The sequence below is a fragment of the Rhizobium sp. 01T417 genome (assembly GCF_056398905.1).
In genome coordinates this window covers 112,892-154,207 of sequence record NZ_JBFTQH010000013.1, presented here as the reverse complement: position 1 = coordinate 154,207, position 41,316 = coordinate 112,892, and the positions used below count along the sequence as shown (strand labels likewise).

At 60.0% G+C, this 41,316-nt stretch carries 36 protein-coding genes and 1 pseudogene (1 of these 37 running past the window's edge); 14 read left to right on the top strand and 23 right to left on the bottom strand.

Features of this window, described 5'->3' with window-relative positions; all coding sequences use genetic code 11:
• Window positions 1-359: 359 nt before the first annotated feature.
• Window positions 360-1,205 carry a GNAT family N-acetyltransferase gene (locus tag AC1DPR_RS15515; RefSeq protein ID WP_026371923.1) on the bottom strand — a complete coding sequence of 282 codons (846 nt, stop codon included), beginning with the start codon at window positions 1,203-1,205 and terminating at the stop codon, window positions 360-362.
• A 290-nt stretch (window positions 1,206-1,495) separates the two neighbouring features.
• The gene (gene greA, locus AC1DPR_RS15510) at window positions 1,496-1,978 is read right to left on the bottom strand and encodes a transcription elongation factor GreA (protein ID WP_018858200.1); all 483 of its coding nucleotides are present in this window, start codon (window positions 1,976-1,978) and stop codon (window positions 1,496-1,498) included.
• Between the two features lie 268 nt (window positions 1,979-2,246).
• Between greA and AC1DPR_RS15505 the strand changes: the two genes are divergently transcribed.
• Window positions 2,247-2,519 (top strand): hypothetical protein, encoded by a 273-nt coding sequence (locus AC1DPR_RS15505; RefSeq protein WP_018858199.1) that lies wholly within the window; start codon window positions 2,247-2,249, stop codon window positions 2,517-2,519.
• Here the strand turns inward: AC1DPR_RS15505 and AC1DPR_RS15500 are convergent.
• From AC1DPR_RS15500 to ung, 5 genes are all read right to left on the bottom strand, one after another.
• The gene (locus tag AC1DPR_RS15500; protein ID WP_162763421.1) at window positions 2,419-2,703 is read right to left on the bottom strand and encodes a GumC domain-containing protein; all 285 of its coding nucleotides are present in this window, start codon (window positions 2,701-2,703) and stop codon (window positions 2,419-2,421) included. The two genes, AC1DPR_RS15505 and AC1DPR_RS15500, sit on opposite strands and share 101 nt — an antisense overlap.
• 41 nt (window positions 2,704-2,744) lie before the next feature.
• A complete protein-coding gene (locus AC1DPR_RS15495; RefSeq protein WP_113470942.1) occupies window positions 2,745-3,518 on the bottom strand; it encodes a Wzz/FepE/Etk N-terminal domain-containing protein in 774 nt (257 codons plus the stop codon).
• Window positions 3,519-3,688: 170 nt separating this feature from the next.
• Window positions 3,689-4,297, bottom strand: coding sequence for an alpha/beta hydrolase (locus AC1DPR_RS15490; protein WP_018858197.1), 609 nt, complete (start codon window positions 4,295-4,297; stop codon window positions 3,689-3,691).
• 12 nt (window positions 4,298-4,309) lie between these two features.
• A complete protein-coding gene (locus tag AC1DPR_RS15485) occupies window positions 4,310-5,242 on the bottom strand; it encodes a VOC family protein (RefSeq protein ID WP_113470943.1) in 933 nt (310 codons plus the stop codon).
• 128 nt (window positions 5,243-5,370) lie between these two features.
• On the bottom strand, window positions 5,371-6,081 hold the full coding sequence (gene ung / locus AC1DPR_RS15480) for a uracil-DNA glycosylase (protein WP_018858195.1): 711 nt from the start codon (window positions 6,079-6,081) through the stop codon (window positions 5,371-5,373).
• A gap of 154 nt (window positions 6,082-6,235) precedes the next feature.
• Between ung and AC1DPR_RS15475 the strand changes: the two genes are divergently transcribed.
• The 4 genes from AC1DPR_RS15475 to AC1DPR_RS15460 all read left to right on the top strand — a co-directional run bounded on the left by AC1DPR_RS15475 (window position 6,236) and on the right by AC1DPR_RS15460 (window position 11,555).
• Window positions 6,236-7,660 carry a phosphomannomutase gene (locus AC1DPR_RS15475; RefSeq protein ID WP_477816619.1) on the top strand — a complete coding sequence of 475 codons (1,425 nt, stop codon included), beginning with the start codon at window positions 6,236-6,238 and terminating at the stop codon, window positions 7,658-7,660.
• A gap of 36 nt (window positions 7,661-7,696) precedes the next feature.
• Window positions 7,697-9,124: a mannose-1-phosphate guanylyltransferase/mannose-6-phosphate isomerase gene (locus AC1DPR_RS15470; protein WP_477816618.1), complete on the top strand. Its 1,428-nt coding sequence runs from the start codon at window positions 7,697-7,699 to the stop codon at window positions 9,122-9,124.
• A 95-nt stretch (window positions 9,125-9,219) separates the two neighbouring features.
• On the top strand, window positions 9,220-10,536 hold the full coding sequence (locus AC1DPR_RS15465; protein WP_113471294.1) for a UDP-glucose dehydrogenase family protein: 1,317 nt from the start codon (window positions 9,220-9,222) through the stop codon (window positions 10,534-10,536).
• A 2-nt stretch (window positions 10,537-10,538) separates the two neighbouring features.
• Complete coding sequence (locus AC1DPR_RS15460; protein ID WP_018857358.1) at window positions 10,539-11,555, top strand: NAD-dependent epimerase/dehydratase family protein; 1,017 nt, start codon at window positions 10,539-10,541, stop codon at window positions 11,553-11,555.
• Window positions 11,556-11,572: 17 nt separating this feature from the next.
• On the opposite strand, the gene AC1DPR_RS15455 is transcribed toward AC1DPR_RS15460, so the two are convergent.
• The 6 genes from AC1DPR_RS15455 to AC1DPR_RS15430 form a co-directional block, all read right to left on the bottom strand.
• Window positions 11,573-13,354 (bottom strand): putative bifunctional diguanylate cyclase/phosphodiesterase, encoded by a 1,782-nt coding sequence (locus AC1DPR_RS15455; protein ID WP_477816617.1) that lies wholly within the window; start codon window positions 13,352-13,354, stop codon window positions 11,573-11,575.
• Between the two features lie 183 nt (window positions 13,355-13,537).
• Complete coding sequence (locus AC1DPR_RS15450) at window positions 13,538-14,434, bottom strand: NAD(P)-dependent oxidoreductase (protein WP_113471292.1); 897 nt, start codon at window positions 14,432-14,434, stop codon at window positions 13,538-13,540.
• The gene (gene denD / locus AC1DPR_RS15445; protein WP_018857355.1) at window positions 14,431-15,414 is read right to left on the bottom strand and encodes a D-erythronate dehydrogenase; all 984 of its coding nucleotides are present in this window, start codon (window positions 15,412-15,414) and stop codon (window positions 14,431-14,433) included. Before denD ends, AC1DPR_RS15450 begins: the two co-directional genes overlap by 4 nt.
• A 141-nt stretch (window positions 15,415-15,555) precedes the next feature.
• Window positions 15,556-18,756, bottom strand: coding sequence for an efflux RND transporter permease subunit (locus AC1DPR_RS15440; RefSeq protein WP_018857354.1), 3,201 nt, complete (start codon window positions 18,754-18,756; stop codon window positions 15,556-15,558).
• A 123-nt stretch (window positions 18,757-18,879) separates the two neighbouring features.
• Window positions 18,880-20,070: an efflux RND transporter periplasmic adaptor subunit gene (locus AC1DPR_RS15435; RefSeq protein WP_113471291.1), complete on the bottom strand. Its 1,191-nt coding sequence runs from the start codon at window positions 20,068-20,070 to the stop codon at window positions 18,880-18,882.
• A gap of 41 nt (window positions 20,071-20,111) precedes the next feature.
• Window positions 20,112-20,933 carry an alpha/beta hydrolase fold domain-containing protein gene (locus AC1DPR_RS15430; RefSeq protein WP_113471290.1) on the bottom strand — a complete coding sequence of 274 codons (822 nt, stop codon included), beginning with the start codon at window positions 20,931-20,933 and terminating at the stop codon, window positions 20,112-20,114.
• Between the two features lie 168 nt (window positions 20,934-21,101).
• Here AC1DPR_RS15430 and AC1DPR_RS15425 point away from each other — a divergent pair, with 168 nt between their 5' ends.
• Entirely contained in the window at window positions 21,102-22,013 is a 912-nt protein-coding gene (locus AC1DPR_RS15425) for a LysR family transcriptional regulator (RefSeq protein ID WP_018857351.1), read from the top strand.
• Between the two features lie 239 nt (window positions 22,014-22,252).
• On the opposite strand, the pseudogene AC1DPR_RS15420 reads toward AC1DPR_RS15425, so the two are convergent.
• Together AC1DPR_RS15420 and AC1DPR_RS15415 are read right to left on the bottom strand one after the other, a co-directional pair.
• A pseudogene (locus tag AC1DPR_RS15420) lies at window positions 22,253-22,449 on the bottom strand (oxidoreductase); the annotation flags it as partial.
• Between the two features lie 34 nt (window positions 22,450-22,483).
• Window positions 22,484-23,221, bottom strand: coding sequence for an SDR family oxidoreductase (locus AC1DPR_RS15415; RefSeq protein ID WP_018857349.1), 738 nt, complete (start codon window positions 23,219-23,221; stop codon window positions 22,484-22,486).
• Window positions 23,222-23,342: 121 nt separating this feature from the next.
• Here AC1DPR_RS15415 and AC1DPR_RS15410 point away from each other — a divergent pair, with 121 nt between their 5' ends.
• Genes AC1DPR_RS15410 through AC1DPR_RS15400 form a run of 3 tightly spaced genes read left to right on the top strand, consistent with a single transcriptional unit; the run spans window position 23,343 to window position 25,219 of the window.
• A complete protein-coding gene (locus tag AC1DPR_RS15410) occupies window positions 23,343-24,233 on the top strand; it encodes a LysR family transcriptional regulator (protein WP_113471289.1) in 891 nt (296 codons plus the stop codon).
• Window positions 24,234-24,279: 46 nt separating this feature from the next.
• The gene (locus AC1DPR_RS15405; RefSeq protein ID WP_025660014.1) at window positions 24,280-24,600 is read left to right on the top strand and encodes a hypothetical protein; all 321 of its coding nucleotides are present in this window, start codon (window positions 24,280-24,282) and stop codon (window positions 24,598-24,600) included.
• Window positions 24,601-24,628: 28 nt separating this feature from the next.
• Window positions 24,629-25,219: a DNA-3-methyladenine glycosylase gene (locus AC1DPR_RS15400; RefSeq protein WP_018857346.1), complete on the top strand. Its 591-nt coding sequence runs from the start codon at window positions 24,629-24,631 to the stop codon at window positions 25,217-25,219.
• Window positions 25,220-25,222: 3 nt separating this feature from the next.
• Here AC1DPR_RS15400 and AC1DPR_RS15395 read toward each other — a convergent pair whose 3' ends face one another.
• From AC1DPR_RS15395 to AC1DPR_RS15385, 3 genes are read right to left on the bottom strand one after another with little or no spacing between them, the layout of a single operon-like run.
• The gene (locus AC1DPR_RS15395; RefSeq protein WP_018857345.1) at window positions 25,223-26,764 is read right to left on the bottom strand and encodes a DHA2 family efflux MFS transporter permease subunit; all 1,542 of its coding nucleotides are present in this window, start codon (window positions 26,762-26,764) and stop codon (window positions 25,223-25,225) included.
• On the bottom strand, window positions 26,757-27,983 hold the full coding sequence (locus tag AC1DPR_RS15390; RefSeq protein ID WP_018857344.1) for an HlyD family secretion protein: 1,227 nt from the start codon (window positions 27,981-27,983) through the stop codon (window positions 26,757-26,759). Before AC1DPR_RS15390 ends, AC1DPR_RS15395 begins: the two co-directional genes overlap by 8 nt.
• A complete protein-coding gene (locus tag AC1DPR_RS15385; protein ID WP_018857343.1) occupies window positions 27,976-28,440 on the bottom strand; it encodes a MarR family winged helix-turn-helix transcriptional regulator in 465 nt (154 codons plus the stop codon). The genes AC1DPR_RS15390 and AC1DPR_RS15385 overlap by 8 nt, the downstream gene beginning before the upstream one ends.
• Window positions 28,441-28,840: 400 nt before the next feature.
• Here AC1DPR_RS15385 and AC1DPR_RS15380 point away from each other — a divergent pair, with 400 nt between their 5' ends.
• Together AC1DPR_RS15380 and AC1DPR_RS15375 are read left to right on the top strand one after the other, a co-directional pair.
• Window positions 28,841-30,016 (top strand): efflux RND transporter periplasmic adaptor subunit, encoded by a 1,176-nt coding sequence (locus AC1DPR_RS15380; RefSeq protein WP_018857342.1) that lies wholly within the window; start codon window positions 28,841-28,843, stop codon window positions 30,014-30,016.
• Window positions 30,013-33,207, top strand: coding sequence for an efflux RND transporter permease subunit (locus tag AC1DPR_RS15375; RefSeq protein ID WP_477816616.1), 3,195 nt, complete (start codon window positions 30,013-30,015; stop codon window positions 33,205-33,207). The genes AC1DPR_RS15380 and AC1DPR_RS15375 overlap by 4 nt, the downstream gene beginning before the upstream one ends.
• On the opposite strand, the gene AC1DPR_RS15370 is transcribed toward AC1DPR_RS15375, so the two are convergent.
• The 4 genes from AC1DPR_RS15370 to AC1DPR_RS15355 all read right to left on the bottom strand — a co-directional run bounded on the left by AC1DPR_RS15370 (window position 33,202) and on the right by AC1DPR_RS15355 (window position 37,562).
• Window positions 33,202-34,209: an acyltransferase family protein gene (locus AC1DPR_RS15370; protein WP_018857340.1), complete on the bottom strand. Its 1,008-nt coding sequence runs from the start codon at window positions 34,207-34,209 to the stop codon at window positions 33,202-33,204. The two genes, AC1DPR_RS15375 and AC1DPR_RS15370, sit on opposite strands and share 6 nt — an antisense overlap.
• Before the next feature lie 48 nt (window positions 34,210-34,257).
• Entirely contained in the window at window positions 34,258-35,523 is a 1,266-nt protein-coding gene (locus AC1DPR_RS15365) for an O-antigen ligase family protein (protein ID WP_018857339.1), read from the bottom strand.
• 10 nt (window positions 35,524-35,533) lie between these two features.
• Window positions 35,534-36,805 (bottom strand): polysaccharide biosynthesis/export family protein, encoded by a 1,272-nt coding sequence (locus AC1DPR_RS15360; protein WP_477816615.1) that lies wholly within the window; start codon window positions 36,803-36,805, stop codon window positions 35,534-35,536.
• Between the two features lie 76 nt (window positions 36,806-36,881).
• A complete protein-coding gene (locus AC1DPR_RS15355; protein WP_025660022.1) occupies window positions 36,882-37,562 on the bottom strand; it encodes a sugar transferase in 681 nt (226 codons plus the stop codon).
• Window positions 37,563-38,336: 774 nt separating this feature from the next.
• On the opposite strand from AC1DPR_RS15355, the gene AC1DPR_RS15350 reads away from it, so the two are divergent.
• Entirely contained in the window at window positions 38,337-38,603 is a 267-nt protein-coding gene (locus AC1DPR_RS15350) for an exopolysaccharide production repressor protein (RefSeq protein WP_018117241.1), read from the top strand.
• A gap of 136 nt (window positions 38,604-38,739) precedes the next feature.
• Complete coding sequence (locus tag AC1DPR_RS15345) at window positions 38,740-39,741, top strand: glycosyltransferase family 2 protein (protein ID WP_113471287.1); 1,002 nt, start codon at window positions 38,740-38,742, stop codon at window positions 39,739-39,741.
• A 10-nt stretch (window positions 39,742-39,751) separates the two neighbouring features.
• Here the strand turns inward: AC1DPR_RS15345 and AC1DPR_RS15340 are convergent, their stop codons facing one another.
• A complete protein-coding gene (locus AC1DPR_RS15340; RefSeq protein WP_113471286.1) occupies window positions 39,752-40,711 on the bottom strand; it encodes a glycosyltransferase family 2 protein in 960 nt (319 codons plus the stop codon).
• 589 nt (window positions 40,712-41,300) lie between these two features.
• On the opposite strand from AC1DPR_RS15340, the gene AC1DPR_RS15335 reads away from it, so the two are divergent.
• Window positions 41,301-41,316, top strand: the 5' end (the start) of a protein-coding gene (locus AC1DPR_RS15335; protein ID WP_210258301.1) for an acyltransferase family protein. Its footprint extends 1,064 nt past the window's final position; the window shows 16 of its 1,080 coding nt (coding positions 1-16); its start codon is at window positions 41,301-41,303; its stop codon lies off the right edge, out of view.

Below are 41,316 nucleotides of genomic sequence, written 5' to 3'. Positions count from 1 at the left end.
GGGTACTTTCTTGCGACGCTTGGAGTTCGGCTCGAAGACGCGGCGTCGTGCGGGCGCTGCCGTGAAGAATACTTCCCATAATGCATCCTCTTCCTGACGACTCAGGTTCAATGATGCACCATCACACTCAGGGACTACACACCTAGAGCTTTCAGAAAATTGAAACGTTCTGCCGGAGCAGGTTTTCGACAGGGCAGGAACGATTGATGAAGGACATACCCCAAGGTACGTCCGAGCCGGTCGCCGCTGTTCCTGGCGGAACGATGCCCGGCCTCACGGGCTGGCTGAAACGGGCCGCCTGATCGACCGACCGACTCCGTTTGAGCCAACAGAACGCTTCGATTTAACCCCGAAAGGCGCTAGCCGAGTTCCAGGGTCGTCACGCCGAAAATGCTCCTGAGCGGAACGACCGGCGCTGTGCCCCGATACATCCGCGCCGTTTCGAAGACGGGCGCCAAGCCCAGGCTCTCGGCAAGTTCAATGGCCTCGCCATTGTTGGTGGGAACATCGATGAAGACCTTCGCTCCCTTGGCATGCTGCGCCAGAACCGAAATCAGAGCCGCCGCGCTATCCCTGTCGCCTGCAAACAGCGGGCCGATCTTGTAGCCCTCGTAGCAACGGCGGATGGTTCCGTAGCCGCGAATCTTGCCACGCTTGCGCACCACGGCCGAGTGCCTGTCCTTGCGAGTAGCACACCATGACGCCACGAAGGTTGGCCGCGGCGCCGGAAAGATCATCGCGTCATAGCGCAGCAATCCGTCGAGTCTCTCCGAGACAGCGTGGGCAACCAGTGTTGATTCCGGCAAGGCAGAGATCACGCCACCATAGCGAACCGTCCGATAGGCCTCTTCGAACCCGGCCTTTCGGTAATTGTCCTGTTGTGCGGGCACACCATCCAGACCGATGCTACGGCCCTCAGCCGACATCATCCCGGCATTCCAAATGGCCTTGCCGTAGCCCCTGCCCCGAAAATCCGGATGGACGATAAAAAGACCGAGGAAAGCAAAATCCTCGCCATATTTGACGACTGAGATCGAGGCGACGGGCACCTCCCCGATCACGCCCACGAAAAATCCCGACGGGTCCGCATCGTGAAAGGCAACCGAATCGTCGAGGCCGGGATTCCATCCCTCCTGACGTGCCCACTCGAGCACTAGCTCCAACTCACCGGGTCGCATCGGACGAACGGTAAACTCCGAATTCATGCAACGTCCCTAATCAGATCGACCGCAGTTGAGAGCCTGCGGGATAAATAAAGATCAAAGTCTAACAGCCGTAAAGCCACCCGACGGCAAAGAAACATGTTCATGGCTGAAGCGATCTGCAGCGATCGTCATGAAGTACGAGCCGAAATTCTTTGCATCGCAATCATCATGGAACAGGGAGATTACAATCTCAAGATAATTACTTAATAGAGCATGAAGACGGGTTAAGAGCCATAAGCTGTTCGAAAATCGGACAGCCATCGCTTTCGCATCAGCTAAGAAAAAAGCGCCTAACCGATGGCGATGACCTCGAGTTCTTGACCGCCGACGCTGACGACATCTCCAACCGTCTTGCCGGTGAGAGCCCTGGCCACCGGGGATACGAAGGAAATCGATCCGGTTTTCGGATCGGCTTCATCCTCTCCGACGATACGGTAGGTCTGCACGCGTCCGTCGTCCCGGCTGAAGGTCACGCTGGTTCCAAAGGCGACGACATCAAGCGAAATCGGCTCAGGGATGACCTGCGCCGTACGGACTCGGGCAGCAAAGTAGCGCAGATCCCGCAACGGATTTGCCGCCTGTCGCCGCCGTTCGTTCACGTCTTCAATGGAGTTCGCGGCATCGTAGGCCTCGCGCGCTTGCTGCAGCTGCAATTCCAGGGCCTTGAAGCCCGCTTCCGTAACGAGGTTCGGATGCGGCGAAATTGGACGGTCCGGCAAAAGTGTTTCCGAAGCAGCTTCGGCACTTTCTTCTTTGACGAAGGCTACACTCAATTTCAAAACTCCGCTTTGTGGTCTCTGGTCTCGCAGCGCATAGGCGATGGGTCGCCACCGCGGTCGATCTTATACCATCTCTTCCACTGGTCACAGCCGCACTTGAAGAACGACTGCCCTTCGCCCTTCCAAACAAGCCATTTGAGCCAGTGTTTGCCACAAACCGCCCGGTCGATTTCCGCAGACTAGTCGGTCGCCGAGTGGAATTATCCCCGCTTTCTCCAGCCGAAATAGGATCACATTCCCATTCATTACTGTGGAGCCTTTTATGTTTCTCGGTCTCAGTGTCAATCCAACGCAAGCAGCGCGTCGCGCCATACCAAAGCGGCGTTCTATCGTCGCCTTCGGGGACAGCCTGACAGCAGGCGCGGGCGCGTCAGACCGAGAGCGGGGCGGAGATGATCGTGTCGGAGAGACCGCGACCGTGCGGCTTCTCAACTTCACTCCCCGCCTGATCGGGCGTGACCGAGGCCAGCGGGACATTCAGGACCGCACTCACCTGATCTTCGCTCGTGAAGCCGCCGATGGAAAACTCTCGTAGCAGGGCACCCCCCGACGCCCGCACCCAACGCCACGATGGCCATGATGCCGAGCACCAGACCTTTCCGCGGATAGGACGGCTCGATCGGGGCAAGGGCTGCGGAAACCACGCGACCGTCAGCCACCTGGAGGCTGGCTTGGGCTTCAAAGTCCTGCAATCGCGTCAAAAGGTTCTGGTACTGCACCCTCGCGACCTGTGCCGACTGCTGGAGCGCGTAGAATTGTGTCAGGACCTCCGCCGATAGACCGCGCCCGTACCCCCCTGGTGCGCATCGGATGTCGTCTCGCCAAACTGCGCATCCGCAAGCCGTAGTTGCGAGAGAGAACCGGCTGCCTGGAGATCACTATGGGATGTGACGAAAAGGTAGAGATTGCGTTCATTCTGCGCAAGCACATCTCTGGCGGCCGTCACCTGATGTTCAAGGATCTTCCCGGCTGAAACGGTGTTCGCCACTTTGGCTTCGACCTGCTTCCTGATGTAGACGGTCGTTCCAAGATTCGCGAGACGCGCGGCTTTGTCCGCATCATCCGATGTCACGCCCACACTGATAAGATAGGTCAAGCCTTCGCGGCGAACCCGAACGGCATCCTTGATAGCCGACAGCACTTCACCCGGCGCCGCATCGCCTGAGGGCTTGTCGGCAGCGAGCCCAGCGGCGGAGAGTAATCGGCCGTTGAAACGGTTGAGAGCAAACTCTGGATCGGAGAGAAGCTTGCCGTTCCTGATTGCCTCCAGCAGCACCGCATCGGATTGAATGATACGAACCTCGCCTTCCACCCGGGAATTATCGGTAAGGCCGCTACTCGTGGCAGCGTCCGGGTCGAGCAGATTCTTCGAACTTGTATCGACAAGAACCAACGATTGGGCGGTGTAGCGAGGTGTGAACGAGAAGACGATGACGAGGCTCAGCAGGAAGATCGGCAATCCCACCAGCAATATTGTCCGAGCCTGTCGGTGGGCCAATCCAATCAGCATTCGAACGTCTGCGACATCGTTCATGCGAATGCAACCCTTCAACTCATTACAGCAAAATACTCGCTAAGGTTTCATCGCGCGAACAATTATCACAACAAAAAGGCTTCACAACCAAAAATAAGCCTATTGGATTATCACCCTCTGCATTCGAAGGAGCCCTGTCGGATGGCCGATGACCATCCGACAGCAGTGGCTTACCGGTACGGCTCGAAGAGCCTGTGGATGGCGTCGATTTCATTCTGCCTGATATCGTGACCACCTGCATGCCATTCCGTCGTGACGGAAGCGTGTTGGCTCTCGAAGTAATCCGCCAGGGCCTTCGTCACGGGCGCAGGGCTGATCGGGTCGCGTTCGCCTGCCGTGATCAGTATCTTGCGCCCGCTCAAGGCGGGATTTGCCATCGGTTGGAACGGGATCAACGGATGCATCAGAACCGATGCATCGAACAATCCCTTCTCGATCAACACATTGGCGAGGATATTTGCCCCATTTGAGAAACCCAGGCCGAGCACGTCGCTTGCCTCATGTTGCTTCGCCAGCGCCGCGACAAAGGATGCAAGCTTCTCGGTTGCACGGGCGAGGTCCGCCATGTCGTAGACGCCCTCGCCGGTACGCTTGAAGAAGCGTGCGGCACCAAACTCCGAGACGTCCCCACGCGGAGAGACAATCGTCGCCTCCGGCAGCAGGCGCCGCCCGAAATCAAAGAACTGGTTTTCATCCCCGCCCGTTCCGTGCAGCACGAACAGAATGGGCTTTCCGGGTGCACCGGCCTGCAGCCGGTGCACATAGCTGTTATCGGTCATTGTGCGTCCCCTTTAAGCCTCAAGCGGCTGCAAGTGCTGCTCGATGAGAGCGCGCAAGTGCTGGTGCTGCTGTGGCAGCTTCAGTGCCTCGCCAAGATGCGCAGTGTCTTCGTCCCGGTTGAAGCCGGGCTCGTTGGTCGCAATCTCGAACAGGATGCCGCCCGGGGTCCGGAAGTAGATCGCCCAGAAATAGTCACGGTCGATGACGGGCGTGACCTGGTAGCCGGTATCCATCAGCGCCTTGCGGACCTCAAGCTGTTTCGCACGATTTTCTACGGCAAAGGCCACGTGATGCACGGACCCTGCACCTGGCAAAGCGCGTGAAACGTTCGGCATGGTTTCCAGATCGACGAGATGCGCGCCATTCCCACCCGGAATAGTCAGGCGCTTGACACCATCACGCTCTTCCTGGACTTCGTAGCCCATGAACTTGAGCAGTTCTGACGTGGCGCCATCGTCACGCAAACGCATGGCCACCGAATGGAAGCCACGAATCGCGTTTTCCTCGCTGATACCACCGTGTGTCCAAGGCTGGCGGCTGTCATCCTTGACTTCGACAAGGGCAAAGCCATCACCATCGGGACCGGCAAAATTCAGACGCTTCTCGCCGAATGTCTCCTCAGTCTTCAGGCCGGTGACATTCAACTTGTTCAAGCGATCGCTCCAGAAGCCGATCGAGCCCTGCGGGACCGAGAAAACGGTGGTTCCAACTTCACCGGTTCCCGGACGACCTTGCGCCATCTTCGGAAATGGGAAGTACGTCATGATCGTGCCGGGTGCACCGGTTTCGTCACCATAATAGAGGTGATAAACGTCGGGCGCGTCGAAATTCACGGTCTTCTTGACGCGACGCAGACCGAGGGCGGTAGTGAAGAATTGGTTGTTTGTGCGGGCATCCTCCGCCATAGACGTGACGTGGTGCAGACCCTTGATTTGATCGAGCATTTAAGACCCCTTTCTTGCCCGCCTCGCGGGCTTCGTATGGGGTATAGATGATCGCTCCGGACCAATTGGAATAGCCCCGAGGACCGGAACGCATTGTCTCTTTTTAGTGAACGACAAAAGCCAATCGTTCAGAAGAGTTGGGCGTCGCCGGGGTTCGTCGGCAATTGCCAGTCGATTGGCCCTCGACCGTGCGTCTGCAAAAACGCATTGGCCTTGGAGAAATGGCCGCAACCGAAAAAGCCGTTATGAGCGGAGAGCGGAGACGGGTGTGGCGCCTTCAGCACGAGGTGACGTCTTATATCGACGAAGGCTGCCTTGCGCTGGGCATAGGAGCCCCAGAGCATGAAGACGACGGCATCGCATTCATCGTTGACCTTGCCAATGACGGCGTCGGTGAATCGCTCCCAGCCCTTGCCCTGGTGCGACGCGGCCTGGGCCTCCTCCACAGTGAGCACGCTGTTCAGCAACAGGACGCCCTGCCGTGCCCAATGCTCCAGAAATCCGTGTCGCGCCGGTGTAATCCCCAGATCGCTCTGCATCTCCTTGTAGATGTTGACGAGTGAAGGCGGAATGCGAACGCCTGGTCGAACACTGAAACACAGGCCGTGCGCCTGCCCTAGCCCGTGATAGGGATCCTGGCCCAGAATCACGACCTTGACGTTTGCCAGCGGCGTCAGATCGAGCGCACGGAAATATTCCGATCCCTTGGGAAATATCCGTTTGCCTCCCTGCTTCTGTGCGACGAGGAACGCCTTGAGCTGCTGCATATAGGGGCTGGAAAATTCGCCGGCGAGAGCGTCCCTCCAGCCCTCCTCCAGTGCGATTGATTGTTCATTCATCGACGATCCTCGTCGGCGCGTGGGCGCCTTCGGCTTGTCTCGAGCCGGGAATTGGCAAACATTTTATTGTTCACCGGAGTTCACTATCTACGGACACCTAGTAGATTGAGGTCGAATCGCTGGCGAATTCAAGCGCATCCGGGGCTTATTCAGAATGAAATTCGGAACCAGTGGGCTTCGCGGCCTGTCTGTCGACCTTAAGGGCCGGGCTTCGGCGCTTTATGCCACAGCCTTTGGCCGCTATCTGCTCGACCGTGGAATGGCCCGCCCGGGTGACACCATCCTGATCGGTCAGGACTTCAGGGATTCCAGCCCGGAGATCGTTGCAAACTGTGCCGATGCACTTGATCGCCTTGGATTCAAGGTCCGCGACTGCGGCACGGTGCCAACACCGGCGCTGGCGCTTTACGGACTTCAGAAAAAAGCCGCGGGTCTCATGGTGACAGGCTCGCACATTCCCGCCGATCGCAATGGCATCAAGTTCTATCGGTCGGACGGAGAAATCGACAAAACGGACGAAGCAGCGATCACGACTGTCGCGACAGAACTTGATCGTGCCGGCTTTGCGTTTGCGCCCCATGGTGCGGGGATGCAAAACCAATCCGCCGAATGCATCACAGCTTTCCGCGAGCGGAATGCCAATATTCTCCCGACAGATGCGCTCTCAAGCTTGAAGGTTGGTGTCTACCAGCACAGCACGGTCGCCCGTGACCTGCTCGTGGAACTTTTGGAACATTACGGCGCAACGGTCGTGCCGTTTGGCCGCTCGGAAACATTCGTTCCCGTCGACACCGAGGCGGTTTCGGAGGAGACGATCGCCAAGCTCAGGCAGGTCGCAAGACAGCATGGCCTCGACGCCATGGTCTCTGCGGATGGTGATGGCGATCGCCCGTTGGTGGCGGACGAAACCGGGACGCCGCTGCGTGGCGATTTGCTCGGCCTGATCGCCGCGAACTTTCTCGGTGCGACATCGGTTGTGACACCCGTGACATCGAATTCCGGCATCGAAGCCGCCGGTCGCTTCAGCGTCATTCGCACGCGTGTTGGCTCTCCGTTCGTCATATCAGGGATGCAAGAAGCACTCGCGGCTGGCCGGACTCGCGTGGCAGGCTTCGAAGCGAACGGCGGCCTGCTCACCGCGAGTGAATTCGAGGTCAACGGTCACACGCTGAAGGCCCTGCCGACACGCGACTGCTTCGTCCCCATCCTGGCGGCGCTTTCCCTTGCTGCCTCCAAACGGCAGCCTCTTTCGGTGGTCGCCGCGTCCTTCAATCTGCCATTTGCCGCGGCCGACCGGCTTGAGAATTTTCCGGTTGAGATCAGTGCCCGGTTGATGGCCTATCTTCGCGCCGCACCCGCCAATCTCGCGGCGTTCCTGCAGCCGATCGGCGAGGTTGGCAGCGCCAGCGATATTGACGGCCTTCGTGTTGCGCTGGCGAATCGCCGTATCATCCATTTCCGCCCGTCCGGCAATGCCCCCGAAATGCGCTGCTACGCCGAGGCGGAAACCGAAGAAGCCGCCGCGACGTTGCTGCACACTGGTCTGGAGAGAATCCGCTGGTGGGCGCAGGTGGGTTGATGGGCGAAGCAAGACAGATATTCGAGGACACTCCATATGACACAGAAGATCGTTCCCGTGATAATGGCTGGTGGCATGGGCACTCGTCTCTGGCCGCTGTCACGCGCCGCAGCGCCTAAGCAGTTCATCCGCTTTATCGGCGACAAGACATTGTTCCAGGAAACGCTGCTGCGCGTGTCCGATCCCGCGCTTTACGAAGCACCCGTCATCCTGACCAACGAGGAGTTTCGCTTCCTCGTTGCCGAGCAGGCGCGTGAGTTGGACATCGGCCTTGCGGCAATCCTGCTCGAACCGGTTGCTCGAAACACCGCGGCGGCAGTTGCGGCGGCCGCAACGCTCGTGCGTGATCGCTTTGATGAAGACACGGTCATGCATGTGCTTGGCTCCGACTACGAGATCGTCGCTGACGACACCTATTTTGAGTGCGTTCGCATCGCTGCCGCCACAGCCGCCCAGGGCAAGCTGGTAACCTTCGGCATCCAGCCGACCGAGCCAGCAACCGGCTACGGCTACATCGAAGGTGGGAAGACACTCCCGACGGGCGCACGAACGGTCGCGCGCTTTGTGGAGAAACCGCCGCTCGCCAAGGCCGAAGACATGGTCGCGACTGGAGGTTTTTACTGGAACTCCGGGATGTTCATGTTCTCGGTCTCAGGCGTGCTTGCCGAGATGCGAAGCTATGCTGCGCCGGTCCTCAAGGCTGCGGCCGACGCCATTGCAAAAGGTGTCAGAGATCTCGACTTCATCCGCCTCGACAAGGCAGCGTTCGCAACCAGCCGGAACATCTCGATCGATTATGCCATCATGGAAAAGACGAGCAACGCCGCCGTCGTCCCCTCGCCCTTCAAGTGGTCCGATCTCGGCAGCTGGGATTCCGTCTGGAAGAGCGGCAGCCGCGACGAAAATGGCAATGTGGCAGCCGGCAACACGACGGTCGTCAACACCAAGAACTCGCTCATCATGACCCATGGCGTACACCTCGCCGTCCAGGGCATGGACGACATCGCTGTCATCGCCAGCGAGGATGCCGTCTATGTTGGGCGGCTGCAGGATAGCCAGGACGTCGGAAATCTCGTGAAGATGCTCGCCGCCGCCCCCACGACATCGCAACTGACCGAGACGCACCCGACCTCTTACCGGCCTTGGGGCGGCTACACATCGGTGCTGAATGGCGACCGCTTCCAGGTCAAGCGCATCTTCGTCACTCCGGGCAAGAAGCTGTCGCTGCAGAAGCATCATCACCGCTCCGAGCACTGGATCGTCGTCAAGGGCACGGCAGAGGTGACGATCGGCGAAAACGTGCAGATGCTGAGGGAAAACGAGTCCGTCTACATCCCGCTCGGTGAAGTCCACCGTCTCGCCAATCCTGGCAAGATCTTGCTCGAACTAATCGAAGTGCAGACCGGATCCTATCTCGGCGAAGACGATATCATCCGCATCGTCGATGAGTTCGGCCGCAGCTGATCACTGTTGTCTTGAACTTATAAACTTCCCCCTGTAACACCATCGCGGCCCCSCCAATTGGCGGGGCCGCGATCGTTGTCTTAGGGAATGATTCCATGCGTATTGTGATGATTGGCTCGGGCTATGTCGGCCTCGTCTCCGGTGCCTGCCTCGCCGATTTCGGCCACCATGTCACCTGCGTCGATAAGTCGGCCGCGAAGATCGATGCATTGGAAGCCGGTAAGGTTCCGATCTTCGAACCGGGCCTTGACACGATCATCGACCACAACCGCACCGCCGGTCGCCTGGATTTTTCGAAGGAGCTGGCGCCTTCCGTTGCCGACGCGGACGTAGTCTTCATCGCCGTCGGCACGCCGTCACGTCGTGGCGATGGCCACGCCGACCTGAGCTATGTCTATGCCGCCGCTCGCGAGATAGCGGCCGCCGTGTCCGGGTTCACCGTTGTCGTTACCAAGTCCACGGTTCCTGTTGGCACTGGCGATGAGATCGAGCGCATTTTCCGCGAAGAATTCCCCGAGAAGGACATTTCCGTCGTTTCCAACCCGGAATTTCTGCGCGAAGGCGCGGCAATCACGGACTTCAAGCGCCCCGATCGCATTGTTCTCGGCACTGAGGAGCCGCGCGCAATCGAAATCATGCGCGAGGTTTACCGGCCGCTCTACCTCAACGAAGCACCACTCTATTTTTGCGAACGCCGCACCTCCGAGCTGATCAAGTACGCCGCCAACGCCTTCCTCGCCATGAAGATCACCTTCATCAACGAGATTGCCGATCTCTGCGAGCAGATCGGCGCCGACGTCCAGAAGGTCGCCAAGGGCATCGGCATGGACAAGCGCATCGGCGACAAGTTCCTGCATGCAGGTCCGGGCTACGGCGGTTCGTGCTTTCCCAAGGATACGCTGGCGCTGGTCAAGACCGCACAGGATCATGACAGCCCGGTTCGCCTTATCGAAACCACGGTTGCGATCAACGACAACCGCAAGCGCGCCATGGGCCGCAAGGTCATCGCCGCCTGCGACGGCAATGTCCGCGGCAAGAAGATTGCAGTCCTCGGCCTGACCTTCAAGCCGAACACCGACGACATGCGCGACGCGCCATCGATCACCATCATCCAGGCCTTGCTGGATGGCGGCGCCAACGTTCACGCCTATGATCCAGAAGGCATGGAAATGGCGAAGGAGGTTATCGGCCCCATCACCTACGGCCGCGACCCGTACGAGATTGCAGAAGGCGCGGATGCCATCGTCATCGTCACGGAATGGGACGAGTTCCGAGCGCTTGATCTCAGGCGGATGAAGTCGCTGGTGAAGACCCCGACCATCGTTGACCTGCGCAACATCTATCCCGTCGCCGAAGTCACCAAGCATGGCTTCAGCTATTTCGCCATCGGAAAGAAGAACGAGAAGAAGTAGAGATGCGCTATTTCATCACCGGCACTGCTGGCTTCATCGGCTTTCATCTTGCCCGCCGCTTGCTGCAGGATGGCCACGAAGTCGTCGGCTTCGACGGCATGACGCACTACTACAACATCAAGCTCAAGCACATGCGCAATGCGGCGCTGGCGCAGTTTCCGGCCTTCCGCCCGGTGACAGCGATGCTCGAAGATCGCAAAGCCCTGGAAGAGGCCGTGGCCAGCGCGGCGCCTGATGTGATGGTGCATCTCGCAGCACAGGCCGGCGTCCGCTACAGCCTGGAAAACCCGAAAGCCTATCTCACATCGAACCTCGAAGGCTCCTGGAACATCCTCGATATCGCCAAGGATGTTGGCGTCAACCATCTCATGCTGGCCTCGACATCGTCGATCTACGGCGCCAATCCGTCCATTCCCTTCCGTGAGACAGACCGGGCCGACGAGCCGCTGACCTTTTATGCGGCGACGAAGAAGTCAATGGAACTGATGGCGCACAGCTACGCGCATCTCCACAAGATCCCGACAACCGCCTTCCGTTTCTTCACCGTCTACGGCCCCTGGGGCCGTCCCGACATGGCCCTCTTCAAGTTCGTCAAGAACATGCTGGAGGATCAACCGATCGAGATCTACGGCGAAGGCCGGATGAGCCGCGACTTCACCTATATCGATGACCTCGTGGAGGCGATCGTCCGCCTGTCGTCCGTCGCCCCGTCGGAGGCCAACCGCGTGGCCGACGAACGGGTGGAGACGCTCTCGCATCAGGCGCCATTCCGCGTCGTCAATATCGGCGGCGGCCAGCCGGAGAACCTGATGACCTTCGTCGAGACGGTCGAAAGGGTCCTCGGCCAGCCGGCAAAGCGCAAGATGCTGCCGATGCAGAAGGGCGATGTGCCACGCACCTTTGCGAGCCCCGATCTGCTGGCGGCTTTGACAGGCTACAAGCCGGAGACGACACTGGATGTCGGTGTGAAGGCTTTCGTCGACTGGTATCTGGAAGCACGCGGCGAACTCGAGCCTTAGGAGGCCCCACCGTTAGGCTAGCGTCGGAGGTGGGCCGCCTGCGTCGCCTTCTTCGAAGCGAAAACATCATCGATCTCTGATGCCGGCAGCGGATGGCCGAGCGCAAAACCTTGCAGCGTATGACAGCCGAGCTTGGCAAGCGCCACGGCATGGTTTTCCGTCTCGACGCCCTCTGCGATCACATCGACGCCGAGGGCCTTGCCGATCTCGACAATCGATTTGACGACACGGCGCTGCTCGGAGGAGGTATCCACCTCGCTTACCAGTTGCCGATCGATCTTCAGCCGAGCCGGGCGCAACCGCACGAGACCGATCAGCGACGCGTGGCCCGAGCCGAAATCATCGATCTCGATTTCGATACCCATCTGCTTGATGCGGTCAACCGTCTGCAGAAGCTCGTCGTCGCAGTCGTCCAGAAAGATCGTCTCGACCAATTCGAAAACTAGGGCGCCACGCGGTATCTCGAGTGTCTCCAGATCATCAATCAACTGCGGATCGTAGAGGCGCTGCCCCGAAATGTTGACCGAGACCCGTGGCAGGGTTGTGCCGTGCTGCTCCCATGTCACACGGTCGGCGAGCACGCGTCGCAGGATCGAAGCATCGATCTCCGAAGACAAGCCGAACTCATCGGCGATCTTCAGGAATATGCCAGGCGAGAGGGTGCCGCGCTCGCTGTGATGCCAGCGCGCCAGGGCCTCGATGCCAACGATGTCGCGGGTGTGGGCATCGAGCTGCAATTGGTAGAATGGAATGATATCGCCCTGTTCCAGTGCAAGCTTCAGCTCTTCGGCAAGACGCCGCTTGCCCATCAGATCGTCCTTGAGCTGCTGCGAGAAGAACTCGATACGATCGCGGCCAGATGTCTTTGCCTGATATACCGCGATATCGGACTCGGCGAGCAGATTGGAGCCGGAGCGATCTGCCGACCAGGAAATGCCGATCGACGCTCCACTTTGCAGCATTTCGTGGCCGAAACGGACCTTCTTCTTCAAGCGCCGCTGCACCTCACGCGCCATGCGGTTCAGTTCCGTCAGCCCTCCGAAATTGACGAGCAGGATAACGAATTCGTCGCCACCGATGCGTGCCACCATCGTAGCTTTCGGAATGGCGGCCTCGATCCGCAAAGCTGCGGCACGCAATACGGTGTCGCCCGCCGCATGGCCATGGCTGTCGTTGATCTGCTTGAACTCGTCAAGGTCGAGATGCAGGACTGCGAGCGTCGAGACTGAGGCATCCTCGGCCAGTTCCGCCAGGCGCTTGTCGAAAAGCCGGCGGTTGGGAAGGCCCGTCAAATAATCGTGTTCCGCAGCATATTCGATGTGGGCACTGCTCTCCTCCAAAGCGAGGGCCCGTGCCTCCGCGACGGCGCGCTGACGTGCCGCTTCGTTGGCAAGAAGCACGTCCGAAGTGACGTCCCACTCCGCGCCGATGAAAGAGGGTGACCCTTCCTCGCTGACATAGAAATGAGCCCGCGAGCGGATGTGCCGTATCTCGCCGTTCGGCCAGAGGATCCGAAACTCCGAATTATACTGCCCGCGTCTGGCAATGGCGTCCTCGAACTCCAGTTCGGCACGCTCGCGGTCGTCGGGGTGAATCGCATCCGACCAGATTGTAGCGGCGACCGGCCCGCTGCCTCTTCCGGTCTGGTAGATCCGGTGCATCTGAACGTCCCAGGAGATTTCATGCCGATCGAGGTTGTGCTCCCAAACACCGATCTGTGACGCGTCGAGTGCAAGCTCAAGGCGCCGCAGGATGTCCTGAAACTCTCGTTCGGACCGTGTGGGACTGCTCGATGCCAACGCCGTTCAAGCCTCATGCAGCTTCGAGTAACAGTATGGTGTCAGGCCTCCAAGGAGGAAGCCCATTATGGGTGCAGAACCAACCTTTTGGCGAGAGATTAATTAGGATGCACTAAAAATCCATCAACAATTGCAAGCCGAATGCATCATCGATCTTCTCAGAGACTCGAGTGTCTAGGCAATTCAGCCTTTCGACGAACGGCGGTTCTTTTCTTCGAGCTGCAGCAGCAGGCCACTGTGATCGGTCTCACCGCCACCATGTTCGACAAACTCGGCGAACTCGGCACGGACCGTCTCCGTCAGAGGCAGCGTCAAAGCGAGATCTTCCGCCGTTGCGACGATATTGTTTAGGTCCTTGAGCTGCAATTTCGAAGGGCCGGCGGTCCCAAAATCGCGATTGACCATCCGCTGGCCGTGAACGTCGAGAATGCGGCTTTCGGCGAAGCCTCCCCGGATCGCCCGGCGGAACGCCTCGCGTGAACCGCCCCCTGCCTCGAAGAGCAGCATCGCTTCGGCAACGGCGCCGATCGTGATGGCGACGATCTGCTGGTTCCCGAGCTTCGCGAGCTGACCGCAACCGCTTGGTCCAACATGCGTCACGCGGCCAAGTGGTGCAAAGACGTCGGCCAGTTCTTCGACCAAAGCGCCATCGCCGCCTGCCATGATCGCAAGTGTACCGGCAGCCGCCCCCACCACACCGCCGGAGACCGGCGAATCGAGATGGCGGATGCCACGCCCGGCGAGCTTTGACGCATGCTGCCGGGCCGCGTCAGGGGTAATGGAACTGGAATCGATGACCACCGCGCCGACATCAAGCGCCTCCGAAGCACCTTGCGTGAACAGCACGTCCTCCACTGCCTTTCCGTCGGTCAGCATGGTGAACACGACCGATGCCCCTTTGACGGCGGCAGCGGGCGTATCCGCCAGGACCGCGCCATCCGGAACGAGGCCTTCCGCCTTCTCGCGATTGCGGTTCCAGACCGTGACGGCAAAGCCGGACTGCAACAGCCTGCGAGCCATCGGCGCGCCCATCAGCCCAGTTCCCAGAAACGCAATGCTGCGTGATTTGCCGATAGTCATAGCTGTCCTCCCAATTCATCCTCGATGTGCACTCGAATAATGTCCTCGAACGAAGCATCGGCGACAAAACCCAGCTCCTTCGCGCGCTCGGCCTCGAATGCCTGTGGCCAACCCGATACGATCTTCATGACCAGCTCGTCGGGTTCGCGTCGGATCAGGCTGACGACCTTGTCCCCTGCGATCTTGCGCAACGCCTCGATCTGCTCTCCGACGGTGGCGCTGACACCGGGCATCGTCAGGCTGCGGCGCGCGCCGAGCGGCTGCAGGTCGATGCTGGCGGCATGGACCAGAAACCCGACGGCCGAACGCGGCGACGCGTGCCAATGGCGAACAGTTTCCGGGACCGGCAGGGTCGCCTCCTGCCCGGCCAACGGCTCACGAACGATGCCGGAGAAGAAGCCGGAAGCAGCCTTGTTCGGCTTGCCGGGACGGATGCAGATCGTCGGCAACCGGATTCCGATGCCGTCGATGAAGCCGCGGCGCGTGTAATCCGCCAACAGCAATTCACCCATCGCCTTTTGCGTGCCGTAGCTTGTCAGGGGCGTGAGATTGAAATCATCAGGAATGACCTGGGGGAAAGGCGCTCCAAAGACCGCAATGGACGAGGTGAAGACGACACAAGGCCGGTACCCGTCTTGCAGATGAGCGGCGCGGATCGCCTCAAGAAGCGCGCGCGTGCCTTCGAGATTGATGCCGTAGCCTTTTTCGAAATCCAGCTCAGCCTCGCCGGATACGATCGCGGCCAGATGAAACACTACATCCGGGCGCGAGGCGACAATCCGTGCGGCCTGCCCTGGAGCGGAAACGTCGACCGCGCTCGTCTCCACACGCCCTGTAAAGCCTTCAGGGGCAGCCGGCGTGATGACGTCGACAAGCGATAGGCGATTGATGGCCTGACCCGCCAGCCGCCCGTCCGCAACGAGCCGCGCGGTCAACTTGCGCCCGATCATTCCCGCTGCGCCGATAATCGCGATATGCATTGGCTGCCTCCATCAAACCTTGCAGCGTGCGACTCCCCTCGCCCGTGCATGCCCTTCGAGACATAACCGTCTGGCCGGCTCATGAAAACAGGAAAGGCGGAGCAGTGCTCCGCCTTTCCACGTCTCGCCGCTGAGTGGGGGTTATTCGGCAGCGAGCCGGATGATTTCGGCTTCCTCCGCGTCGTGCTCGTGCTCCTTGTGTTGGATCAGCGGGCGATTGCCCGAGAGCTTGCGGACCAGCACGTAGAAGACGGGCGTCATGAAGATGCCGAAGAAGGTGACGCCGATCATGCCTGAGAACACCGCCACACCCATGGCGGCGCGCATCTCGGCACCGGCACCGGTCGAGACGACGAGCGGCACGACACCCATGATGAAGGCCATCGAGGTCATCAGGATCGGGCGCAGACGCAGGCGGCTTGCCTCGATGGCAGCCTGGACCGGGGTGCGCCCTTCGAATTCCAGCTCGCGGGCGAATTCCACGATCAGGATCGCGTTCTTCGCCGAGAGGCCGACAAGGACGACCAGACCGATCTGCGTGAAGATGTTGTTGTCTCCACCGGTCAGCCAGACGCCCGTCAGCGCCGCCAGCACGCCCATCGGCACGATCATGATGATCGCGATCGGCAGCGCCAGGCTCTCATACTGGGCAGCGAGCACCAGGAACACCAGCAGCAGCGCCAGCGGGAAGACGATCACGCCGGAGTTGCCCGCCAGGATCTGCTGATAGGTCAGATCCGTCCATTCGAAGCTGATGCCCTTCGGCAAGGTCTCGTCGGCGATCTTTTCGATCGCTGCCTGAGCCTGGCCGGAGGAGAAGCCCGGAGCAGGACCGCCGTTGATATCGGCGGAGAGGAAACCGTTATAACGGTTGGTCCGCTCCGGCCCGGTTGTCGCGTTCACCTTCAGGAGCGCAGACAGCGGGATCATCTGGCCCGATGCCGAACGAACCTTCAGCTTGCCAATATCCTCGGGCTGCGCCCGGAACTTGGCATCGGCCTGGACGCGCACGCTGTAGGTACGGCCGAAGGCGTTGAAGTCGTTGACATAGAGCGAACCGAGATAGATCTGCAGCGTCTCGAACACGTCGGTTACCGGGACGCCAAGCTGTTCCGCCTTCTCACGGTCGAGATCGGCATAGAGCTGCGGAACATTGATCTGATAGGCAGAGAAGATGCCCGTCAGCTCAGGCGTCTGGTAGGCCTTGGCGATTATCGCCTTGTTGGCTTCGTCGAGCACCTGATAGCCGAGACCGGCGCGGTCTTCGAGCTGCATCTTGAAGCCGCCCGTCGTGCCGAGACCATTGACCGGCGGCGGCGGGAACATCGCGATGAAGGCATCCTGGATCGCCCCGAACTTCTGGTTCAGGGACATGGCGATCGCGCCGCCCGAAAGCGCCGGCGACTTGCGTTCCTCGAAGTCCTTCAGCGTCACGAAGACGATGCCGGCGTTCGAGGAATTGGTGAAGCCGTTGATCGACAGGCCCGGGAAGGCGATCGCATGGGCAACGCCAGGCTCGGCCATGGCGATGTCGCTCATCCGCTTGATGACGTCTTCGGTGCGGTCGAGGCTCGCGGCATCCGGCAGCTGGGCAAAGCCGATCAGATACTGCTTGTCCTGCGCCGGCACGAAGCCGCCCGGCACCGCATTGAAGAGGCCGTAGGTGGCGCCGGCCAGCACCAGATACACCAGCATGACGATGCTCTTGCGCGACACAAGGCCGCCGACACCCTTGCCGTAGCCCTTGGAGGCAGCACCGAACGCCCTGTTGAAGCCACGGAAGAACCAGCCAAAGGCCGCGTCCATGGCACGCGTCAGCCAGTCACGCTTGGCATGATGGTCCTGCAGCAAGAGCGAGGCCAGGGCCGGAGACAGCGTCAGCGAGTTGAAGGCCGAAATGACAGTCGAGATCGCGATCGTCAGCGCGAACTGGCGATAGAACTGTCCGGACAGACCGGTGATGAAGGCGAGCGGCACGAACACCGCGACGAGCACCAGCGCGATCGCGATGATCGGGCCCGAGACTTCCTTCATCGCCTTGTAGGTGGCAGCCCGCGGGCTGAGACCATTTTCGATGTTTCTCTCGACGTTTTCGACAACGACGATCGCGTCGTCCACCACGATGCCGATCGCCAGCACAAGGCCGAAGAGGCTGAGCGCGTTGATCGAGAAGCCGAAGACATACATCACCGCGAAGGTGCCGATGATCGAGACCGGAACGGCAATCAGCGGGATGATCGAGGCGCGCCATGTCTGCAGGAACAGAATGACGACGATGACGACGAGCGCGATGGCTTCGAGCAGCGTGTCGACGACCTTCTCGATCGACGAACGCACGAACTTCGTCGTGTCATAGACGATCTCGTAGCTGACGCCGTCAGGCATCGCGGTCTTCAGCTCTTCCATCGTCTTCTGGACTTCGTCCGAGATGGTGATGGCATTGGACCCCGGGGACTGGAAGACCGGGATGGCGACCGCCGGCTTGCCGTCGAGGATCGAGCGCAGCGAGTAGTCGGCGGCACCGAGCTCGATGCGGGCGACGTCGCGCAGGCGGGTGATCTCGCCGTTCGTGCCGGTCTTGACGATGATGTTGCCGAACTGCTCAGGCGTCTGCAGACGGCCCTGCGCATTGACGTTCAGCTGCAGGTCGACACCCGACAGGCTCGGCGAGGCGCCGATTGTGCCGGCTGCGGCCTGGACGTTCTGGCCGCGGATCGCGTTGGTGACGTCGCTGGCGGCAAGGCCGTGCTCGGCGGCCTTCTGCGGGTCGATCCAGACGCGCATCGAGTAGTCGCCCGAACCGAACACCTGTACCTGGCCGACACCGTCGATGCGCGCCAGCCGGTCCTTGATGTTGAGGACGCCGTAGTTGCGCAGATAGGTGATGTCGTAGCGGTTGTCAGGCGAGATCAGGTTGACGACCATCATCAGATCGGGAGAGCTCTTGACCGTCGTGATGCCGATGGTCTTCACCTCTTCCGGCAGGCGCGGTTCGGCCTGCGACACGCGGTTCTGGACGAGCTGCTGTGCCTTGTCGGGGTCGGTGCCGAGTTTGAAGGTGACCGTCAGCGTCATGACGCCGTCCGATGTCGCCTGGCTCGACATGTAGAGCATGCCCTCGACGCCGTTGATCTGCTCTTCGAGCGGGGTTGCGACCGTCTGCGCGATGACCTCCGGGTTTGCGCCCGGATAGGTGGCGCGCACGACGATCGATGGCGGCACGACTTCGGGATATTCGGAAATCGGCAGCGCACGCAGGCCAAGCAGACCGGCGACGACGATGAGGACCGACAGGACTCCGGCAAACACCGGACGGTCGACAAAAAATCTGGAGAAATTCATTTCAAAGCCCTCTCCGGGATGAAATCGGGATGCAACGACCCGCTCCGGCGGTTGGGAAGCCGCCGGTGGATCAGGTCGTTTCGGAATTTCCGCGGAGCGCCGAGACGCTCCGCATGCTTCGGCTTACTGAGCCGTCGCCACTTTTTCTTCCGCCTGCGGCGCAACCACTGCGCCGGGACGAATACGCTGCAGTCCGTTGACGACGATCTTGTCGCCGACAACAAGACCGCTTTCGACGATGCGCTGGCCATCCGCTATCGGACCAAGCTGCACCGGCCGGTAGCTGACCTTGTTTTCGGCATCGACGACGAACACGAACTTCTTGTCCTGGTCGGTGCCGATTGCACGGTCGCTGACCAGGATTTTGTTTTCGGCCTTCGGCTCGCCCATGCGGACGCGAACGAACTGGCCTGGGATCAGCTTGCCGCCGGGATTGTCGAAGACGGCGCGAACGCCGATCGTACCGCTGGCCGCGTCAACCTGGTTGTCGATCAGCTGCAGCTTGCCCTTGATCGGCGTGCCCTGATCGGCAAGCGTACCAACCTCGACCGGGATCTGCTCGACGGCGGGAACGGCGCCATCGCCAGCCGGCAACTCGGAAAGCGCCTTGGTGACCATCTCCTCGCTGGCGTTGAAGCTGGCATAGATCGGATCGACCGACACCAGCGTCGTCAGGGCGGGAGATGAACTGCCTTCGGCAACAAGATTACCGACGGTAATCTCGATCTTGCCGACGCGGCCGGCGACCGGCGCGCGGACCTCGGTGTAGCCGAGCTCAAGCTGGGCCGAGCGAAGAGCAGCCTGAGCGGTGCGAAGACCGGCCTGAGCCTCGGTGAAGGCATTCTGCCGTTGGTCGAAATCGCTCTGCGAAATCGTCTTGTTGTCGGAAAGCCTGCGGCCACGCTCCAGCTCGATCTGAGCAAGATTGACCTTTGCCTCGGCGGAAGCAGTCTGGCCTTCCGCTTGCGACACTGCCGCCTGGTAGGGCTCCGGATCGATGGTGAAGAGCAGGTCGCCTGCCTTCACCAGTGCGCCTTCGCGGAAGTGCACCGATTGAACGGCGCCGGCGACGCGTGAACGGATCTGTACCCGGTCGACGGCTTCGAGCCGCCCCGAAAACTCCTGCCACGTCGTAACATCACGGCTGGCGACGACGGCAACCGTCACCGGCACAGCGGGAGGCTGCGCAGGTGTGGAAGCCGCCGTGGCGGTCGTGCTCATCGGCAGTTCGAAAAACATGGCTGCGGCCGAAACGGACGCAACAAGTCCCAAGCCGGCGCCCACAAGGGGCCAGCGCTTCTTACTGGACGTCATTGGTACTCTCCTTACGGCCCTCTCTCAGTGGCCGAATTCAATCAGTTCGTCTTCAATGCAATAGGTTGGCTGCTAATATCCCGAACGAAGCTTTCGAATTGGTCCGTGATCGTCTGTTGCCAATTCGGTGCCTGTTCGCATTTCCCGCCATAAAGCATCGGCCAGCCTGCCCCGGCGGGAAGGACATTCCGGCGAACTGGCACACCAGCCTGTTTGAGGCGATCGGCGTAACCGAGCGTCTCGTCGCGAAGCGGATCATCCTCCGCCGTCAGAACGAGTGCCGGCGCGACCCCCGAAATGCGGGAACACAGACACGGCGCGGCATAGGGATGACAGCCGCCGCCGCTGAGATATTGGCTCCAGCCCTCGGCCCAGCGCTGACGCATGCCTATGCCATCCGCCTTGCGGATCGACGACGTGCCCATGAAAGGATCAAGCAGCGGCGAAATCAGAACCTGGCCATTGAGCGCATCCGCAAAATGGTCGCGCGCCTTGAAGGCGACGCCGGCAGCAATATTGCCGCCCGCCTCTTCGCCAGCCACGATCAGCAGCGAATTGCGGTCGCCAATACCGGACGCGCGCTTGTTGGCGAGATAGGAAAAGATCGAGTAACCCACTTCGAGCGGCTTAGGAAAGACGTTGCCAAGCGGCGCATTATAGTCAGGTACAGCGACAATCGCGCCAGCCTTCGCCAGGCTTTCGGCAACCACGCTGTCCTTGACGCCCGACTGCAGAAATGCGCCGCCGTGGAAAAACAGTACGATGGGTGAACCCTTGCCGAACTCGGCACCCTGATAGACGCGCGCGGAAACGGGCCCGGTGGCCACCTTCTCCAACACTATGTCTTTCACATGCACCGCCATGGCTCCGGCTCGCGTTTGACCCACATAACGTATTGCGAGCCGAGATGGCTTGCAATTTGTGAAGAAAAGATATTGTTATTCCATTGTCGGAATAAGAAGCCATAGAGCGATTACACTGTTCCGAATTTCGAACAATACCGCAGTGCAATCTGCTTAGGTGATTTTCCGATGGACCAGCTCTCGGCAATGCGCGCCTTCATCCGCGTCGTAGAGACGGGCAATTTCACACGGGCCGCCGACACGCTCGCCATGCCCAAGGCGACGGTGACCAATCTCATTCAGGGGCTTGAAGCACATCTGCATACCAAACTTCTCAATCGCACCACACGACGCGTCATGGTGACCACCGACGGCGCGCTCTACTACGAGCGGGCGGCGCAGATCGTCTCCGAGCTCGAGGAACTCGACGGCAGCCTTTCGAACTCGCAAGGCCTGCCGACCGGCCGCTTGCGCGTCGAAATGGCCGGCGCTTTCGCCGACTGGATTGTCGTCCCGGCGCTTTGCGATTTTTACCAGAAGTATCCAGACATCAGGGTAGACCTGGGTGTGGGCGACCGCACCGTCGACTACCTCGCGGAGAACGTCGACTGCGCGCTTCGCGCCGGCACGCCGGCCGACCAGTCGCTGATCGCAAGACGTGTCTCGGAGGTCGAAATGCTCACCTGCGCGGCACCGCTCTACATCGAGAAATTCGGCATTCCGACTCGCCCCGAGGAGCTGGAAAACGACCATTATTCAGTGAGTTACTTCCGCGCTCAGACGAACCGGACACTTCCCTTCGAATTCCGCAAGGACAATGAGGAACTGGAGATCAATCCGCGCTACCTGCTGTCGGTCAATGACAGCCGAACCTTCGTCAATGCGGCGCTGAACGGGCTCGGTATTGCCCAACTGCCGCGCTTCATGATCCGCGATGCGCTGGCCAAGGGCGACCTGGTGGAGATCTTGCCGGAATGGAGCCGCGAACCGCTGCCGCTCTTTATCGTCTATCCGCCGAACCGCCACCTCAGCAACAAGGTCCGTGTCTTCGTCGACTGGCTGGTGAAATTGCTCTCGGATGCCAAGCTGAATGATGCCTGACGCAATTGCGGCCCGGAAGGAGTCCCTTCGACGGGCCGCAACTGTCGATCATCGAATTCCTTTCAGACCCTGCCGCGTCACCAGGGAAATGGCTCGGCCGGTATCTGAGGTGGCGCCCGAGTTGGAGGTCTTCCCAGTCGCCTTTACGCAAATAATATAAGCCTGCTTTTTGCCGTTTGTTAAGTACTGATTTATGCACAGCAGGTTCGCAAAACCGGAACAATGGCCGGTATCACGGTTTAGTGAACGGCCGGTTTGAGAAGATCCTCCAAGCCGATCCGCCGGAACATTTCGGCGCGGACCCGATCAGCGACGCCAACGACGATCTCGGCACCGTCCTCTGACGGATCGATATGCGTACGGAACCGACGCGTGCCGAACGGCATGAGGATAGCCTCGGCGTTGCCATCGCAACCGTGCCCGCATCGGCATCGGCGGCGGCGGGCCAAACCCGCCGCGGGAGCCGGAGATCAGATGATGCCACCGTTGGCACGCAACACCTGGCCGTTGATCCAGGCGCCGTCGGGACCTGCAAGGAACGAGACGGAGGCGGCGATATCTTCGGGCGTGCCCAGGCGCTCCAGCGGGTTCATCTTGGCCATGCGGGCGATCAGTTCCTCCGATTTCCCATCAAGGAAAAGGTCGGTTGCTGTCGGCCCGGGAGCCACGGCGTTGACGGTGATGTTACGGCCGCGCATTTCCTTCGACATGATCGCCGTCAGGGCTTCGACGGCGGCCTTGGTCGCGGCGTAGACGCCGTAAGTTTCCAGCTTCAGGCCAACGATACTCGTTGACAGATTGATGATGCGACCGCCGTTGCGGAGGCGCTTTGCGGCCTCGCGCAATGTATTGAACGTGCCCTTGAGGTTCACGGTGACATGGCGATCGAAATGGGCATCGTCAGCATCGGCAATCGACGAAAGCTGCATGATACCGGCATTGTTGACGAGCACATCGATGCCGCCGAAGGCTGCTTCTGCCGCATCGAACATCCGGCTGACAGCCTCGGCATTGCTGACGTCGGCCTGCGCCGTCAGAGCCTTGCCGCCGTCGCGCTCGATCTTTTGCACAAGCTCCTCGGCGAGTGCGACGTTTCCTGAGTAGTTGACGACGACGGTGAAACCGTCTCTGGCCAGACGCTCCGCGATTGCGGCGCCGATGCCTCTCGATGCACCAGTAACCAGCGCAACCTTGTTCTCATTGCCCATTGCCTCTCTCCTTCTTTCGTTTTGCTCAGCACGTTTCTGATGGGGAGAAGATGCCGCTTTTCAGTTTGCGGATAATCAATCACTATCTGGCATCACTATCCGAATAATGCGAACAAATAAGATGGACAGATTCGATGCCATGCGGGTCTTCTCCCGCATCGTGGAGCGCCGGAGCTTCACACTTGCCGCAGAGGACATCGGCCTGCCGCGCTCCACGGTGACGGATGCCGTCAAACAACTCGAAGCACGCCTCGGCGTGCGGCTGCTGCAGCGGACCACGCGCCATGTCAGCCCGACACTGGACGGCGAAGCCTATTACCAACGCTGCCTTTCGATCCTCGCCGACATCGAAGACGCGGAAGGCGCCTTTGCCGACGCCATGCCGAAAGGCATGCTGCGTGTGGACGTGCATGGCACGCTTGCCCGGCATTTTGTGCTGCCGAGCCTTCCGCATTTCCTCGAAACTTATCCTGATATCGAGTTCTACATGAGCGAAGGCGACCGGCTGGTCGACCTCGTTCGCGAGGGCATCGATTGCGTGTTACGCGTCGGCACGCCCCAGGACAGCGACATGGTAGCAAGACGCGTCGCAATGTTGGAGGAAGTTACCCTTGCAGCTCCCGCCTATGTCGAGAAACACGGCCTCCCCGAACATCCGGACAGGCTCGATGGCCACCGCATGGTCGGTTTCCGCTCGACGGCGACGGGCGGCGTGCTACCACTGGAATTCATCGTCGGCGGCAGCATCCGTAATGTCACCCTGCCCGCGACGGTGACGGTGAACGCCGCCGAGAGCTTCATGTCGGCTGCCAGGCTCGGCCTCGGCTTGATACAGGTGCCACGTTATCACGCCGAAGCGGATCTCGCGGCCGGCACGCTCATTCACGTCCTGCCGGATTTCCCGCTGACCGAAACACCGGTCTCCCTGCTCTATCCGCCCAACCGGCAGCTCTCGCCCCGCGTTCGCGTTTTCATCGACTGGCTGGTGAAGGTCTTTGCTCGACAATCCTAGCGAAAAGCGTTTCACTTACAGTGACTGTCAGAGCTGGAGAATTTTCATGACCATCACAGACGTCACCGTGCATCCGAAGGACGGCTGTTTTGTCGTCATCTTCACGGATCAGTCCGGCAACAACATATCGGTCACGCTCTATGCCGCCGCCTCTCCCGGGCTAACGAGCGATAATGCGATTACCCGCGCGAGGGCGTTGCTCGCAACAACACTGCAGAGTTCGCAAGCCGATGGCACACGCGGCAAGGATGCCGCGCTTCTCGAAGAAGAACTGGAAGAAGGCCTCGAGGATACTTTTCCGGCAAGCGATCCCGTCTCGGTGACCGGATCCTCCATTTCTGCTCATGACCCAAAGGTCGGTCATTAGTGCCTCATGGACCGGAAGCCTGAAACAGATGACACATGGCGTCGGTGCGATCGGCGCCACTCCCCTCGCCGGCCCTGATCTCACGCGCTTTTTCGAGCGCGATGCGATTGCCGTCGCCCAGGATCTGCTGGGCTCCCATCTGCGCGTCGGCGATGTCGGCGGCCGCATAACCGAGACTGAAGCCTACTTCCCTGACGACGAAGCCTCGCACGCCTTCCGCGGTCCCACGCCGCGCAACCGCGCCATGTTCGGTCGACCTGGCAATGTCTACATTTATCGCATCTACGGGATACACTGGTGCCTGAATTTCGTGTGCACCCCCGGCGCGGCCGTGCTGATCCGCGCAATCGAGCCGGAAGCCGGCATCGCGACGATGATCGAACGCCGCAGCAACCATGCGCTGACGCAGCTCTGCAGCGGCCCCGGCAAGCTCTGCCAAGCGCTCGGCGTCGATCTCTCCCTGAACGACAGGTTGCTCGACCGGTCGCCCTTCTCGATCGCTCCTTCGGCTCCCGTCGAAATTGTCGCCGGCCAGCGGATCGGCATAACGAAAAATGCCGAAGCGCCATGGCGCTTCGGCATCTCAGGATCTCGCTATCTCAGCAAACCGTTCCGCTGAGGCTCATTCCATGACGGCGCTGTGATCCATGGCAGGTGCCACTTTCGGCTTGCGCAGCAGCAGCGCGAGCGGAATGACCGCCAGCGACATGAGCATCAGCAGCTTGAAGTCGTCTATATAGGCGATGATCGTCGACTGCAGGGTGATCACTTCGTTGAGAGCCGCACGACCGGCCGCAGTCAGCGGATTCAGCCCCTGTGCCGCCGTCGCCTCGAAGGCCCGGTTGAACGGCGTCACATAGGCAGCGATGCTCTCGTGGTTCACCTGGGCGTTCTCGACGAGAAGCGCCGAAACGATCGAAATGCCGACGCTCGAGCCGATGTTGCGCGACAGGTTGTAGAGGCCGGTGCCGTCGCCGCGCATGTGAGCGGGCAGCGTCGAAAAGGCGATCGTCGTCAGCGGCACGAACAGGAAGCCGAGCCCGGCGCCCTGAATGAAGCCGACGGACACGATCGTCCACTGCGAGACATCGGGCGTCCAACCGGTCATGTCATACATCGCCCAGGCCGTCAGCCCGAGTCCGGTCACCAAGAGCAGCCGCGAGTCAACTTTCCCGATCAGCTTGCCGACGATAAACATGCAAAGCATCGTGCCGAGCCCACGCGGCCCCATGACGATGCCCGCGGTGATGACGGGATATCCCATCAGCGTCTGCAGATAGGGCGTCATCAGCGCCAGCGAGGCGAGGTAGGTGATGCCGATCACGAAGATGAAGAGCATGCTCACCGAGAAGTTCCGATCGAGGAACAGCTTCGGATTCACGAACGACTTTTCGGCCGTCAGCGTATGCACGATCAACAGATAGAAGGCAGCGGCACAGACGATCGCCTCGATCATGATCTCGCCGGACGCGAACCAGTTCAGCTGTTCGCCGCGATCGAGAAAGAGCTGCAGCGACGCGATGCCGAGACTCATCATCCCGAACCCGAACCAGTCGAGCTTCGCCAGCGCATCGAGCTTCGTCTCCGTGACGTAGATCACGATGCCGGCAAACGCCAGCGCGCCGATCGGCACGTTGATGTAGAACACCCAACGCCAGCTGATATTATCGGTCAGCCAGCCGCCGATGACGGGTCCCAGGACCGGCCCGACCATGACCGAGACGCCAAATAAGGCCATGGCCGAGCCTCGCTCCTCAGCAGTGTAAATGTCGAGGAGGATGCCCTGAGAGAGGGGAACCAGAGACGCGCCGAACAGGCCCTGCAACAGGCGGAAGGCAACAATCTGGTTCAGCGATTGCGCAAGGCCGCAAAGAACGGAAGCCGCGACGAAGCCGGCGATTGCCGCCAAAAGCACCCGTTTGCGACCGAACTTGGCGGCCAGAAAGCCTGATGGCGGCGTCATGATCGCGGCCGCCACGATGTAGGAGGTCAGGACCCAGTTGATCTGGTCGGCGCTCGCCGAGACGCTGCCCTGGATATAGGGCAGCGCGACGTTGGCGATCGTCGTGTCCAGCGCCTGCATGATCACTGCCAGGATGACGCAAGCCGTGATCGCGCCCCTGTTGGCAACCAGGGTGGCCGGTGATGATGCAGCGTTACTCATGGTCCTTGCCGCCAGAGCGGCCCAAAAGCTTGGAAACGAAATCCGGAAGGCCACGGGCGCGGCCCGTATCGACATCGACGACCGTGCTCATGCCGACACGAAGCGGCGGCTTGCCTGCCGCGTGATCGATGCTGACGCGCATCGGAATGCGCTGCACGACCTTGACCCAGTTGCCCGTCGTGTTCTGCGCCGGCAGCAGCGAGAAGCTGGAGCCGGAGGCCGGGCTGATGCTCTCGACCTTGCCCTTCCACTCCACGCCCGGATAGGTGTCGACATAGATCGTCACCGGCTGGCCCGGCTTCACATAGGTCAGTTCCGTTTCCTTCGGGCTCGCGGAAATCCAGAGGTTATTGTCCGAAACCAGCGAGAAGGCCTGCGTGGACGCCTGCAGGTAGGAGCCCGGCTGCAGCGAGTTGACGTTCGTCACGATACCATGGAACGGCGCCTTGACGACGCTGTGGTCGAGTTCGCGCTGTGCGTCGTCCACCTTCGCCTTGGCTTCGAGATAGAGCGGGTTCTGCTCAACCGGCTGATCGGCATTGCCGCCGAGCTGGGCCAATGTTGCTGCCGCTTCGGCCTTTGCGACGGCGACCTTCTGATGGCCCGCATCGAGATTGTGCTTGGCCTGATCATAAGCAGTGCGCGTCGCGGCCGAGCTGTTCAGCAAGTTCTGCTGACGGTCGAATTCGGTCTGATAGTACGGAATATCAGCTTCGGCCTGCGTGATCTCGGCAAGCGACTGCTGATAGCTAGCCTTCAGATTGAGGATCTGGTTTCGGACGGCGCCGAGCTGCGCCTCCGCACCGTCGAGAGCAATCTTGAAGGAATCCTGCCGCAGGCTGAAGAGCACCTGGCCCTTCTTCACGGCTTCGTTCTCATGCACGTTAATCTGGTCGACGATACCGGAAACGTCTGTCGTCAGCCCCACCATGTCAGCCTGGATATAGGCATTGTCGGTCGACATGATCTGTCCGCCATTGACGTAGTAGTAGCCGCCAACGACGAGCGCGACGGGCAGCAGCGTGAACAGAACGGGGCGCGTGAGACTGCGCCGGCGGCGGACCTGAGTGCCGCCAGGCGCAGCCACAGCAGTAGCGGGCGCTGAATTGGATGAAGGCGCCTCGGCTACCGGTTCCTCACGAGGAGAAACATCCTTTTCTTCAACTGGGTTCTTGGCATTTGCGTCTGTAACGACGCGCAGGGAGGACTTCTCAGCCATGTTTTGTCTCATTCTCGGCTACCGGGGATCGGCAGGCCTGCACCAGGTTCGTCTTCATTTCGGTTAGAATGTCGAACAGCTGATCGCGCTGCTCGGAAGGGATGCCGGCGAATGCCTCGCCGCGTGTCAGGTCACCAAGCTCGCGCATCTCGGCCAGAAGCGGATGGGCTTCCTCGCGCACATAGAGAAGCCAGATACGGCGATCGGTCGGATGCTGCCGGCGCTCGATGAGACCGCGATCGGCGAGTTTGTCGAGAATGCGGACAAGCGTGATCGGCTCGATTTCCAGGATCTCGGCAAGTCCGCTCTGGTGGATCCCCTCATTGCTGCGCAGATAAGCCAGGGTCTGCCACTGCGACCGCGTCAGCCCAAGGCAGCGCGCACGCTGCTCAAACCGCTTGCGAAGCAGCCGTGCGACGTCGTGCAATAGGAAGCCGAGGGTAGGATTGCTGTTCATGGAAGCCAGTGCCGATAATTAATAAGCACACTTATAATACGCTCAGATATATTAAGCGTGTGCATAGCACAATAGGCGCTTCTCCAGATTCCGCATCTGCGGCCAAAATGCCGCATGAGAATACGCGCAGAGATTTCTGAGGGCTTTCGCAAATTGCAACCGTGTGGCATTTGCAATTTCGAGCGGCAGCCGTTTAAAGTAGAAATCCAGAGGGTTACCGGCGGCCGACCCATTTTTCTCGATGGTAGGGCCGGAACGCGGCCGAACGCGGTGATCGTGAATTTACAATGGCATAGGTGAATGAGGGCAGAGCCTTTGTTCAGAGACATCAAGACATGAATCGCATCACATCAGCATAAGCGACGGCAGCGTTTGCGGCCGTCCGGATAAGGAAACCGCCATGCCTTCCTCCCTTCGACGACTGCTGACTATTGGCACCCTGACTTTCCTGCCGTTCGCTTCGGCGGTGGCGCAGCAGCCAGGCTCTCCCCCTCCCGTCTCTGTCGCCAAACCTGTCGTGCGCGATGTCGTCGACAACGATGAGTTCATTGGACGCTTCGAGCCGGTCGATCAGGTATCGGTGCGCTCGCGCATTGGCGGCTACCTTCAGGAGGTTCACTTCACCGACGGCGCGCTCGTCAAGCAGGGTGACCTGCTCTTCGTCATCGACCAGAGGCCATTCGTCACTGCCCTGAACGAGGCGAATGCGGCACTGGAGGTGGCCAAGTCGACGCTCGTCTATGCCGAAGCGCAATTCAAGCGGGCCGAGAGCCTTGCGACGAGTGGTAGCCAGTCGATATCGATCCTTGACGACCGCCGGCGCGAATGGGTTTCGGCACAGGCAAACGTCCGTGGAGCGCAAGCAACGGCCGATCGCGCGGCACTCGACCTCGAATATACTAAGATCACAGCGCCGATCAGCGGCCGCATCGACCGCCGGCTGATCTCCGTCGGCAACCTTGTTCAGGCTGACCAATCGATTCTGACGACCATTGTCTCGGTGGATCCCATCGACTTCTATTTCGACGTCGATGAACGCCGCCTTCTCAACTTCGCGCAGACTGCCCGCGACCGCGGGGTCGATCTGCAGCAAGGCGGTGGCGGCGTGGAGGTCGAGGTCAGGATCACGGATTCGACCGAGAAGCCATTCAAGGGCAAGCTGGACTTCGCTGAAAACAGGATCGACAGCGAGACCGGCACGAAGCGCATACGCGCGCGCTTCGACAATCCGAACTACGTGCTCCAGCCGGGGCTGTTCGGTCGCGTTTCTGTCGAGGCATCAAATGTTTACAAGGCGATCCTTGTCCCCGACGAAGCAATCGGGTCCGACCAGAACCAGCGCGTCGTCTATGTCGTTGGAGAGGATGGGATGGTCACTGCAAAGCCCGTCCGCCCGGGCCCGCGCCTCTACGGCTATCGCGTCATCCGCGAGGGCATGGACGGCAACGAGACGATCGTCATCAATGGCCTGCTGCGAGCCCGCCCCGGCTCCAAGGTCACGCCGCAGGTCGTCGAGCTACCGCAAAGCCGCGAGGAGATTGCGCCAGAAGCCGCCGGCCTGGAGCTCAGCCGATGAGATTTGCACACTTCTTCGTCGACCGCCCGATCTTCGCGTCGGTGCTCTCTATTGTGCTGCTGATTGTCGGCGGCATTGCCTATTTCCAGTTGCCCGTGGCGCAATACCCGGAGATTGCACCGCCGACCATCGTCATCCGCACCTCCTATCCCGGCGCTGACGCCGAGACGATCGCCAACACCGTGGCGACGCCGATCGAGCAAGAGGTCAACGGCGTCGAGGACATGCTCTACATGTCTTCCTATTCGACGGCCGATGGCTCCATGGCGCTGACCGTGACTTTCAAGCTCGGTACGGACCTCGACAAGGCACAAGTGCTTGTCCAGAACCGCGTTGCCATCGCCGAGCCACGCCTTCCCGAAGAAGTGCGGCGCATTGGCATCACGACGGCAAAAAGCTCGCCCGACCTGATGATGGTGGTGCATCTGCTGTCGCCGAATTCCCGATACGACCAACTTTATGTCTCCAACTACGCACGCACCCGTATCCGCGACACCCTGGTTCGTCTTGACGGCGTTGGCGACGTCATCCTGTTCGGTGAACGCGAGTATTCGCTGCGCATCTGGCTCGACCCGCAGAAACTGTCGGCTTATGGCATGACCGCCAGCGATGTCGTCGACGCGCTGCGCGAACAAAATGTGCAGGTCTCCGGCGGCTCGATCGGCGGGCCGCCGGCCGCCGGCACCAACGCCTTCCAATATACGGTGACGACGCAAGGACGTTTTTCGGATGCCCGACAGTTCCGATACGTCATCGTCAAAGCGACCTCCGAGGGGCGTCTCGTCCAGTTGCAGGATATCGCCCGCATCGAACTCGGCGCCAAGGACTATGTCACCAATAGCTATCTGAACGGCAAGCCGGCGGTCGCGCTCGGCATTTTCGCGCGTCCCGGCACCAACGCGCTTGCAGCCGCGGCCGAAATCAAGAAGACGATGGACACAGTCGCCCAGGATTTCCCGCAGGGCCTTAGCTACGACATCGTCTACAACCCGACCGAATTCATCGCGGAGTCGATCAACGAGGTCTACAAGACGATCGCTGAAGCCGCCCTCCTCGTCGCCATCGTGGTTCTCATCTTCCTACAGTCGTGGCGAACGGCAATCATCCCCATCGTTGCCATCCCGGTCTCGCTGATCGGCACCTTCGCGTTTCTGCTTGCCTTCGGGTTTTCGCTCAACATGTTGACGCTGTTTGGCCTCGTACTGGCGATCGGCATCGTCGTCGACGACGCCATCGTCGTGGTCGAAAATGTCGAGCGCAACCTGGCAAAGGGAATGACGCCGCGAGAGGCGGCGCATGTGACGATGAACGAAGTCGGAACGGCAGTCGTCGCCATCTCTCTCGTGCTGATCGCCGTGTTTGTCCCAACGGCCTTTATCCCCGGCATATCAGGCCAGTTTTATCGTCAGTTCGCCGTGACGATCGCGGTCGCAACCGCGATCTCGGCATTGAATTCCCTGACCCTCTCGCCAGCGCTCGCAGCACTGGTGCTCAAGCCACACGAGGAGCACGAGAAGCGGCGCAATCCGATCGCGCGTTTCGGAAGCGCGCTTGCGAATGGATTCAACAATGGGTTCGACAGGCTCAGTGCCGGCTATTCATGGATCGTCCGTCATACGGTGCAGACAGTCGCAGCACTCTGCGTCGCACTGCTGATCTTTGTCGGCCTGCTCGGCGCCACATACTATATGAGCAGGATCGTTCCCGGCGGCTTCGTCCCGGTCATGGACCAGGGGTACGCCATCGTCGTCGTGCAACTCCCTGACGGTGCAGCGCTTTCACGCACCGACGCGGTCGTCGAGCGCGCTTCGGAGATCATCCGCAACACGCCTGGCGTCAAGAATGCTGTTGCCTTCTCGGGCTTCAGCGGCGCAACGTTTACCAACGCTTCTAACGCCGGCGTGGTCTTTGCCGCCTTCGACACCTTCGAAAATCGTTTGGTGCATGGCGAGACGGCCACGAAGATCATCGGCCAGCTCTATGGGAGCCTGCAGGCGATCCAGGAAGCCTTCATCATCGCCATTCCGCCGCCGCCGATCTCCGGCATCGGCAATGCCGGCGGCTTCAAGATCCAGCTGATGGATCGCGAGAGCTCCGATATGCGCCGCGTCCTCGGCGTTGCCTATCAGCTGATGGGCATGGCGAACCAGACCGAGGGTCTGACGGGTGTCTTCACGACGTTTTCCGCCAACAGTCCACAATATTTCCTCGAAATCGACCGCGACAAGGCGCGCACGCTGAACGTACCGATCACCAACATATTCGACACGCTGTCGATCAATCTCGGCACATCCTATGTCAACGATTTCAATGCCTTCGGGCGTGTCTACCAAGTGCGCGCGCAAGCCGACCAGCAGTATCGCGTCGAGCGTGACGACATCCTCGCCCTCAAGGTAAGATCTGCGACGGGTGCACTCGTCCCGCTTGGCACGCTGGTCGACATCCGTGATACCAGCGGCCCATCCCTCGTCCAGCATTACAATATGTATGTGTCCGTCCCCGTGCAGGGTAATGCCGCCCCTGGCGTTTCGACGGGCACCGCACTCGACAAGATGGAAGGCCTCGCCAAGCAGATCCTGCCGGCAGGAACGACCTTCGAGTGGACGGAAATCGCCTTCCAGGAGAGGAACACCGGCAATACCGCAATCTACATCTTCGCCCTGTCGGTGGTCTTCGTGTTCCTGGCCCTGTCGGCGCAATATGAAAGCTGGGTTCTGCCGCTAGCCATCATCCTCATCGTCCCCCTTGCGATCCTGGGAGCCTTGCTTGGGGTCCATCTGCGCGGAATGGACAACAACATCCTGACGCAGATCGGCTTGATCGTTCTGATCGGGCTGGCGGCCAAGAACGCCATCCTGATCGTGGAATTCGCGAGACAGGCACAGGACGAAGGCAAGTCGGCAACCGAGGCCGCCATCGAGGCCAGTCACCTGCGGCTGCGGCCGATTCTGATGACGGCCTTCGCGTTCATCTTCGGTGTCGTGCCGCTAATGATCGCCACCGGCCCCGGCGCCGAAATGCGCCAATCGCTCGGAACGGCCGTTTTCTCAGGGATGCTCGGCGTAACGATTTTCGGCCTGTTCCTGACACCCGTCTTTTACGTCGTGTTGCGCGGGCGCCGGCGAAAGCCTGTTGCGCAGGCCGAGCCCGCCCCGCCCGCCGAGGAGGCTGCCACTGAGACTTCTTCATGAAGGGCGCCGCTCGACCGCGCTCGGTTTGAACAGGTCTGACGAAAGGATCTTCCGGAGCGGCTTTTCGACAAACTCATAGGCTGCCGTTCCGAGGATCGTGCCGCCAATGACGGCAATTGCGATCGTCGGCGTTGCCGACAGCCCGGCCGCCCCGGCAGCCTTGACGATCACGGAGATTGCCAGCGTGTGCCAGAGGTATATCGAATAGGATGCATCGCCGAGATAGGTGAGAAGCGGTACGCGGCCAATGCTGCCGTCCGCCTCGAGCGACACCATGCCGTAGACCAAAGCGATGGCCAGCGGCCCACAGATCGTTTCATTGAAATCGGCTTCGATCAGAAAGATCATGGCGAAGCCGACGAGTGATGCGCCAACGAATGCAAGGCCGAGACTGGTGCCTGCAATCCAGCGCCGGATCCACAATTCGGCGAGCAGCACTCCCCCGAGGAATTCGAGGATGATCGACCGGGTATAGGTGTTCAGCACGGGCGATGCAGGCTTGAACACCAGGCCGATCAGGAAGAAGCTCCCGAAAATGGCCGTCAGATAGACCAGTCTCCAGCGACGCGGCAGGAAGAGCGCGCCGGCAAACAGTATGTAGAAGAACATCTCGAAATTCAGCGTCCAGCCTTGGACGAGGACCGGCCAGATCTCGCCAGTGCTCGGCGAGTGGGCAGGAATGAAGAAAAGCGAGGACAAGATATGGGCGCCGGTCAGCTTCAGGTTTGGAAACAGACCGACGAGGGCGCCGGCGATCATCACGCTCGTGACCAGCCAGTAGGAAGGCGCAATGCGGCGAATGCGATCAAGCAGGAACCCCTGTGGCGTCATTGGGCGGCGGTCGCTGATGACCCACATGATGAAACCGCTGATGACGAAGAAAACATCGACGCCGGCGGCACCAATGGCGAAATGCTCACCGGTTCTTTCGGCCGCGTGGAAGACCACGACGGCAAGTGCCGCGAAGGCGCGCAGATATTGGATGCCGTAAAGTGTCTTCATCCGTTTCCTCGGAGAACCAGACCAAGCCCGGTCGAAAATGCAATGACATTATTGAGGGAGAGGCTCAGGCGACGCGTGCTGTTGCCATGAGCTCACCGCTGGTTGGCGGCGCGCTGTCGCCAGCTTTCCGGCGGCGAAATAGAAAAGAAACGTCCCGACGTTGTACGGTGTCAGAATATCGATCTCGACGAAGGAGCGGATCGTCAGCAGCACGGCGATCGAGAACAGCAGATAGGATTCGTCGTTCCTGAAATCCTCGATGACGCGGCGCAAGTGCCCCCACAAAATCCGCAACAGCATTCCTGCAAGAACGACCACGCCCGCGAGGCCCAGCTCGACGGCCGTTTCGATGTAGGTGTTGTGGAAGTGGAAGCCGCTCCGCGATCCGATGAAGAACTCTTCCCACAGGCGCTCCGGCTCCGAGAAGCCCTGAACCCAATAGGCCTGGTAGCCGATGCCGAAGACCGGATTCTGCTTTGCCGCCTCGATCCCCTGCTGCCAGAGATAGGTACGCCCGGTCAGCGTGGAATCCTTGCCGAAGATGCCGAGAACGGCATCGACCGCGCCGAGATAGACGCCAGCAACGGCGAGAATGATGACGGCGACGCCACCGCCGACGACCAGCAGCTTGCGGTGGTCGGGGGTCAGTGCGAGCACGACACGCAGCCCCATCATGAGGGCAATCACGACGGCAGTCGTCAAAACGGACGTCGCAGACTGGCAGGCGATGAGGCAGTAGGCCGATAGCAGCCCGACTATTCCCGACGCCGCCATCCAGAGGCGTCTCTCACCAAAGATAAAGACGGCCGCGAAGGAAACGATCAACCCAAGCGACGCATAGAAGCCAAGCTGGTTCTTCGAGGCGAAGGCCCCAACGAAACTGAAGGTGCCGTCCAGCGGGTCGTACTCGTAGTAGCCGAACAGCAGCGAATAGACGAGAACGATCCCCACACCGGCGATCATGCCCACCGTCAGGCTTCTGACGTCCACCACGCGGACTGCAATCAGGGCACAGATGACCTGAGTCAGGTACTGGATGCTGGCACGCAGCGAAATGCTCGGAACCGCCGACCAGAAGACCGACAGGAAGGCAAGTGCTGCGAAGGCATAGATCCAGAGATAGCGACCATGGCTGCCGAGCACCTTCTTGTAGTCCACGGCAATCAGCGGCAACCAGAGCGCATAGTAAAGCAGGATCGCCACCTGCCCGAACTTAATCGAGTAGGCGAAGCAAAAAAGTGACAGCGCCACGGCAGGGATGGCGAAATTCGCATTCCTGCCTGGCTGAATGAGCACAGATTTTGCGATCCGCATTGCGGCCTCGTTATCTCATTGCCAATCCGGCGGTGACCTTGATCAGGTCGCCGGGCTGCAGTGCCGTATTTTCCTGAACCGGAATCTCCTTCGCCTTGCCGTCGACATCGCGGACGATCGAGTAGGCGATGCTCGCAGCCCCGGTGCTGGTGTCAAAACGGGCGGCATCGGTGGATTGCGTCAATGCCTCCGCCATCAGCGAATTGCTGGTTTCGAGCTTAAGATGGAGTTCGTCTAGTTGAGCTTCGGCATTCTGAAGTTCCTGGGCAAGCTGCGCATCCCAGTCGTTCCGAAGCGTGATCTCGTCCTGATCGGCCTTGCTAATATCCTGCTTGGCCTTCAGCGAATTTGTGTCGATATCGAGAAGCGTCGCCTCGGTATCGGCAGCGCGCTGCTCGGCGGCCATCTTGCGGGCGCTGAGTGCCAGACCCTTCTCCGCAAGATCCTCGACCTTGTCGCGGTCCGCGGTCGCAAGCTGCAATTGCCGAGTCTGCGTTTCGCTCTTTTTGGCGAGGGTCTCGACCTCGCTTTGCAGCAGTTGCTTGAGGTCAGCAAGAGCCTGAAGCTGCAGCGTCAGCCGCTTCTTGCGCGTGTTCATGAGAGCCGTTTCGCTGTCAAGCAGGGGCTTCGCCTCCGGCTTGTCTTGCAGCTCCTTCGGCATTTCGATCGTATCCTGGTTCGCGATCTCCGCGCGCAACCGCGCCTGCTTCACCAGCAGGCGTGCACGGTCGGCCATGTAGACGACCGCGTCACCCTTGGCGTTGATGAAGTCGCGGGCGAAGCGTTGCCCGGCGTCCGCGCGGCGCAGGCCACCCGCGAGGCTCACGGCCTTGACGATCGTGAGATTGGGCGCGAACGGATATTCACCGGGCTTTTCAACGTCACCGGAGAGATAGACCGGCCGGAATTCCGACAGTTCCACCGAGGCAGAAGGTCGGTCTTTCAGAGCAAATTGCTTCTGCAGAGCCGAACCGATCTCCTGGGCGATCGCATCCGTCGTCTTGCCTGATGCGGGCATGTCACCGACGAAAGGCAGGGAAATGCTTCCTGAAGGCCCGACCGTATAGTCCCCACTGATAACCGACCAGTCGCGGATGCTGCCATCCGCGGTCTGCCACTCGGCCACCCGAATCCTCAGCTTGTCCATCGTTCCGAGACGATAGTCGTCTGCACTGGCAAGCGATGAGGACGCCAATAAAGCAGCAAGTCCGGCTGCGACAACAATACCGGACCTTAGCGAACGAAATCGTCCGGCCTTGCCGTCAAGAAAGCGTCTTTCCATGAACCTTCCCCGTGTCTCAGCACGACAAGCCGCAAGGCGTCGCCGCGCAGTACTGTTTTGGGTTTTGAGATGCGGCTTAGTAGCTGCCGCGTTGAGCGCATACCGCCGGGATTGTGCGTGCGATGATCACGACATCCCGAACCAGCGACCAGTTTTCGACATAGTGCGTGTCGAAGGCGACGCGGGTGGCGTAAGAAACGTCATTGCGTCCGCTGATCTGCCAGAGGCCTGTCAGGCCAGGGCGAGCTTGCAGATAATAGACGGCCGCATTCTCGTATTTTTCGAGTTCGTCTCGAACAACGGGACGCGGACCGACGACGCTCATTTCGCCGCGGATGATATTGAAGAGCTGGGGCAGCTCATCAAGGCTCAATTTGCGTAGAACGGCACCAACGGCAGTAACCCGGGGGTCATCCTGCAGCTTGCGCGTTTCACGCCACTCTTCCATGGCCTTCGGATTGTTTCGCAGGTGCTCCTGCAGAACCTTGTCACCATTGGTGACCATTGTCCGAAACTTCAGGCAACGGAACTCCTGGCCATTGTGGCCGATGCGGCGATGTCCGTAGAAGATCGGCCCCCTGTCGGAGAGCTTCACAAGCAACATCACCATCAAAAAAAGCGGGCTCAGAAAGATGAGCCCGAGGCAGGCGGCGGACACATCGAATGCCCGTTTTGCGATCCCGCCAGTCGGCGGAAACACGCTCTGATGAACTGCGCCATAAAATGGCGAACTGTCCGATCTCGTCGCAGACTTCATAGAGGTAACTCCACTTATGTTTGCCGTTTGGTCGGGTAGGCTCAGGCCGCTTAGCTGGCCCTGACGAATTCGAAGTGTATGAGGTGATTTTGTTTTTTTAAGCCACAATTTTACGACTGACGCTTTACGACGTGTTTTTCCGGCCGCCGTTCAGATTTTTTGTTTTTAAGAATCCGCTGAAATAGTCATACAATTCTCTGGCGATCTCGAAATAATCTATGCGTGTACCAATAAAAGTCTGGCCCGTTGCTATCGGAGCCAAAGATACTGAAGTCTAGGTCGTTCCGGCATGGTGGGAGCAATTGGTGGTTTGCACTGGCGGCTTCTCGCAAAGCAATGGATTCTATTTGTCGAAAGAGTTCTCTATTGCATTGCACCATCAGTTTTGCACTGCACTAGCAAACCGATTAAAATTAAAAACTTTGTAATAAAAGTTGAACGCACAACCCCTCCAACGCACCCGTTGTGACCGACATTGTGGCACTAATGCTTACGTGTATTGCCAAATTAGGCGCAACCAAAGATCGATGTAATCTTCTTTAATCATCTTTCGCAAAAGCCCGCGAAGAGTGACAGCGCGTGGCATTTTTACCAATAGCCGGAAGAAACCTTTAAGATCGTCGCTGTACTACGCATTTCGCAGGCGCAAAAAACGTCTCCAGACCTTCAGTTGAAACAGGAAGTCCTGTAAAACATTATCCTAGGAAGGATCCCGGTGGCGCTTTCGTCTTCGATAATTGTTCGTTGAAGAAGCTCCGATGGAGGAGGCAACAGATGTATGCACCTCGCGTTATCTTCAGCATGCTCGGCGCATTGGCCGTATTTGCTGTGGCGACGTATTGGCTGAGCGGTTCCCTCGCTGGCACCGCGATCAAGACCGCAATTTGCGCCGTCCTGCTTCAGGCCGGCTACTTTGGCGGCGTGCTTTACCTTGTCTGGAAGGAATCCAGGAGCCGCACGATTCGCCCCGCCGTAAAGCGCGAAGAAGCGGAAAAAATGCCTGTGTCGCCCTTCAAGGGCTCTGAGCCGTTCAATCGCTAAGCATCGCAATTCGTACCGCGGTCGTGCCTGTCCGGCATGGAAGGCATCCTCGCCCCGTAACATCATTTGAACGGCCGCCCGTTGTCCGCCACACTTTGACGTCCTAGTTGTTGAGCGAAAACAACGGAGGCTACGCGTGGCAGAAACGGCAAGCATTTGCGTCATCATCGCAGCCAAGAACGCGGCGGACACGATAGAAACCGCCGTGAGATCGGCGCTTCGGGAGCCCGAAGTGACCGAAGTGGTGGTCGTCGATGACGGCTCCAGCGACGGCACGGCAGGGGCCGCGAGACGTGCGGACGACACCAGCGGAAGGCTGAATGTCGTCAGATTCGATCAGAACAAGGGCCCCTCTGCCGCCCGCAACCACGCCATCGACATCTCTTCGGCACCCCTGATCGCAATCCTCGATGCGGACGACTTCTTCTTCGAGGGCCGCTTTCGCCAGATGCTTGTGGAGGACGACTGGGAGTTCGTTGCCGACAACATCGCCTTTGTCGATGCCGATACAGCAAGCCAGGCGCCCCAGCGCCTACAGCAATTTGCCGCAAGCCCGCTCTTCCTCGACCTGCCCACCTTTGTCGACGGCAACATTTCCAAGCGTGGCGTTCGGCGCGGCGAGATTGGCTTCCTTAAGCCGATCATGCGACGCGCCTTCCTGGACAAGCACGGCCTGCGTTACCGCGAGGAGATGCGGCTTGGAGAGGATTACGACCTCTACATCAGGGCGCTGGCGCTCGGCGCGCGCTACAAGGTGATCCACAGCTGCGGCTACGGGGCGGTCGTGCGCGGAAATTCGCTCAGCGGTCGACACCGCACCGAAGATCTTCGTCGCCTCTACGAGGCCGATCGCGTGCTGCTGGCATCGTCAAGATTGCCGCCTGAGGCCGCCGATGCTGTGCGTCGGCACGAGCGGCACGTGCGCGGCAAATATGAGCTGCGGCGGTTCCTCGACATCAAATCACAATCGGGCCCGCTGGCGGCCATCGCCTATATCGCAACCCACCCAACCGCCTTCCCGCCCATTGCGACGGGCATCCTGATGGACAAGACCGAGCGCCTGCGAAATCCGGGTGGCGTTTCCGTCACCGCGCAAGGCGATGGCTTGCGATATCTTCTGAGCGCCCCAGCCAAGTAGCCGGGTTCGACTATCTGGAAAACTTGGCCGCCGCCAGCTGCAGCGCGCTCTGAAGCAATCGGGGATCGCGTGCCGCCCAGCGTGCGAGCAGCCGGAAATCCGGCTTCTTGCGGCGACGCAGAAGGCCGATCTGGCTCCAGATCGCCTGCTTTCGGGCGGTGTTCTTGTGCTCCTTGATCGTCTCCACCTCCCGCGGTCGGCGAGAGAAGCGGCTCTCCAGCTGGTCGAGCGCCATCCAGGTGATGAACTGCTGCTTGAGAAACTCCGGCGAGGCGTTGTCGACACCGTGGAAGATGTTGATGCCCTCGCCGCGCAGCGCCCCAGGCTCGCCGCAGAGCAGCACCTGTTTCGCGGCGATGATGCAATCGCAAAAGAACAGAACGTCCTCGGCCGCCAAGCGCAGGGCCGCGTCGAAACGAACCTTCTCGAACAGCGGCTGGCCGATGACCATGCAGGACATGTGCAGGAACGCCCAGTTCTTCAGCATGACGCCCGCGAGGTCAGGCACGTCGAGGATTAGCGGCTTGCTCAGGAGACGCCGCGCCCCCTCCTCTTTCTCGAGAGCGGCGATACCAAAATGGTAGTCGAACTCCTCGCCCCCTTCGATGGACGCCCAGTAGCAGTCGCCACCGAAAGCCTCCATCGCCTTGGCTGCATTGGCCAAATGATCGGGCGTCCAGACATCGTCGGAGTCGAGAAAGGCAACATATCGCGTCGCCTCCGGCACATGATCGAGTCCCGTGTTCCGGGCACCGCCCGGTCCGGCATTCGGCTGGGCGATCACCGTGACACGCGCCCTATCCTCCTCCGACAGCGACGCTAGGTCCGCATCCGGAGAGCGTGGCGACTGGTCGTCGACGACGATGACATCAACATCCTTGAAGCTTTGCGAGAAGACCGACGCCAGGGCGCGGCTGAGAATGCCGTCCTGACGTTGGTAGAAGGGGATGATGATCGTGAAGGTCGCCATACGCTCTCCTTGAGATACGCGAAGTGATGTTTTCCGCCCCTGACGCATCTAGGGGTGAATGAAAGTGCAGCAAGTCTGCTGCACTGCAAAATGATGACGTTCATTTCGGCCGAAGTTTGTCAAAGCGGGTGATCTGAGCGGGTCGTCCCAAACTGTATCGGAACGAAACGGCCGTTCAGTCCCAAGCCGCAATTCGGCCACGATCGGAGCAATTCGTCAGCCTCGCGTTGTAACAATCGTTCACTAGTCAACAAAAACTTTCAGGCCCCGCGGCGCATAAAGAACCCAGAAATTGATGAATATCATCATGTTATGAAATGCACTGCTCACGTTGACGTTGAGCTCGATTCGGCAGACCCCTGCGTAGGCGTTTTCCCATACTGAGCCAGGACAGAACGACTGTTACGAAGTGGGACCGCCGATCACTTTTTGCTGCAGTGCCATATTTTCTTCCGGGAATCCGCCGTAGCTTTCTCGGCGCGGGCTCGAGTCTGCTCTGATTGAAAACGGTCGCAAGGGGAGGTGCGGCCCAAAAGGGGTGACTGATAACGTGAATGTTGATGCGAATGTATCGTCGCGGATCAATCTGATGCGCATCGTGCTCA

Excerpts from the sequence above, each read along its gene's own strand:
- AC1DPR_RS15360 (WP_477816615.1), bottom strand. The coding sequence starts at position 36,805 with ATGGAAAGACGCTTTCTTGACGGCAAGGCCGGACGATTTCGTTCGCTA.
- AC1DPR_RS15395 (WP_018857345.1), bottom strand. The coding sequence starts at position 26,764 with ATGAGTAACGCTGCATCATCACCGGCCACCCTGGTTGCCAACAGGGGC.
- AC1DPR_RS15380 (WP_018857342.1), top strand. The coding sequence starts at position 28,841 with ATGCCTTCCTCCCTTCGACGACTGCTGACTATTGGCACCCTGACTTTC.
- AC1DPR_RS15475 (WP_477816619.1), top strand. The coding sequence starts at position 6,236 with ATGAAATTCGGAACCAGTGGGCTTCGCGGCCTGTCTGTCGACCTTAAG.
- AC1DPR_RS15365 (WP_018857339.1), bottom strand. The coding sequence starts at position 35,523 with ATGCGGATCGCAAAATCTGTGCTCATTCAGCCAGGCAGGAATGCGAAT.
- AC1DPR_RS15390 (WP_018857344.1), bottom strand. The coding sequence starts at position 27,983 with ATGGCTGAGAAGTCCTCCCTGCGCGTCGTTACAGACGCAAATGCCAAG.
- AC1DPR_RS15485 (WP_113470943.1), bottom strand. The coding sequence starts at position 5,242 with ATGCTCGATCAAATCAAGGGTCTGCACCACGTCACGTCTATGGCGGAG.
- AC1DPR_RS15405 (WP_025660014.1), top strand. The coding sequence starts at position 24,280 with ATGACCATCACAGACGTCACCGTGCATCCGAAGGACGGCTGTTTTGTC.
- AC1DPR_RS15505 (WP_018858199.1), top strand. The coding sequence starts at position 2,247 with ATGTTTCTCGGTCTCAGTGTCAATCCAACGCAAGCAGCGCGTCGCGCC.
- AC1DPR_RS15465 (WP_113471294.1), top strand. The coding sequence starts at position 9,220 with ATGCGTATTGTGATGATTGGCTCGGGCTATGTCGGCCTCGTCTCCGGT.
- AC1DPR_RS15470 (WP_477816618.1), top strand. The coding sequence starts at position 7,697 with ATGACACAGAAGATCGTTCCCGTGATAATGGCTGGTGGCATGGGCACT.
- AC1DPR_RS15375 (WP_477816616.1), top strand. The coding sequence starts at position 30,013 with ATGAGATTTGCACACTTCTTCGTCGACCGCCCGATCTTCGCGTCGGTG.
- AC1DPR_RS15350 (WP_018117241.1), top strand. The coding sequence starts at position 38,337 with ATGTATGCACCTCGCGTTATCTTCAGCATGCTCGGCGCATTGGCCGTA.
- AC1DPR_RS15430 (WP_113471290.1), bottom strand. The coding sequence starts at position 20,933 with ATGGCGGTGCATGTGAAAGACATAGTGTTGGAGAAGGTGGCCACCGGG.
- AC1DPR_RS15440 (WP_018857354.1), bottom strand. The coding sequence starts at position 18,756 with ATGAATTTCTCCAGATTTTTTGTCGACCGTCCGGTGTTTGCCGGAGTC.
- AC1DPR_RS15355 (WP_025660022.1), bottom strand. The coding sequence starts at position 37,562 with ATGAAGTCTGCGACGAGATCGGACAGTTCGCCATTTTATGGCGCAGTT.
- AC1DPR_RS15385 (WP_018857343.1), bottom strand. The coding sequence starts at position 28,440 with ATGAACAGCAATCCTACCCTCGGCTTCCTATTGCACGACGTCGCACGG.
- AC1DPR_RS15460 (WP_018857358.1), top strand. The coding sequence starts at position 10,539 with ATGCGCTATTTCATCACCGGCACTGCTGGCTTCATCGGCTTTCATCTT.
- AC1DPR_RS15400 (WP_018857346.1), top strand. The coding sequence starts at position 24,629 with ATGACACATGGCGTCGGTGCGATCGGCGCCACTCCCCTCGCCGGCCCT.
- AC1DPR_RS15495 (WP_113470942.1), bottom strand. The coding sequence starts at position 3,518 with ATGAACGATGTCGCAGACGTTCGAATGCTGATTGGATTGGCCCACCGA.
- denD (WP_018857355.1), bottom strand. The coding sequence starts at position 15,414 with ATGCATATCGCGATTATCGGCGCAGCGGGAATGATCGGGCGCAAGTTG.
- AC1DPR_RS15515 (WP_026371923.1), bottom strand. The coding sequence starts at position 1,205 with ATGAATTCGGAGTTTACCGTTCGTCCGATGCGACCCGGTGAGTTGGAG.
- AC1DPR_RS15425 (WP_018857351.1), top strand. The coding sequence starts at position 21,102 with ATGGACCAGCTCTCGGCAATGCGCGCCTTCATCCGCGTCGTAGAGACG.
- ung (WP_018858195.1), bottom strand. The coding sequence starts at position 6,081 with ATGAATGAACAATCAATCGCACTGGAGGAGGGCTGGAGGGACGCTCTC.
- AC1DPR_RS15435 (WP_113471291.1), bottom strand. The coding sequence starts at position 20,070 with ATGACGTCCAGTAAGAAGCGCTGGCCCCTTGTGGGCGCCGGCTTGGGA.
- AC1DPR_RS15410 (WP_113471289.1), top strand. The coding sequence starts at position 23,343 with ATGGACAGATTCGATGCCATGCGGGTCTTCTCCCGCATCGTGGAGCGC.
- AC1DPR_RS15415 (WP_018857349.1), bottom strand. The coding sequence starts at position 23,221 with ATGGGCAATGAGAACAAGGTTGCGCTGGTTACTGGTGCATCGAGAGGC.
- AC1DPR_RS15450 (WP_113471292.1), bottom strand. The coding sequence starts at position 14,434 with ATGACTATCGGCAAATCACGCAGCATTGCGTTTCTGGGAACTGGGCTG.
- AC1DPR_RS15370 (WP_018857340.1), bottom strand. The coding sequence starts at position 34,209 with ATGAAGACACTTTACGGCATCCAATATCTGCGCGCCTTCGCGGCACTT.
- AC1DPR_RS15490 (WP_018858197.1), bottom strand. The coding sequence starts at position 4,297 with ATGACCGATAACAGCTATGTGCACCGGCTGCAGGCCGGTGCACCCGGA.
- AC1DPR_RS15340 (WP_113471286.1), bottom strand. The coding sequence starts at position 40,711 with ATGGCGACCTTCACGATCATCATCCCCTTCTACCAACGTCAGGACGGC.